Here is a 57,671-nt window from a genome sequence, read left to right as displayed (position 1 = left end):
CGTAATAAAATCAGCGCCGGTGCTGGCTTGGACAGGTTTCACTGCTTCGTTGATCCGAACACGTAATTGCGTCGTGTCGGTCTGTTCTAGAGCATCCCTGACCTGTGCATCTACCGCAAGCGTATTGGCCACAGTCAGTGCCCTTTTCCCAATCTCTTCGTACAAGGCGGAGGTAATCATATAACGCAAGGATAATCCCAACAGCCCGGTAACGACTAGCACTAAAAGGGATATGAATACCATTAATTTTGTCTGAAAACGCACATGCCTTCACCGCCATTAAACAAAATATAGGAGCAGTTGATCAGCGGATAAACACCCCAATATGAATCATTTTACTGTATTCCAGAAACGGCCGCACTTTTAATCTATCGAAAGAATGGTCTATAATAGAAATAGTTACATAATACGAGGAGGAAAATATTATGATTATTATTCATGCAGATATGAAAGTTTTACCAGAAAAGAGAGAGGCCTTTTTGCAACAAACCCAAGGGTTGATCAGCGCATCACAAGCTGAAGAAGGCAATGTACGCTATACGTTAATGCAGGATTTGAATGATCCCAACGCATTTACGATGGTTGAAGAGTGGAAGGATGCTGCTGCTGTAGATTTCCATAACAAGTCTGCCCATTTCCAGGCATTTGTTGCTGCAGCTAAAGAATTGTTGGCTGCTCCGCTTGAAGTGAATGCTTTTCAGGATGCGACTAAACTGTAATTATCCCGTTGGATAATTTATAACTAGGAATAGGAGGAGATAGACATGGGGAATATTGCGGATACAGCTTTACTAAATAACGGAGTTCAGATGCCTTGGCTTGGTTTTGGTACATACAAGGCGGAAGGCAATGAGGTTTACGAAGCAGTCAAAACAGCTATTAAGGTCGGTTACCGTCACATTGATACCGCGGCGATCTACGGCAATGAGGAACTGGTTGGACAAGCCATTCGTGACAGTGGAGCGGACAGAGACAATCTGTTTGTGACCACTAAGCTATGGAATCAAGATCAGGGCTACGATTCAACACTGCGTGCTTTCGAGGAAAGCCGCAAGCGGTTGGGCCTGGATATCATTGATCTGTACCTTATCCATTGGCCTGGCAAGGACAAGTACAAGGAAACTTGGAAGGCGTTCGAACGGCTGTATGAAGAAGGAAGCGTACGCGCGATTGGAGTAAGCAACTTCCAAATTCACCATCTCGAAGACCTCCTGAAAGACAGTAATATTGTACCTGTCATTAATCAGGTAGAGCTTCACCCGCGTCTGACTCAGCAGGAGCTGCATCAATACTGCCGGGAACACCAGATCCAGCTTGAATCGTGGAGTCCTCTGATGAAGGGGAAACTGACGGAGCAGCCAGATATCGTTGAGATTGCTGCCAAATACGGCAAAACGACTTCTCAGGTTATTTTGCGTTGGCATCTGGATCGGGGAATTGTGACGATTCCCAAATCGGTTACCGCGCATCGTATCCGCGAGAATGCCGATTTGTTCGATTTTGAACTGACGACTGAGGATATTGACCGAATTAATGGTCTTCATCTGGATGAGCGTGTGGGTACTCATCCCGATAAGCTGTTGTTCTAATGGAATATGTAGATGTACAAAGAACCTCCCATTCTGCGTTTATCGTGGTTTGGGAGGTTCCTTGTTTATCCCTACTGATGATTTATTTTGCGATGCAGTAGGAAGGAGTAGAGTACAGGAATGACGACGGATATAAACAGCCCGGTGAGAAAAATGACGGTGCCAGCCACTCCATCGACCCATGCCGCTACCAAGCCTGAAGCACCACCGAGCATCATCATAGGTCCGCCCAAACGGTGCGTTTTACGCCATACTTCCGGATTGGACAAAGTCCACGGCGTGCGGATACCGAAGGTATAGTTTGGCTGTACCTGAGTCATATAATTACCCAGCACCAGCAGCATCAGACCCAGCACTCCATAAAGGATCGTAAGCATCTGTAGCCGATAATTCAGGTTATACAGCAGCATTCCCCAACCGGCTATAGCGAGAATGAGCGAAGTGCCTACACGCGTAACCTCATAGGCTTTAGTAAATTTCTTGAAATTTGCTCTGTTGGGGTCCATGTAGCGGGATAGCCGAAGGAGCAAAGGCACCAGCCCCAACAGCACCAGCATGAGAATAGAACTGTTTTTACTCATATACCCGTCTGCGGTATTGTCCATGCTAAAATGAGAGGCCAGCACATCGGGAAGCCGGTTATACATTAGTAAAGCGCCTATAGCAGGTGATAAGGCAAGCAAAGTCGTCAAAACATCCGTCAAGCTCCAACGTGTTCGGAACTTCATTCAGACCCCTCCGTATCCTTAATATCATTCGAAGTTGGTTTTACAGGGGCATCCGATTGGGCGATACTGAACATCCAGCCGATGACATCCGCCACAACTGTTGTATGCAAGGTGTAAATAATGCTTTGCCCCTGTCGCTCATCCAGCACAAGCCCCGCCTGCTTCAGCAAATTCAGATGGTGCGATATGCTGGGCTTGCTGATTTGAAAATGCTCAGCGACGTCGCCCGCGCTCATGCTTTTCTCTTTCAAAAGCTGCAATATTTTGCGCCGGGTCGGATCAGCCAAGGCTTTGAAGGCATCATTCAAAGTTTGCTCACTCCTTTAGATATTTAGATAATTCTCTAAATATCTAATCACATAGTAAAATAAAGCTATACTACATGTCAATGGAACAAGACATCATTTTAGAAAAAATTAACGAGGTCAATTATGTTTGTATAAAGCAGTGAAATGGGCTATAATCAAATTATACAAAAATAAGATTCTTAATTTAAAGTTAATTAGAGGAGGGAATAGATATGAAACACGTCTTTCGTAAAGGAAATGATCCGCAAGCTCCGGTTATTTTGCTGTTGCACGGTACCGGCGGGAATGAACAAGACTTGCTACCATTGGCTGATTTGGTTGCACCAGGCGCATCTGTGTTAGGTGTGAGAGGTAATGTGCTGGAAAATGGAATGCCGCGCTTCTTTCGCCGTTTGGCAGAAGGTGTGTTCGACATTGAGGATCTCGTATTTCGTACCAAAGAACTAAGCGAATTTGTTGATTCAGCTGCAGAGCAATATGATTTTGACCGTAACAACGTGGTGGCTCTGGGCTATTCCAATGGAGCCAACATAGCGGCCAGTATGCTCTTCCATGATGCAAAAGCGCTACGTGGGGCCATTCTCCATCATGCTATGGTGCCATTGCGAGGGCTGGAACTGCCGGACTTGAACGGTGTCCCTGTATTTCTGTCTTCCGGTGAAAATGACCCGATTGTTCCAGCGGCGGAATCTCAGGAGCTGCAAGCCCTGCTGGAAGGGGCCGGAGCACAGGTAGAAGCCTACTTGGAACGCAATGGTCATCAATTGACTCGCACTGAAGCCGAAGCCGCAGGCCGATGGTTTGGAAAGCATTTTAATGTATAAAATAACTCGATAACGATCAAGCTACGGTTTAGCGCTCTAGTGAGCGATTCTATGATTAGGAGGCGTCAAACCGATGGCAAAACCGGATAATCGAGCAGATAATGTGGAGCATTTACAACAAAATATTCAGAATACATTGCAGAATCTTCATGAGGCTGAAGGATATCTAAACGAATTTTCCTCTGAAATCAGCAATGAGGAGCGTCAGCAGATCGAAGAAAAAAATAATCGTCGTAAACAAAGTATTAGATCATTTCGAGAAGAAGTGAAAGACGAAGCAGCACATTCGCAAGAGTAGTTAACATAGCGCGACCCAACTCCGAGTTTCAATTGGAGTTGGGTCGTTTTTTTATGCAGAAATCATCATATTCCCATCCAATTCATTTTCCCCCTATAATGCAATGAGATCTATTTTACACAAAAACGAATTTTTTTTGAATAATATTGTTGTAAACTAATTTGTATTGATGTTAAATAATAAAAGAAAGCGCAATCATTTACGAATTAGGATTTCATCATGCGAAGGGGGAAGGATATGCTGCTGCGAAGAAAAAGCATGGCTTTGATGCTTATGGCGGTGGTTTTGATGGCTGGACTGCTGCAAGGTTGTTCTTTCAAGACTGATGAAAAGGATGGGCCGGGAACAGAACTTGTATTATGGACATTCAATGAACTGCATGAGAAGTTTTTTCTGCAAATGGCTGACCAATGGAACCAACAGCACCCTGATGAATTGATTAATTTGAAAGCGAATACATTTCCTTATGACAACCACCACAGCAAGCTCTCGATTGCGTTGCAATCAGGGGTGGGAGCGCCGGATATCGCGGATATTGAGGTCAACAAAATTGGTAATTTCCTCAAAGGAATACCGCAATTGGTCCCGCTCAATCCGGTGATTGACCCTGAGATCAATAACATTGTGCCTTCCAGAGTACAGATTTACGGCAAAGACGGTAAGTATTACGGCATTGACTTTCACGTTGGAGCCGAAGTGATGTATTACAATAAAGAGATTATGGATCAGGCGGGGGTAGACCCGGATTCCATCGTTACCTGGGCAGACTACGCTGCTGCTGGCAAGCAAGTGCTGGCCAAAACGGGCAAGCCGATGGCGACCTTGGAGACCAATGACCTGTGGAGCTACTGGCCGATGATCTCCCAGCAAAATTCAGATTTTTTGGATGACAAGGGCGAGTTGACGCTGGATAACGAAACCAATATTAAAACACTTGAGTTTCTCCAACAGATGATAAAAGACAAAATCGCTATTCCCGCACCGGGCGGCGGGCATCATATGGAGGAATACTACGGGTTTATGAACAAAGGCGGGGCCGCTTCAGTGTGGATGCCGATGTGGTATATGGGACGTTTTACGGATTACATGCCTGACTTGAAAGGAAAAGTCATCATTAGACCGATGCCGGCGTGGGAAAAAGGCGGCTATCGCTCAGCAGGTATGGGCGGGACCGGAACGGTAGTCACGAACCAATCAAAGCACCAGGATTTGGCGATGCGTTTTCTAGCCTTTGCCAAGCTGTCCAAGCAAGGGAATGTGGAGATTTGGAAGCAACTAGGGTTTGATCCCATCCGCAGTGAAGTGTGGACTATGCCGGAAGCCAAAGCCAAAAATAAATTTACGGATTATTTCGGAACGAATATTTTTGATACGCTGATCGAAGTAAAAGATGAAATCAATGCGGTGCATATTGGACCGAAAACGCCCGACATCGCCAGTGCTGTACGTAATAAAATACTCTATCGGACACTACAGAGTGGCGAAGATCCAGCCACGGTGCTGCATGAGCTAGCAGATGAACTGAGATAGACCCCAACAGGAAAGGGAGTGAGATTCATGGCAACGCCCGTTCATACGAACGCTAATGTACCGACAGGTCAGCCGCCAAAAACTCAGCGTCCGACCAGAAGCCAATGGAGCCGCTTTATTCATTCCAGTCGTACGGCACCGTATGTATTTGTCCTTCCATTTTTACTGTCCTTTGCGCTGTTTTTTGCGTATCCGGTCATCTCGACGGTCATTATGAGCTTTCAGGAAGTCTTGCCTGGGATAACAACTTATGTTGGCCTGGAAAATTATAAGGATTTAATGAATCCTACATTTGGAAAAGCAATATTGAACAGCGTCCTGTACACGCTGCTTACACTGGTCGTGTTGATTCCTCTGCCACTGGTACTGGCGGTATTGCTAAATTCGCCTAAAATGCCGGGTAGAGGGCTGTTTCGCTCCGTAATGTTTATACCCGCACTAACTTCAGTAGTGGTAGCAGGAACAATCTTCCGACTCATGTTCGGGGAATTGGATGGTTCGCTGATGAACTCCCTGTTGGGGATATTCGGTCTTGAGCCTTACAAATGGCTAATGAATGCGAACACCGGCTTTTTAGCGTTGATCGTGTTGGCCTTATGGAGATGGCTGGGGGTAAACATGCTGTACTACATGTCGGGGTTACAGAACATTCCTCCCGAGTTGTATGAAGCTGCTCAGATCGATGGGGCCAGCCGCTTTGATTCATTTTGGCGGATTACGATTCCTATGCTAAAACCCGTGACAATCTACGTATTTACGATCAGTATTTATGCCGGATTGTCCATGTTCACCGAGAGCTATATGCTGTGGAACGGAAACAACTCTCCGAATGATATTGGATTGACGATCGTTGGCTATCTCTATCGCCAAGGTCTGGAACAGAACAGCATGGGCTTTGGAGCAGCGGTGGGTATTGTATTGCTCGTATTCACATTAGTACTGAACCTGATCCAGCTCAAATTTTTTGGCATGTTTCGGAAGGAGGATTAAGCGATGGCTCAGAAACAAAAAGGCCCGTTATCTGCATTTCTTGTTGTCCTGTTCATTCTGTTTGCCGGGTTCGCCCTGTTTCCGCTATTTGCCGTGACGCTTGCCTCATTCAAGCCATCAACGGAGTTGCTGCGCTACGGCTTGAATCTCAAGCTGGAGTGGGCCATCATGTCCTTGAAAAACTATGCGTTCATCTTTCAGGGGACGACGGATTATTTTCAATGGTACTGGAATAGTCTTGTCATTACCGTCTTGTTTACGGTGTTATGTCTGATATTGTCGGCGATGGTCGGGTATGGCCTGGAGATGTATCGTTTTAGACTGAAAAATGTGATTTTTACACTGGTGCTGGTCGTGATGATGATCCCGGTAGAAATTATTATGCTGCCACTTTACAAACTCATGATCGGTATGAAGCTGATCAATACGGTATGGGGTGTGATTTTGCCATTTGTCGTCGCACCGATTCCGATCTTTTTCTTCCGTCAATATTTAAGTGGAGTACCCAAGGACTTTATGGATGCTGCACGGGTTGACGGCTGTTCAGAGTATGGTATTTTTGTGCGGATTATGATGCCTCTGATGGCACCTGCCTTTGCGGCAATGGCTATTTTACAAGCTATGAACAGTTGGAATAACTTCCTGTGGCCGATGATCGTATTGCGTACTAACGACATGCTGACACTGCCAATCGGTCTGTCCAGCCTGCTGACGCCATATGGCAACAATTATGATGTGCTGATTGCCGGTTCAGTCCTGGCTATTTTGCCGATTCTCGTCGTGTTTCTGTTCTTCCAGCGTTACTTTATTGAAGGGATGACTGCAGGCGGGGTGAAAGGATAATCATTGCGGTGCTGAATGAGTCGACTGAAGACAAGAAATGTATAGAGTCAGGAAAGGCGGGTCGGGCATTGTCTCGGCCTGTTTTTTTATGAACTCAATGATTTTCATTCTCATTTTCATGACTATCAACTGCACAAGCTATAGGTAAACGTGGTATGATGTTTGAAAGATTTCAAATATAGCACTTTGCATAATTCGATTCCTAACGCTCAAAAGTTTAATATATAGACGAACTAAACCGATTCGATCTATATATCACTGATTTGAAATCGCTCTTGGGATTTATGCAAAATGCTCAATACAGAAATATTCAGGCGGAGCGTGGAGAACCTATGGAACCAACAGAAACCCAGAAAACTGAGCCGGCCACAGCGTCAACCGTTGGCATGGAGGATATTGTACGGGCGCATCATATGCTGCGTGAGGTGATTGTTCGTACACCTTTACAGAGGGATGCCGTCCTATCGGCCAAATATAACTGTAATGTGTATCTGAAACGAGAGGATCTCCAAGTTGTGCGGTCCTTTAAAATCCGTGGAGCTTACAACATGATCCGCAGCTTGACTCCTGAGCAGATGGAAAAAGGGATCGTGTGTGCGAGTGCGGGTAATCATGCACAAGGTGTGGCTTTTTCATGTAACGCGCTCGGCATCCACGGTAAAATATTTATGCCGAGCACAACGCCTAATCAGAAGGTGAAGCAGGTACGTCGCTTTGGCGGAGACAGTGTAGAGGTTATTTTGACCGGAGATACATTTGACGATGCTTATGACGAGGCTATGAAGGTGTGTAGCGAGCAGGGAATGACCTTCATCCATCCGTTCGATCAGCCGAAAATTATCGCGGGTAATGGTACGATTGCGATGGAAGTGATGGAGAGTCTGGATACACCTGCGGACTATATGTTCGTGACGATTGGCGGCGGCGGTTTGGCGGCAGGCGTAAGCACATATGTTAAAACTGTGAGTCCGACCACCAAAGTAATCGGCGTAGAGCCCCTGGGCGCAGCATCAATGACGGAAGCGATGCGTTTGAACAAGGTCGTTACACTGGAGCAAATAGACAAGTTTGTTGACGGTGCTGCGGTGAAGCGAGTGGGTCAGTTAACGTATGACATTTGTAAACATACCTTGGATGATATTGTGAAGGTACCGGAGGGCAAGGCATGTACAGCGATTCTGGCGCTGTATAATGAAAATGCGATTGTTGTGGAGCCTGCGGGCTCGCTGCCTGTAGCAGCACTTGATCTGTATCGTGAGCAGATTCAAGGCAAAACAGTAGTCTGTATCGTCAGTGGTGGCAATAACGATATTGATCGTATGCAGGAGATTAAGGAACGCTCCCTGATATACGAAGGGCTAAAACATTATTTCATGGTTAATTTCCCGCAAAGAGCAGGGGCACTGCGTGAGTTTCTTCAGGATGTGCTTGGACCAGACGATGACATCACAAGGTTTGAGTATACGAAAAAGAATGATAAGGAAAATGGCCCGGCGCTGGTCGGCATTGAGTTGTTCCACAAGGAGGACTATCTTCCTTTAATTGAACGGATGAATCGCAAAGGGATTCAATATACGGAATTAAACAAAAATGAGAATCTGTTTAATATGCTAATCTAAAAAGGAGCCTACGGGCTCTTTTTTTTGTATGTGCAATGTTATGCGTAGTTTATGAATTTCTTTTTATTTGAAATAAAGCGTTTACAAAACTGAAGTTAATAGGTTAATATATGTGTAACTTCATAAGTGAAAACACTAACGTAATAGACGTATCACCAGATTTCTCATTATAAGATACTTATTCGGAGGTGCGAAAGAATGTTGAAAGCATGGAAAAAATCAGTACAGGGTAAATTCGCCCGAACAGCGTTTGCTGCCGTAACTTCGGCTGCTTTGTTGCTGTCCGTGGTGCCGTCTACATCAGCCGAGCATTGGGCGTTAACAGGCGATGTGGCAGTACATGATCCATCCATCACTAAGGAAGGCAATGCATGGTATATTTTCTCCACAGGACAGGGAATACAGGTCCAAAGATCAGATGACGGCCGTAATTTTTACAGATTGCCGCAAATATTCTTGTCGCCGCCATCATGGTGGAAATCGTATGTACCTAAACAAACCCCAAATGATGTGTGGGCACCGGATGCTCAAAAGTACAATGGACGTGTGTGGGTGTACTATTCCATTTCTACTTTTGGGTCGCGTACTTCGGCCATTGGCTTGACTTCAGCAACAAGCATTGGTGCAGGAAGCTGGAGAGATGATGGACTAGTGCTGCGCACGACGGATTCTGACGATTATAATGCGATTGACCCGAATCTGATCATTGACGCTTCCGGTAACCCGTGGCTTTCCTTCGGTTCATGGAATACGGGCTTGAAAGTGACTCGACTGGATAAAAATACGATGAAGCCTACGGGTCAGATTTATTCTATTGCTAGACGTACAGCTGGTGGTTTGGAAGCACCGCATGTTACATACCGCAACGGCTATTATTATCTGTTTGCTTCCATTGATAACTGCTGCAAAGGCGTGAACAGTAATTACAAAATCGTTTATGGCCGCTCCACCAGTATTACCGGGCCGTATGTGGACAAGAGCGGAAAAAGCATGATGGACGGCGGGGGAACGATATTGGATGCGGGGAATGATCGCTGGAAGGGACCGGGCGGACAATCTGTCTATAACAACAGTGTGATTGCGCGTCATGCCTATGATGCCACCGATGGCGGAAATCCAAAGCTGCTGATTAGTGATTTGAAATGGGATTCAGCAGGCTGGCCTACGTATTAAATAGCGGATTACTTGAAATCATTCACAGCGATCTCACATAGGTATATCTAAAAACTGTTCCTCCTAATGGGGGAACAGTTTTTGGCTTGCAATGTCATAGAAACATGCTATTATGTATCAAGTTGATAATCATTATCATTGACGTTATCGTAATGAGAGCCATGGTGGCTTTCAGGTATGGAGGGAGTGACCTCACCGAATGCAGTCTAAAGACAGCATGGACAAACATACAGCTTCGACAGAGAGGACCGCACCTGAAGTAGCCTCTGTAGTCTGTCCGGTGCTCCGAGCGGGTAGGATTCGGCAGGCGTTGTTGTTCACAGCTTCTGCTGTATTATTGGCCTTGGCCATATTCGCTGCCATTTCTTTTGGAGCCAAAGACCTGACCGTAAGCACGGTATGGTCGGCAGTATTTCACTATGATCGTTCGCTGATGACACACAGGATCATTCATGAGCTGCGATTGCCGCGTGTGCTCGGTGCAGCTATCATTGGGGCTGCCCTGGCGGTTGCAGGCTCTCTGATACAAGGCATTACACGCAATCCGTTGGGGGATACAGGTGTGTTGGGCATTAACGCAGGAGCGATGTTTGTAGTTGCAGTGAGTTTTGCTTTTTTCCCCGATCTACCTTATGGGACGTTAATTATATTGTCGTTCCTGGGGGCACTGATGAGTACCTTACTGGTATTCGGGCTGGGAGCATCCGCGCCGGGAGGACTGACACCCATGAGACTAACGGTGTCTGGAGCTGTGACAGCAGCCTTGTTAGGTTCCATGACTTCGGGAATTGCGATTTATTTTGATCTAAGTCAGGATCTAGCCTTCTGGTATGCGGGTGGTGTTGCCGGAATCAAATGGTCGCAGCTTAAGATTCTTGCGCCGATTTTGCTTATTGTGATCGCTTGGTCTATGGGGCTCGCACGCTCCATTTCATTGATTTCAATGGGCGATGAGGTAGCATTGAACCTGGGACTAAATCTCAGGCGTATCCGGCTGTTGGGGTTGCTGACTGTGGTGGTCCTGGCTGGGCTATCCGTATCGGCTGCCGGGGCCATCGGCTTTGTAGGCTTGGTCGTTCCACATATTGCTCGCAAGCTGATCGGTGTGGATTATCGCCAGATCGTACCATTGTCTGCAATATTGGGAGCCGTGCTGCTAGTGCTGGCTGATTTGGGAGCGAGAATGGCGAATCCACCGGAGGAGCTAGCTATTGGAATTATGGTGTCTTTTATCGGAGTACCTTTTTTCCTCTTTCTCGCTCGTAAGGAAAGGAGGGAATTATAGTGAGTCGCTCTCTAGGGACAGGGGATACAAGAACGATCAAGGCTTGGCTCGTTTGCTTAGTATTGGTGGGAATCAGCTTTGCTGTTCTTGTGCTGGGTTTGAATACCGGAACGATTCGTATTCCACCGCTACGCGTGCTGGATACACTGTTTGGCGGCGGGAGCGGACGTGATCATATGGTCCTGTTTGAATACCGTCTGCCGCGGATTGTTGTAACAGTGCTGGCTGGAGCGGGACTAGGTGCAGCCGGGGCAGTCATGCAGGGCTTATCGCGAAACGCACTCGCAGATCCGGGAGTGCTGGGCCTTCATGCGGGGGCTGCGTTGGGCCTGGTGATGTATGTTAGCTTTTTTCGCGATCTGGAAGGATCAGTAGCCTTGTTCATTCCCTTGTTTACCTTTGCAGGAGGTGTCGTTGCGGCGGTACTGATTGTTATGTTGTCCTATAGTGGCAGCAGAGGAATCGTGCCTGTGCGATTGATTCTGTCCGGTATCGGTGTAGCCTCAGGGCTCAGCGCCATAACGCTGTATTGGTCGTTACGGCTGGATGAGGATACGTACGCATTTACCGCACGTTGGTTGGCTGGCAGCGTATGGGGACGGGACTGGATACATGCAGTGGCTTTACTACCGTGGATTGTCATTGTATTGCCCTATGTTCTATCTCAGACACGTAGCCTGAATAATCTGTCGCTGGGTGATGAGACCGCAGCTGGAATTGGTACAAGTGTGAAGCGCCAGCGCTTAATACTGCTGGGCGCAGCAGTGGCTCTATCGAGCGCCAGCGTATCCATGGCTGGAGGCATCGGTTTTATTGGGCTGATTGCGCCTCATCTGGCTCGCCGTCTGGTTGGACCGATGTATCAGCATTTGCTGCCAGTAGCCGCTTTGGTCGGGGTCGTTATTCTGGTCACAGCAGATACGATTGGTCGTTCGGTATTTCAGCCGAATGCGATTCCAGCAGGTGTAGTGGTTGCTGTGGTAGGAGCTCCGTATTTTTTATTCTTGTTGTCCCGAACCAAATGACAATAGGATTAGGTTACATATGAAATCTAAAGCTGCACATGATGCAGCGTGCGGAACAACAACGAAGTAGAAGTTTTGACGATTTTAACATTATAAAATAGAGCTTCTATAGTATAGGAGAGAATATTCATGAGAAAAAATAGATTTGAGGGTTCAGGGCTTAAACGTTCATGGGTAGCCCTGTCTCTTGTGGCATGCATGATCATGCTGTCCGCTTGTGGACAAGCAGCAGACAAACAGGCTAGCGATACGAAAGCGGACGATAGTGCCCAAACCACCATTAGTGCGGATTCACGTATTGCTTCGATGTCTATACATTTGACGAACAACCTGCTGGCACTAGGCATTACTCCGGCGGGCTCGGTGATTGGTGGAGATGTGAAGGATTTTCTGCCCCATGTAAAAGATCGTCTTCAAAATACTCGTAAGCTGGGAGTTGTCACAGACCCTGATATGGAAGCGGTACTGGAGCTTCAACCTGATCATATCTTCCTCGACAAAAAATATTCGGGAACTGATGTGGCCAAGTTTGAAAAAATTGCACCAACCGAGGTTTTTGATTTGGATGAAGGTACATGGAAAGATCAATTGAAAAAAATAGCTGCTATGGTTAAACATGAAGCACAGGCAGACACTTTTCTGAAAGATTATGATACACAGAGGGAACGGGTCAAAAAGCTCATTCATTCCAAAATCGGAGACGGGACTGTCATGGCTGTACGTGTCACAGCGAAAGAAGTTCGTGTCATGGGGATGAAGCGTCCAGTAGGACCGTTATTGTATCAGGACTTAGGCTTGAAGCCAGCCAAAGGTGTGGAAAAGATCAACAAGGCCTACCAGGTTGTATCCCAAGAGGTTTTGCCGGATTATAATGCCGATGCCATCCTGGTTATTATTAGTAAAGGTACAGATGCGCAAAAGGTATACAAGCAGCTGGAGGGGAATACAGTATGGCAAGGACTTAAGGCTGTGAAGCAAGGTCATGTCTACATGCTGGACGGACAGCCTTGGCTAGACTATTCCGCGATGGGGCACAAAATTGCATTGGATAATGCAGAACAACTATTTTCCAAATAAATGCTAAAGTACAGCAAGCCGTATTTCCCATGCATCTTCTTGCAGGTGGGGGTACGGTTTTTCTGACGATCCCAAGCTTCAAGTGAGATGGCTGATTGCAAATAAAAAGGAGCTGCTACGATTCCGTTATGAGGCAGCTCCAGCACTGTGAGAATTGCAAGGTTATGAATGTTTTTTACGCAAAAAAATCGGTTTGAGTCCAATAAAGCCAATAGCCGCCAGCACTAAATTCATCCATGGTGAGATTTTGAATACCGGCAGCACACTGCGCAGCGCAAGTCCGGCGACAAGAATGACAACAACCAGTACTACATACATCAAGATGGATTTGAAATTCATTTGGGGTTTCACGGGAGCATGGTCTGGTTGTTGTGTCTCCTCGCCTTCTTCCGGACGATCCATGAAATTCATCAGTGCTTCAACCAGCAGAATGGCACCTGCGGCGATGATGATGAGGGTGGAAAGGCTAATTTTTTCAAAAGGTTTGATATCCCCGCCTGTAAATGTGATAAACCAACCGATAATCGCCTGTGTCAAGAAAAACATGGACAAGGCAACCCATGCAATAAGCGTATAATTTTTTGCTTTATTCATTGCTTCCTCCTGCTTTATGATCGTATTCCAAGCTGATGGAATCGCCATTTTGTAACAAAGACAGTATACGTGAGGAAACGCCGGATGGCAAAAGGCTTATCCATTATGTATATTACCGCCGCATTCTCCTCAAACTGGATACAGGGTGAGCGCATGGAGCAACCTGAATATAAAACGTTGAGAGGATGTGGCATCATGGAACTGGAGAACCAGGCAGATTATTCGGTCCAAAAACGACTGACAGGTGCTCCGAACGGGAACAGTGGGGGAGCCTTGCTTGCAAACGTGAGTCACCGGAGCGTTCAAGGGACATCTCCAACGTACCGTATATTGGACGATACTGAATTGGCTGAGGATACAGAATTTGCAGGTGAACTGGGTGAACAGAGCTACCGCAGCCTGTGGCATGAGGATCAAAATAACGGCGCCTCTTGTAAACTGGAGTGGGAGGGACGAGTCGAAACCCACCAAATGTTCAGGCACAGCTACGAATAGCAAGTCGTCTACTTTAATGTAGAGATTGCACTCTAATAAGCGAGTAGTATGGCGTTCTCCGACAAGCATTGGGGAGCGCCATTTGTTTACTTCCATATCGGTATGAACTGACAGGTTGACAAGGAAGCAGGGCGATGATAGACTGACTTTACTATAAAACTTATTAAACTTATCGGAATTAAAGTGAATGAATATTCTGGATGGATATTCCACGTTACTATATGAGCTTGAATGATGAAATGCTGTAATGAAGCTTGAAACAGGGGGAATCAGGATGGAACGGCAAATTGGAATTCGTTTTGAAAATGAGGAACTGGCCGCTACAATTCATTATCCAAACCGTACAAATGAGGGAGAGCGTCAAAGACGAGTTCCGCTCGTTGTCATTTGTCACGGTTTTGTGGGCAATCGTATCGGAGTCGATCGATTGTTCGTCAAGACTGCGCGTGAATTGGCCGAAGGTGGATATTTTGTACTGCGCTTTGACTTTGCCGGTTGTGGGGAAAGTACGGGTGAATACGGCAAGCAGGGGCTCGAATCCATGATCAATCAGACACGCACTGTGTTGGATTACGCCGTGAATTGCGCGGACATTGACCCGACTAAGGTGACGTTGATCGGTCACAGTTTGGGGGGCGCAGTTGCCCTTCTCACAGCTGTTCGGGACAAGAGAGTACAGAACCTGGTCCTTTGGTCAGCTGTCGGCTATCCGTTCAACGACATTGTCAAAATTACGGAGCGAAGCGTATACGACGAATCTGTTAAAACCGGTCATGCAGACTACCTGGGCTATAAGTTCACACCAGCTTATTTTGAGTCATTAGCTCAATTCCAACCGTTCCAGGAGGCCGTTAAATTTAACGGTGATGTGCTCGTTATTCATGGCACCTCGGATGATATCATTCCTGTGGATTATGCGTTTCTGTTTCAAAAGGTGTTCTGGATGCGTCCAGAAGGACGCTGTGATAAGGAAATTATTTTTCAGGGAGATCACACTTTCTCATCAGGTAAAGAGCGGCAACAGCTGATTGACCGCACACTGGAATGGCTGGATGAACAAGAAAATATTCAACGGGATTGGCAGCACTGGATGATCTGATTTCAGGGTGTAACGGTTTGTATTGGAAATTGTGCCTCCGCCGGAGTAAAATGAAAGAGTAACACTATACTGGCGTGTGGAGGTTGGCAGCGATGACATTACCCTCAATTTTTGTTGCGCATGGTTCACCGACACTGGCTGTAGAAAATAACGCATATACCAGTTTTCTTGCAAAGCTGGGCGCGAGCCTGCCCCGACCCAAAGGAATTGTCATTTTTTCCGCGCATTGGGATAGCCCCGATCAATGTATCGGCGCGGATGATCAGCATGCAGCGTTGCACGATTTCTACGGCTTTCCTGAAGAAATGTACACTCTTGATTACCCTGCACCAGGCGATCCAAAGCTGTATGAGGAGATAGGGCATCTGTTCAGTCAGCATAACCTGTTCCACCAGCCGGTTCGGAACCGGGGACTGGATCATGGAGCATGGGTGGTTTTGCGGCATATATATCCTGATGCGGACATACCGGTCGTACCCTTATCCATTGATTCACGGCGCGATCCTCAGGAGCAATACGAGATTGGACGGATGCTGGCGCCACTGCGTGATCAAGGGATTTTGATCCTCGGTAGTGGAGGCTTGGTCCACAACTTGCGGACACTCAAGCAGACGAGTGAGCCAGCCGATTGGGCCGTTCAATATGATGACTGGATCGCACAGCAGCTTCAAGACTGGAATTTGCGTCATCTGTTCCAATATGACAAGAAGGCTCCGTATGCCAAACAGGCGGTTCCTTCGTATGGAATAGAGCATTTTTCACCTTTGTTTTACGTTATGGGAGCTGCCGATCATGATCGCTCCGCGCGTAAGCTTTTTCAGTCGTATGTCCTTGGCTCATTGAGTCTCAATTGTTGGGCTTTTGGTCAAGAATGTGATCTGTAAATGTAAGAATAAGAACTTCCGAAACCACATGATGTGTGGGGTTGGAAGTTCTTTTGGTCTGTTCCTCTTTGATTAATTAGCCGGCACGTTCTTTTTTAGCCAGGCGGATACTTGCGTAGTTCGCTTATCTTCATTTTGATCTAGTAGTGTCATAAATGCCTTCAGCTTTTGAATGTAGGGACTCTTCGAATCCCTGTTGCGCTGAACGACGAGCTGATATCCTTTTTTGGCATTGGGGCGAATCTTGTTGGTGTCATCATCGAATAATGGTGTATTGTTCGTACCATAAAAAGTATAGAAGAAATAGAGATCATGTAATGATTTGACTGCTTGTGTACGATTGGAATGTGGATATTGGGTTATAAACGACTCTTGCGCCAGCACTCTTCCGGCTAACTGTTGATAACCGATGTGTAAAGCTGCATCCTTGGTAGCCGGCTGTCCAGATTCCGTTGCCATGATGTCAATATAGCTGCGGATATCTGCGGTAATGTCATTTCCGAATACTTTATATTTCTCATAATTGATGACTGGGTAAAACATGCCTTCTGCGGTTTCAAGTTTGTAGCCGGCATCTCTTGATTGAGTGAGTAGCTTTTTCAGCTTTGTATCACTTGTCCGACTGATTACATTAGTGAACGAATCACCAGGTTTATAGACTTGATTAATCTTAGTTTGAATAGAGGTCGGATATAAGGCCTGTGCATATGAATCCAATTGCTGTTTTTGTGCATTTTCCAAGTGTAGCACTAGGATGGTAGCTTGAGAGGCCGGAATGGATTGGATATGCTTTTGTAAATAAGTGAATGCCTGAGGTAACTTGCCTGGTTGGCGTAGTAGCTGCTCGAAGGTTTTCGAAATATGTTGTACACCTTCTGCTTGAGATATTGTAGTAGATGTCGCTGCTTTGGCTGATGTCGTAGATCCCAATCCGATCGTCTGTACTGTGAAAGTTACTGCTGCGAGCATGAGGTAGGCTTTGGTGATTTTTTTCATGATATAACCCTCCATTGCGTTCTTTGATGTAACTGTAGTGTACAGGGTAAATGTATCGTGAACATTCCATGTTGTATCCAACTTGTAAACGTTTGTGGGGGAAGATGAATCCGAAAAAGGAGTCTCCAAGTCAGAGTGGACTTGAGGACTCCTTTGTTCATTTAAATAGAGGAGGGGCAGCATGGTCACACATACAAGCAGCATAGCTGCACAAAAACACCGAAGAGAAGGAGCATAGCTGGCAAAAAACACCAAAGAGAAGCAGCATAGCTGCACAAAAAAACAACCATTAGCCAGAGGATAACGGTTGTTTTTTGGATAGTTAAGCTATTTTTCGATTGGGGTCCGTTTGATAAGTATCTTTATTTTTACCAAACAGTCCACGCAGGAAGGGCAGTACCCAACGGTCAAAGCCGATTCTTCCGGCATTTGCACCAGCAACGATAAGGAAGATTTCAACCAGCAGGTAGATTGCATTGGTGCTTACTGTACCCGAGAACAGGAACGAGAAGTTCATAACCATAGCCATCAAAGTAGCCAGTGTAGTCAATGTACCAAGCAGTAGGCCAACCCCGACCAAGAACTCACCCAATGGGATCAGGACGTTGAATAAACCGACATTCGGCAGGGCAAAGGCTTCAAGGAACGATCCCCACCAGCCTTGTACAGCGGGATGATCTCCACCTGTTTTAGCAATGGCCCCCGAGATAAATCCACCTGCATCGAATCCGCCAGTCAGCTTCTCAAGTCCGTGGGTCATCCATTCATAACCTAGATAAACCCGTACTACAGTCAGCAGCCACATTGCTACTTTGTTCTCACGTAACCAGTTGTTAAACATTTAAACCACTCCTCTTTCTTAATCTATAATGATGGGTTGTATTTCATTTTGTTTGGGATGATCATCTTTGCTACACCTTTATTGTATTAGGTTCAGTTACAGTTATTTGTGATAAAAATCACAAAGTCTAAATATTTTTTAAATTTTAATGTCTTCAGATAAGTATTCTATAGAGAGGTAATGCCTCAATCAAGACAAAAACAGGAAATAAAGCTTATAATGAGAAAAATAACTATGTGGAGGGATGAACTTGTCCGGGCCCATGTCTCAACGAAATCATTGGCTGCGTGTGATGGCCTCAGCTCTGTTATGCATGACAATGATGTCTTGTTCTGCTTTGTCCAATACGGGTGAATCTGAATCCGTTCCTAAACCGACCCAGCAAGTAACAGAGAAAAAGGTGCTTGAACCGCCTAAGGAGCCATCTGTTCCGGCATTTACAGCTCCGCTTACCGGGCTTCCGGTGGAGCAGTCTGTTATAGAGCGGCCGCTAGCTGTCATGATTAACAATGCTCCGGCTGCGCGTCCACAGGCGGGGCTTAGCCAGGCAGACATGGTATATGAGGTTCTTGCAGAAGGCGGAATTACCCGTTTGGTAGCTTTTTTCCAAAGTCATGGTGGTGATGTGAAGATCGGTCCGGTCCGCAGCATCCGACCGTATTTGATTGAACTGGGCGAAACCTATGGTGCGTTGCCGATACATGCAGGGGGAAGTACAGATGCCTATGCGATTTTACAGCAGCAGCGGAAGGAGCATCTGGACGAGATTTCAAATGGAGGGGCTTACTTCTGGCGAAGCAAAGACCGTCGTCCTCCACATAATTTATACACAGATGTGAGCAGACTGCGTAAAGGAAGCGATAGCAAAGGGTATGCCAAGCAGACGGAGGTTCCAGTATATCGTTATCTTAAAACTGGCGAAACTCCAGTTATGGTGGACGAGAGTGCCGCCTCTTTGCACATCCGATTTTTGTTAAAAAGCTATCGCGTATCTTATACCTATGATCCAGCTGATCAACGATATAAGCGTTTTGTGAACGAAAAGTCACATCTAGATCAAAATAATAATCAACAGCTCTCAGCGGCCAATGTGATTGTGATGAGCACGAGGCATCGAACATTGGATGATGTAGGTAGACTAAGTGTTGAGCTGGACGGTAGCGGAGAAGCCATGGTGTTTCAACAAGGAAAGCTAATACGTGCTGAATGGCAGCATATATCTGGCGATGCGATTCGGTTTATGAAAAATGGGGTTGAAATCCCGTTAACGCCAGGTACATCCTATATACATGTGGTACCTGCAGATACTTCACTAGCGGAACATGTAACAATAGAAGCAAATTAGAAAACGTAATACTCCTTTTTAGGGAAAAATTGTCGGATAATGACCTTCCATGTCGGGCATTGTATACGTATATCTAGAAATTTGCTTTTACAAACATTACAAAAACATTGATGAGTGTGATAAGATAGCAAAGGTTGTCTATTGCAGTCGAAACAGGTTGCGGATATTTTCGTAAAGGGGTAATCGTTATGAGATTGAAGAAAAAGGATATATTCTTCGAGACGTTGGAAAATATGGCAGATACGATCGTGCAAGCAGCCGATTATTTTGCCCAACATACTTCAAATCTTCAAGATGTGACTTTGTTTACCAATGAGATGAAGAAGTATGAAAATAAGTGTGATGATTACACACACACGATTATTACTGAGTTGAACAAGACCTTCATTACGCCGCTCGAACGCGACGACATCATGGAACTGACAACGACCATGGATGATGTGCTGGACGGTCTTGAAGCGACAGCCTCTCGTTTTTATATGTACAACATTACAGAGCCGGACGAGTATATTGTGCAGTTCGCTGATATTTTGCGTCAATCAGCTTACGAAATTCAAAAGGCTGTACATTTGCTTTCACAGAAAAAATTGCTGGCTATTCGTGAATACACCATTCGCCTGAATGATTTGGAAAATCAGGGGGATGAATTACTGCGTATTTGCATCAAAAACCTGTTTGCAACTGTAACTGATCCTATTGAGCTGATTAAACGCAAAGAATTGTACGAACGCCTTGAAACGACAACGGATTCATGCGAGGATGTTGCAAATATGCTGGAATCCATCATTATGCGTAACTCGTAAGGGAGTCCTTTTACATGGATACAAGTTTACTGGTACTAGGTATTGTTATTTTTCTTGCTCTGGCATTTGATTTTATTAATGGATTTCATGATACGGCGAACGCAATTGCTACTTCGGTCTCGACCCGTGCATTGACGCCGCGACGTGCGATTATTATGGCTGCGGTTATGAACTTTCTCGGAGCGATCTTGTTTACCGGGGTTGCCAAGACCATTGGTGGAAGTGTCGCTGATCCAACCAAGCTTACGAACGGAATTGATATCGTCATTGCGACGTTGATCGCCGCTATTATCTGGAATCTCTTGACTTGGTGGTTCGGTATTCCTTCATCCTCTTCCCATGCATTGATTGGTGCGTTGGCCGGAGCGGTGTATGTAGGTGCAGGACAGGATAAATTAAATTGGAGCGGCTTTATCGGGATTGTTGAGGGTCTTATTTTCTCCCCGCTGATTGCTTTTGTTGTCGGTTACATTGTGATGATGATTTTGAAATACATCTTTGCTTATCGCAGTCCGCATACGGTGAACAAGGGTTTCCGTACCATGCAGGTGATTACGGCAGCTATTCAGTCGTTTACGCATGGTACGAATGATGCTCAGAAGGCGATGGGGATTATCACGTTCGCACTCGTCTCGGCAGGGTATCAAGACCATTTGGAAGTACCTATGTGGGTGAAAATCTCAGCTGCAACAGCCATGGCGCTTGGTACGTCTATTGGGGGCTGGAAGATCATCAAGACGATGGGAACTAAGATTTTTAAAATTGACCCAATCAATGGATTTGCAGCCGATGTTTCGGGGGCTTCCGTTATATTCACAGCTACTTTGCTCCATTTGCCAGTAAGTACCACTCATGCCATTACTTCGGCGATTCTGGGTGTAGGGTCTGCGAAGCGTTTTAGTGCGGTTCGCTGGTCATTAGCTGGTCGTATTGTAATAACCTGGGTAATAACGATTCCAATTTCTGCGCTATTGTCAGGTTTGATATTCAAAATTCTTTTCTAGTTTTCTTCATGGTTTCTAGAAAAAGAACATACAATATAGGATACACAATAAGCTTCCGTCCGCTTTTTGCGGCAGGGGCTTATTGGCATTCTCGGGCAAAAATGCATCTCTAAAGTTTACACATCCAGATAGTTCCATGAGATGTTTTTTAAAAAATACCTGACATCAAAGTAGTCAATTTTTAATAACTCCTGTAGAATAAACAGAAAACTTTGAACCGTTCAACTGACTGGAGGATCTTATGCAAAAACCAAGAAAACTAATAGCACTCATGATTTGTTTGTTTTCTGTGGTTGCCCTGGCCGGTAATTTCGGTGTAGTGGCCCACGCAGAAAATAAAACAAAGTATGATATCGGCACGGATACAACGTTCGCGCCTTTTGAGTTTGAAGATGTAAATGGTAAATTTGTCGGAATTGATATGGATTTACTGGCAGCTATTGCTAAGGACCAGAATTTTGAGTATACCGTTAAGCCACTTGGCTTTAACGCGGCAGTGCAGGCCCTTGAAACGAATCAAGTGGATGGTGTCATTGCCGGGATGAGTATTACAGATGAACGCAAGCAAAAATTTGATTTTTCTGAGCCCTATTTCGACTCAGGTGTTGTCATGGCGGTCCGTAAGGATAATGATACGATTAAACGCTATGAGGACCTGAAAGGACAGCGTGTCGCTGTCAAAACAGGAACACAAGGCTACACATTCGCGGAATCCATTAAGGCAAAATATGGCTTTACTACCGTTCCGTTCGACGATTCTTCTCAAATGTATGATGAAGTTAAAACAGGTAACTCGGTTGCCTGCTTTGATGATTATCCGGTACTGGCATACGGTGTGACTCAGAATAATGGTCTTAAGCTGGTGACTGATAAGGAAAAAGGTGGCTCTTACGGTTTCGCTGTCAACCAAGGCAAAAATGCGGAGCTGCTAGAAAAATTCAATGCAGGGCTTGTGAATCTTCGTAACAGCGGGGAATATGACAAAATTATGTCCAAATACCTGGGAGAATCCGGCAAAGGTGTGGCTCCTGTAGAACGCAGCCGCTGGGAACTCATTTCCGCTTCGCTGCCTGCGTTGATTAAAGGGATGGGAAATACGCTGTTGTACACCCTGGTATCCTTGCTCGTAGCCTTTTTGCTGGGACTGGTGTTTGGCTTTATGAAAGTGAGCCATAACAAGGTGTTCCGCGGTATTGCAACTGTTTTCGTTGATGTATTCCGTGGTATTCCATTGATCGTACTTGCATTCTTTATTTACTTCGGTATCCCACAGGCACTCGATTTTAAAATGCCGCTTTTTGTCGCGGCGGTGTTGACGTTATCCCTAAACGCTGGTGCTTATGTGACCGAAATTATTCGCGGGGGTATTCAGTCCATTGATCCGGGACAAATGGAAGCCGCTCGTTCGCTTGGTTTGCCGTATCGGACAGCCATGCTGAAGATCATTTTGCCACAAGCCGTGAAAATCATGATCCCGTCGTTTATCAATCAGTTGGTTATTACGTTGAAGGATACGTCCATTCTGTCGGTTATCGGTCTGGTTGAATTGACTCAATCGGGCAAGATCATTATTGCACGGACGTTCCAATCCTTTGATATTTGGCTGGTCGTTGCGGTGATGTATCTTATCGTCATTACAGTCCTGACCAAAATTTCCAACCGTCTTGAAGGGAGAGTTCGCCGTGGGTAAAATTATCGTTAAAAACCTGAAAAAAAGCTATGGCAGTAACCAGGTGCTGAAAGGCATTGACATGCAAGTGCGGGAAGGCGAAGTTGTATGCGTCATTGGCCCTTCGGGTTCAGGGAAAAGTACGTTTTTACGTTGTATGAATATGCTGGAGGAAATTACAGCTGGTGAGGTCATCGTCGATGATTACAAATTAGGTGACAAAAACGTGGACATTAACAAGGTCCGTGAAAATATAGGGATGGTGTTTCAGCATTTCAATCTGTTCCCGCATATGACGGTGCTCAAGAACATTATGTTCGCACCGACTGAACTGGGCAAACAGACGAAGACAGAGGCACGTGAGACAGCTATGAAGCTGCTGGATCGTGTAGGTTTGGCCGATAAGGCAGATGCATTGCCAGGACAGCTTTCCGGCGGTCAGAAGCAGCGTGTGGCGATTGCACGTGCGCTGGCAATGAACCCAGACATTATGCTGTTCGACGAGCCAACCTCGGCGCTTGATCCTGAAATGGTGGGCGAAGTGCTCGGCGTAATGAAAGATCTGGCTCGCGAAGGCATGACGATGATGATCGTAACGCATGAGATGGGCTTTGCGCGTGAAGTAAGTGACCGTGTCGTATTTATGGACGGTGGTTACATCGTGGAAGAAGGAACACCGCAAGAGGTATTTGGTAATCCGAAAAACGAGCGGACTATAAGTTTCTTGGAGAAAGTATTGTAAGTGGGACAGGGTTTGCCGGGAGTGCAGGCGAAGACATAGGAGACCGCTCCGCGTTCCATTTGATCTTCCGATCGCTGTTGCCTCTGAATTTTTTTGGATTATGTAACACATGAAAAGGTTAGAATTCAGGGGCAAAGGCGAGCGCTTCGCTTCTCCAGATTCAAATGTACCGCTCCGCTACTGCCCGCTGAATCTGCTCCTTTCTTGGCAAAAGCCTGCCCCACTTTTAAATAGGTGGGATAGGCAGAGGGAATTGGCGCAGCGCTCTGCTTGCTGCGCCGAGGGGGATATAGCGAGTAAGCATCATTCGATTTGAATGGTGGAACAGGGCATCCCACAACTGTATAAGAAATGAAAAAAGATTTAAGGGGTAACGAATGAATTATTTTAAGGATATCTTCGGGAGCGTGCTGGCCCGGAGATATCCTTTTCTTCATTAGAGCATATGAAACCTAGAACTTGAGATTTGTATAATGTGGAATGGCTTATATAAAATATAAATAACACATAAGACGGCAGTATATGCGAGGGGGACGTACGGTGATACGTACATTGACTATAGGGCACGATCATCAGGTGACGGTGGGACAACCGTTAGAGCAGATTGTCATGGAAGATTACATATGGATCTGGGCTGACTTTAACGAGCCTACAGATCAAGAGTCAGAGCTGCTGACGAGTTATTTTCATTTTCACCCGCTGGCTGTAGAGGATTGTATGCATGTTCTGCAACGTCCCAAGTTGGATTATTACGAGAATGTACAGTTTCTGGTGGTACATGCGCTTGATGTAGATACATTAGAGGCGGAAGAGGTGGATATGTTTATTAGCAGCCGTTTTTTGGTTACATATCACCATCATGAACTAGAGGAGCTGGATCAGGCCTGGGAGCGGATTGTCGAGCATGCGAACGAACGCAAAATATGGTCTCGCGGACCGCTGGCTGCAGCTTATACGGTGATGGACAAGCTGGTAGACAACTATTTTCCAAGCCTTTTCATCATTGAGGATGAATTAGCCGAACTGGAAGGTTTGGGCGCACACGAATCGGTAGAGGAATTAATGAAGCAGGTATTTGACCTGCGTGGCAGGTTGCTCAAGCTGCGCCGTACGATCGTCCCGATGCGTGATCTGATGTACCGTGTTTTAAATTCGCAGCATGTGCAGGGTCAGGGGGATCATATGGCTTATTTTACGGATATCTATGATCATTTATTGAAGCTGACGGACATGCTGGAGGCCGACCGCGAGATGACAGCCGACCTGAGAGACAGTTACATATCGCTTAATTCCAATCGCATGAATTCAATTATGAAGACGCTGACTGTAATTACGACCGTTTTTATGCCCTTGACGCTGATTGCAGGAATTTATGGTATGAATTTTTCGAATATGCCCGAGTTGGGCTGGAAATATGGATATTTTGGCGTACTGTTCTTTATGTTCTTATTGAGTGTTGCGATGGTGGTGTGGTTTATGCGCCGAGGTTGGTTTAAATAAAATAGCCTACTTTCTTGTGCGTTTGCGCGGACGTCTGCGCGGGGTTGTGGTACTTTTGCGCTGTGTCTTTTTCCGGCGTCGGCGTGGTGGTGTATATTCATCCAGTTCCTCAGTAATTGGTGTTGTCGTTTTTTTGCTTGCGTTTTTGTTGAATGCTGGGAGCGAGCCCATAATCAGTTTTGCCATCGGAGCAAATTGCTGCACGCTAGACATGATCTTTTGTACCTTGCCGACCGTAGCAACAATCCCGTCAATACCGCCCATACGGTCAATAATACCTTTAATATCGTTGAGATTACCAAGACCGCCAAGCAGCCCTCCTTTGGCTGGGGCGGGGTCTGGCGTGACCAAGGCGGCATCTGTTATGCTCGCTGGTGCCTCATAAGGCACCACGGCGGAGGAATCGACTTGCGGAACCTCGCTGTAGGGATCGAGTCCAGGGTAAGGAGTTGAACTATACGGATCGGAAATGGAACGCGTTTGCGTCCTCCGATGATAGTAATGTCCAGGCATGATATCACATTCCTTTGCAGATTGATACTCTACTGTATGTTACAAACGCACAGTGGGTTTAGGCACGTGTCCTGAAATGAGGTATAAAAGCGGATTTGGGCATTCGTACAGGAAGTTTCTGTAGTCATGTAATGTTGTTCTGTAATGCGTGAAACCGTTAATGCTTGAAAAACTAACTATTTGTCGAGTACAATGAGGAGAGATTGTAACCTTTGGGAGATGATAATCTATGCAGCTTAAAAAGCTTAATGATAAAAGTATTGATCAATTGTTCGAAGCTATTTTAACTCTTAAAAATTTGGAAGAGTGCTATGTATTTTTTGATGATCTGTGCACAATTAATGAAATTCAATCCCTCTCCCAACGTCTGGAGGTTGCCCGTATGCTTGGCAAAGGCAGCACATATAATCAGATTGAAGCTGAGACAGGCGCCAGTACAGCCACCATTTCACGTGTGAAACGTTGTCTGAACTATGGGAATGACGGGTATAAAATGACTTTGGAACGTCTGGGCCGCTAATGCAGAGCCCTGGGATACTAGTCATCAGCCATGGCTCTAGAGAGCCATATTGGGTGGAACAGGTGGATCAGGCAGTTGCAAAGCTTCAATTGCTGGAAGAAATGCCGATAGAGGTTTCATTTTTGGAAACGGTTAAAGGAAGATTGATTCAAAATGGGATTGACCGTCTGGAAGCCTTGGGGGTAACAGATTTACTGGTTATTCCTTTGTTTGTGTCGTCAGGCAGTACGCATATAGATGAAATTAGCTATGCGCTGGGAGTCAAAGCTGCGCCAGACAAAGAAACGGATTTGGAGCCGTTTCGATTGAAAGCACGTGTGCATTTTGGTAGTCCATTGGATGATGGCGAAGATGTTGCCCGCATGGTGTGGGACAAGGTTCGCTCGTTGTCAGTCGATCCTGCGCGCGAGGTCATTTTACTCGTAGGACACGGGAGCGCGCACAACGGCTTTCTTCAGCGCTGGGAGCAAGGGATTTCCTCGTTGGCCCGTACGGTGCAAAACGTGAGTGGTATCATCACGGATTACGCTTTGCTAAATCCTGAGGGTGTGCATGACAAGGCAGCGTATTGGATTCAGGAGCGGGGTCATGATGTTATTGTGGCACCGCTGTTTTTGAGTTCGGGTTATTTTACAAGTCATATGATTCCCAAACGCTTACAGGGACTCGATTATCGTTACTCAGGAGATCCTTTATTGCCGCATCCTTTGCTTACAAGCTGGATGGATAGACAAATTCGTGAACTGTTCCAGAATATGCAGGAGCAAGCAAGGACCGATAATAAATAAGATGATCTGAATTCGGTGATAGTATCTTTAACCTGAAATTCCCTTATTTGGATAGTGAATGGCTTCTTTTATTGTAAAAGAGGTCTTTTTCCAGTATGATGATATTTTGTACAGACTGAATGTGATGAACTGCGATGTGAATATAAATATCATTAAATATACGGGTGGCGTAACGGAATGAAAAGAGCTAGATTAATCTATAACCCGACCTCTGGGCGTGAGGAAATGAAACGTCGCCTTGCGGATGTCTTGCAGCGCCTGGATGAAGGTGGCATTGAGGCCTCTTGCCATGCAACTACAGGAGAAGGGGACGCAACGCGTGCCGCAACAGAGGCCGTTGAGCGTGGCTATGATATGATTATTGCCGCTGGTGGCGATGGTACATTGTATGAGGTCATCAACGGGATGGCTGAAAGGGAAAACCGCCCGCCTCTGGGTGTGTTTCCTCTGGGAACGACGAATGATTTTGCCAGAGCACTGGGCATTCCCAAGCACTGGGAGGATTATTGTGACCTTGTTATTCGTCAAAATCCGAAGCCACTGGATATCGGAAAAGCCAATGACCGCTACTTTATCAACATCGCAGGCGGCGGAACTTTAACCGAGCTTACGTATGAAGTTCCAAGCAAGCTCAAAACGATGATTGGCCAATTGGCGTATTATTTTAAAGGTATGGAGAAAATGGTCAGCCTTGCTCCACAGGAGCTGATCATCAAGGCAACGGGCCAGGAAGTGATTCACGACGAATTTATGCTTTTCCTGATCGCGAATACAAATTCGGTGGGCGGGTTTGAAAAGCTTGCTCCTGGGGCGACAATAGATGATGGACTGCTCGATGTCATCGCTGTGCGCAAATGCAATCTGGCGGAAATGATCCGCTTGGTTACACTTGCGCTGCGCGGAGAGCACTTGCAGGACAAAAAAATCGTTTATTTCAGAACCGATTACATGGAAGTGACCTCACCTGGCTATGTCCAGCTTAATCTGGATGGCGAACTGGGCGGTACCTTGCCAGCGACTTTCCGGAATTTACCTCATCATTTGAATGTTTTTCGGTAGGAAGGGGATCGGAAATAATTTTATTTCCGGTTGGTTGAGTAGTTCGATATACAGAACGCAGAGTGGATAGTTGTTTTTTGTAGGGAACATATCGGTCCTTGCCGTTCTCCGTGGGGAGTAACGGCATTTTCGAGTTGATGTTTAAACATCGTCTAGATGACGATTTGAATGATGTGGCTGAATGAAGATAAGCATGAAAAGAAGAACAGAAAGAAGTGACCATCATGACGAATAACCGTAGCGGACGTGGAAAAAGCCGCCGGAATACAGCAACAGCAACTCCAGTTCAAGGAAAGCAGCACCACAAGACCATGCAGGAGAAAAAAGAGAGAGAACTGGAACAGTCACGAGTTGGAGCTGGGAATAGAATGCTTCGGGCTGGAACCGAAAACAAAAATGGAAATATGGATAATTCGGATCGGGAAATGCGGGGGAATGAACGGAAATCTCGTCATTTTTCCAAAGGTGAACGGAGTAACGATAGACGGAATCAGGAAGCTTCCAATCGTAGCAGGTCTAATGCAGAGCGTAGCGATCTGCCTGTGCAAAAGAATGATGAGGCCGTGTTAGACATCATCGGCATGAACCATGACGGCGAGGGTGTAGGTCGTGTCGAGGGTTTTACACTGTTCGTTCCAGGTGCGTTACCGGGTGAAAAGGTACGGGTCAAGGTGCTGAAAACGAAAAAACAATATGGCTATGCCAAGCTGCTGGATATTGTGCAATCTAGCCCTGACCGGATTGCAGCTCCGTGCGCCATCTACGATCAATGTGGCGGTTGTCAGATCCAGCATATGAGCTATGAAGCGCAGCTCAGTTGGAAGCGACAGCATGTAGTGGATGTGCTGGAACGTATCGGGAAGCTGAGTGTGGCGGATGACGACGACACATCCGTTGATTTGCCGCATGTACAAGGTGTAGTGGTGCATCCTACGCTTGGTATGAGTGAGCCGTGGCGGTACCGCAACAAAGCCCAGGTCCCGATTGGTGTCACCGAGGGCGGGCTTGTCGGCGGCTTCTATGCACGCGGCAGCCATCGCATCGTGGATATGAACACTTGTCTCATTCAAGACGAGCGCAATGACGAAGTTGTCGCACGTGTGAAAGAGATTGGCCGAATGCTGGGCATCAGTGCATATAATGAAGAAACCGGACGTGGGCTGCTGCGCCATGTCGTTGTAAAGACTGCTTTCCGCACGGGTGAAATGATGCTGGTGCTCGTCACGAATGGACGAGATATTCCGCATGCAGATGCGTGGATCGGCAGTATCCGTGAGCATATTCCACACGTGGCAAGCATATGCCAGAACGTGAATACAAAGCGAACGAACGTTATTTTTGGCGACGAGACTCGTGTACTGTGGGGTCGTGACGTGATCTACGACTACATTGGAAACGTCCAGTTTGCGATTTCCGCGCGATCCTTTTATCAGGTGAATCCCGTACAAACGGAAGTGCTGTATGGCAAAACCGTCGAATATGCTGGACTCACAGGCAAAGAAACGGTAATTGATGCCTATTGTGGCATTGGCACGATTTCTTTGTTCCTCGCTCAGCATGCGGACCAGGTGTATGGGGTGGAGATCGTCAAAGAAGCCATCGACGATGCACGAAGTAATGCGCTATTGAACGAAATGCGTAATGTAAAGTTTGAGGTAGGCGCGTCCGAAGATGTCATTCCTGCATGGAAAGAGCAAGGCATCACCGCCGACGTTATCGTCGTCGATCCACCCCGCAAGGGCTGCGACCCACGCCTGCTCGACACCATTCTGGAAATGAAGCCAGAGCGCGTGGTGTATGTATCCTGTAACCCAAGCACACTGGCGCGGGATTTAAGGATATTGGAGGACGGCGGGTATAAAACAGTGGAAGTACAGCCTGTAGATATGTTCCCGCATACGGTGCATGTGGAGTGCGTGGTAGTAATATATCGAGATGAAAGGCATTGATGTACGAGGGTTTAAGAGCAATTTGAATATGTTCCTGCATTCAAAAAAGGTTTTAGGGTAGAGTGCGGGAACATATTTTATTTACATACACAAGGCATGTGTAATCGATTGTGCTGTTTGTTAGTGCGGAGGATTATTAGAGATGTATCGGCACAAATAGTAAAGAGGGGGTGAACCCTTCTTTTTGTTGTTGGCTGTTATTGTACTATGGTCAATCTATTATCCTTTGTTTTCTCCCTAAAACAAGTATTGCATTATAGGGGGCCCTTCTAATCCTTTCTCTTTTTCCAGCTCAATAGCATTAGTTGAGTCTACCCATAGTTGCTAACCCATTTTCTAGGGCATGAGAGTTTCTTCCTCCCATAGTATGTTTGCTTTGTGTTAACGATTTTTTAGAGGACAGCCATTTTATTCTATCAGTTTACGATGCTATATGTTTCTACTTTGGAGGAGCTAACATAAATTTTGACTGGATCTAAAGTAGAGTAGCTCTTTTCAAAGCACAGGTATAACCTTTCAGGAATACTTCTTTACACAACTATGGATAGTGTATTGGGAAATACAATTTATCTAATCTATAGATTCCTTAATTATCTTTAGTAACTCATTCAGTTGACGATAATTCTCAGCTTTTTTAAAAAGAATAGATGTTAATATTGTTCTTAATAAAAAAATCAGAACTACGAATAATAGTAAGGCTACCAAAAATATAATGTTGAGAACCCAATCTTTTTGATTAATAATACTTGGGATAATCTTATTAATATAAGCATTCCAAATAGGTAAACTAAAAACTGCAAAGAAAGATATCGGTAACCAGTTTTTAGATTTGATAGATTCGCTTTTTTCATCGAAATAACTTATATAAGTATCTAATATGTTTTTATTTAATTTTTTTTTATAAATTAGATTAGAGAGTTTGTTAATTCTTATTGCTTTGAGAACTGAAATTTCATAGCTTAATATTTTGTGCTCCATATGTTTTATATAATAAGGATACTCAGTTTTAATGTAGTTACGTGAAGCTCTAACAGACAAAATCATTGAAATGATGTGTATGATCAAAGTAGATAGAGCCCCTAATAAGAGCCAAAAAGAATAAGATTTCAAATCTGTTGAGTAAATGACAAAAAATAAAATTTCAAAAATAGCTGCAAATATTATCGCTCCAGTTGCAACACTTTTGAGTAATTTTGATTTTTTATCAATTAAAACCTTTCTCAGTGAAAGTTTTTCGAAACAAGTATTATAAATAATCTTTCTTAACAAGAAGTGGGAATCTAATCTGGTTTTCATAAAAAATCTCCTTTATTTTTTTATATACATTATCGGTTTGTAAATAAAAAATACTAAATATTACTTATTGGAGATAATTAGGTTTTCATGTCTATATTACAAACCTCTCCTACATATTTGTGGGAACACTACGTCTGATTTCCATATTTGTTATGGCTTTTGAATGTGTTGGATATATAGAGAACCAAAGGAAATAACGAAACAACCAATTTCTGATTTTTTATTCAGGTGGATGATTCACTATCTCGTTTCATATAATTCGAAATTTGCTAAAAAGTTGTATAATCTCAGTGATACTCTAAATTAGGTCCTTAGTATTAACTAAGGGCTTTTTTTTGTTCCATATATCCCCATGAATATGCTATAGTGTAAGAAATAAAGAAGATTTATGCAGAATTTAGTAGGAAAATGGACTAATGCGTTTCCTTGGTCGTGAGTATATAGTCCTTTTTTATAAATTGTGGTAATTCAAAGGATAATGAGGTAACCACCAAGAAAAGACTTTTTCAGACCAGCAAAAGTATAAAAATTACTGAGACAATTGAAATTAATTAAGGAGGTTCACTAGTGAAAACTAATCCAGTACCGATGCTCGAAATTCCTAATAATACTAGTCGAATCTTTGATACAACGATTGATCCATTAGTTCGTCTAAGAACTATTGAAGCTGGAGAGTTCGAAGATATAGCATGCGAGTGGGCATCCGGGTATTTAACGCAATTTGAAAATTATAAAAGTATTGCTCAAATAGGTGGTTCTAAAGATTCAGGACGTGATATTGTTGCCTATCTTGATGATTCTATGCAGAATTTTGATATATTTCAATGTAAAAGATATAAAGATCCCCTTGCACCTTCAGGGTACATGACTGAATTTGGAAAGCTTTGCTATTACACTATGATTGGAAAATACAATAAACCACGAAAATATTTTATAGTTGCAAGCAATGGTATAGGACAAGACTTGAGAAATTTAGTTGAACATCCATCAAGAATAAATAATGAATTAATAGATACTTGGGACAAATACTGTGCTGGGAAAAGAAAAATTTTATCTGGTGGCTTACCTTTATCTTCTCAATTAAAGACGTACATACAAGATTTCGATTTTTCTATTGTCTCTGAAATTGCACCTGCAACTCTGATTGAGCAGTTTGCCAAAACAGGATGGTACAAATATCATTTTGGGGGAGGACTGAAGCAACGCCCAAAAGTTAAAAAGCCCCAGGAAGCCCTTGAAGATGATGAATTAAGAATGAATTATGTTGATCAATTATTACAGGTATACTCAAATCATGAGAATACACCTATAAAGGATATTGATAGTCTTAAATCGAAGAAAAGTTTGCATAATCATTTTAAGCGGCAAAGAGAGTGTTTTCATAATGCACAGGCTTTAAAAAGATTTACTCGGGATGAGTTAATAAACGATGATATCTATGAAGATGTTAAAAATCAAGTCTTTCATGGAGTTATATCAACTTGTGAGATTAAATATGATAATGACTTGAAACGCGTAGATAAAACCGTTGCAAGATCTCAAATTCTTCCTATTAACAGTTCTGAATTAGGAGATATCAATGTGTTGGAGAAAAGTGGGATATGTCATGAACTGGTCAATGATGGGGAGATGAATTGGGTATATGACGACTAACAAAATTAAAATTTTTAATTCACCTGAAGAAGTTGGTACACGAATATTATTTATCTTATCTTTATGTGATAAACGAATGAGTTCACAGAGAATTATGTACTATGATTATTTTGTTTTGCATTTAAATGATATTGATAATTCATATGGTAGCTTGCACCCGGATAATCCCAATCACTCTTCCGAAATTGCAGTACGAAGGGGTATTGTAAACAAAGGAATAACGCTTATGCTTTCTAAAGGATTATTAGATGTTAAATATACGAAAACAGGAATATATTATAAAAAGAATAATATAACCGATCCTTTTGTGAGTTTATTTTCTAATGGTTATGTCGAGCACTTAAAGAAGAATATCGCTGTGGTAAACGAAAAATTTTCTAATTATTCTGATACTCAAATTTATAGGTATATTAATAAAAATATAGGTTCATGGACAGGAGAGTTTGAAAAAGAATATTCTTCGGGGGATGAATTAATTGAGTGATTTTGGAATAAAATTAAAAAAACTAGTATTGCAAGGAGCTAGGAAAGAAGATGCCATTCTAATATTTAATGAGGGTTTAAACGTTGTTGCTGGGGCATCCGATACTGGGAAATCTTTTGCATACGAATGTATCAACTATATTTTTGGCGCTACTGATATTCCAGAAAAGCCGATTGAGTCCTTGGGTTATGATATAGTTCTTTTAGAGTTTTTTGAGAAAAAATCTGCTCAAACTATTACTTTGAAAAGAAGTTTAAATGAGAGCGAGAAAACAAATATTCACTATTTTTATTCAGATATTGATCATATGAATGATGCATCATTGGATGTCCTCTCAAGCGACTCAAAAGCTAAAAACAGTTTATCATCCAAGCTTATGAGCCTATGTAACTGTACATATGAAAATGTATTGAGGTCGACATCTCAAGGAAAAACTGAAGCATTCACATTTAGGAAGTTTGTTTCTTTGACGATGTTAAATGAATCAAGGATTGTTCAGCGTAATTCACCAATCTTTCTTGGTGATACAAAACGTGATGCAAATTCTTCTAAAGAAATAGCAACTTTTTTTACAATACTATCTGGATATGACTACAAAAAATATGTTAAATCCGAAAGCGTAGATGTAAAAAAGGCCCAGCTTAGGGGGAGAATCGAAGAGCTATCCCTGATTTGCAATGATTTAAAGATCGAAATTGTAACTATGGAGAAGTTTGTAGAAGAAAGTAAAGTAGGAGAAGTCAATGAAAAAATTACTGAATTAGAGCTTATTATAAAGGAACACAAATTGCTCCTAGAAAAGCAAGAAGAAGAACATAGGTTATTGCTAGATCAACTTAGAATTCTGTTAAATGAAAAATCAAGAATAATGGATAATTTATCGAAATTTCGATTGCTAAAAAAGAACTACGAATCAGACATTGAAAGACTGGATTTTATTGATCAGTCTCACAACTTTACTGATCAACTAGTTAATATAAAATGTCCAGTATGTAATTCTCCAATGGAAAACGAAGTGGATAATCACCCAAAGGAAATTTACTTTATTGCTATTGATAAGGAGAAACAAAAATTAAAAGCCCACTTATCTGATTTAGATGATACTATATTTGATTTTGAAAATGATTTGTTGGAGAACAATAGATTACTGCACAAGAATCAAACCACTATTGAAGAACTGGAAAGCTTGCTACGCACACAATCATTGTCTGTTTCTAGTATAATATCAGATTACGAAAATTATTTAAAAATAAGAGATAATATCGTAGAAATTCAAAAAGGAAAAAAGAAGTTGTATGATATGAGCAGCCGTATTAGTGAGCTTTCTAATAGGTTTGACAATACCAAATCTGATGCAAATAAAGTTGAAATCAAAAAGTTATCCGATGAATTAATGATTGAATTCTGCAATATTATTCAGATGTTTCTTGAAAACTGGGGCTTTATTGATAAAGATGAGGTTTCATTTAATAAAAATACCAATGATGTTGTGGTTGCTGATAAAACAAAAGCTTCATATGGAAAGGGTGCTAGAGCCATAATAAATTCTGCTTTTATTTTATCTATAATGGAGTATTGTGTTAGCCGTGGGCTCTCGCATCCTGGGTTCGTCATATTAGACTCTCCACTAACGACATATAAAGAACGAGATAAAAAACAAAACGAGAACAATGAAGAGGTCAAAACTAGTGTCAAGGAATTATTTTTCAAACATTTGGCAACCTTATCGAATGAATGTCAAATAATTATTTTTGATAATGAAGTTCCTCCGAGTGATTTGGAAAATATCACATATCATCATTTCACAGGAAACAAAGAAATAGAACGTACGGGGTTCATTCCTAATTAATGAATAAGATGTAGACGGAGAAAAAATGATGAATTACAAATAAAAACAGAAAAATAATTCCTAAACAGTTATACTCGACCCCAACTAATGGTTATTCATGTCGCAGTGATTGTTTTATTTTATAGTACAGTTTTTATAGTAAAAGGTTCAACAACGAACTCTGTCAGATTTTTTAGGTGAACTTATCTTTAATCACATCAGTTTGCCTTTTTTACTGTAATTAATGAAGACCTATTATTGATGATAGCTAGTTTAAAGCAAATCTTGGTTTGATCTCAAGTATTAGTATGATTGAATAATTGCAGAATAGCATCGTTATCTATAAAAGGAATATGATCCTTTTATTATAAAAAGAGTGGGGTTTTTCAAATGGAAAACTATGTGCTCTGGAGGGTGAAATGATATCAAAGCCAAACTTTCAAATGCGTGGTAATTCCTTCGGAATCATGTCGTTCAACCTGAGGAAAACGTAAGTCATCTCGTAGGCTCCTTAATAGCCTAAAGCTAACAGTTGTGGATTTAGTTAATAGCAAAAATATAGTTTTTTATATAAAAATGTAATATCGGAAAGTTGAATTAGAAGAATAAGTTATAGGTTACTTTATCATGAATAAATTTTTTGTGGAGTTGAATACAGTTGTATAAAACAACAATAATACCGTTAATACCAGGTCAGATTGATATTGTAACTTCGAAAGGAGAATTTAACTTTCAGGAGGTATTAGATGACTTTCCTAATGCAGAATCAATTTTTGTTACAACATATAATATTTCAGCACATCGCAGTCAATTAATACGAGCCTTAGAACGTGCAACAAAACATGCAGATGTACGCATTGTAACGAATATCCCTGATCGGTATGAGCAGTATTACAGTCAAAAACCAAGGGATCGTGCAACTCAAAGTATTGAGCGTATTACACAGCGGCTAGACCCTACTAACTTTGAAAACCTTGCTACCACTTTCCATCTTAGCAATCATTCAAAAGTGGTTATGACCGAAAATATTGCTTATATTGGATCGGCAAATTTTTCAGATGAAAGCGGAAGAAGCAGAGAAACAGGATTTATTGTTCGTGGAACAGACTTAGTCAGCAAAATCAGTGAAAATCTTGTTCCTATATTGATCGAAGAAGGGATTCCTTACTTCGGTAGTATGTTGGATGATAAGAAAATCCTACTTTCCTTTCTCTTGTCACGGTTGGAAGGAGCAGCTTTAATCATGCGTGATGGGTTATTTACGTTTGTAGGATACCCGTATGAGGATAAAGAAGTATATAACATGCATGACCCTTGGTTGAACAACAAAACTTTAGATGATCTTTTAGCTGAGCTTGAGCAAATCGAAATTGAGTTAGAAAAGGAATTTAGTACAGTCAGTGGACTTGAGCATGTTGTGGATCTTATTGATATTGAGTCGATAAACTTAATACGCGAACTTTGTGATTATGACACCCCAATTTTTGAACTTGCTGAGTTCAATGCTGTTGAGTACGCATCTGATTTGCTATCTGAGCAAATGGTTCATAATGAGGATATGAATGACGCTTCACAAGAAGCTGCAGATAGTGCTAATGAAAAGCAGCATGATCTGGCTGTAGCTGCGGAGGCTTCTGTTGAAGAACTGTATCGATTGATAGGGAGCATTAAAAATTCATTCCAGACTGCAGTTACGGAATTGAATCGTCTTGAGACTCAACAATCAACAATAAATAATACTTAATTAATTTATGCTCGAAAGAGGTAACTACAGAAAGAAGAAGACAGGGCTTTCTTAACACTTATGTAGTTTTGAGTAACTAATTGCAGTATAAGAGTAGAAAATGCAAGTTTTAAAGATCCCATAAGAAGTTCTTATTAGAAATGTTAATTTTCTTAATTTTTAGGAGGCTAATATATGTATGAGGTTTATTTGTATGAACGTTCTATTCAGACCAGCCACCTTTCTAACAATGTCTCTCTAAAACTGGAATTCGATCTGAATTTTTATGAAGACACGATTCGCTTTAGCAGGATTAAACTTTCTGATCAGCAGAATCGAATTCAAAATGTGTTAGATGTTCAAGTTTGTGCTAAGGTAAATAACATTAAAATTAAAAAGACAATAGGTCAGATCCAATGCTCTCTTTTAACCTTTAATTATTATTCGAATTCTACTGAATGGGAATGGGTCTTTGACTCCAAAGATATTTCCAATATTGAAGAGATTCGCAGTGGGGATGCTAGTTTTTCAATAGAAATCAAAATTATTATTCTAACGAAGAACGAAAATAAAATCATTCCTTTCAACGGTAGCGGTCAGATAAGCTTCCCAGAAGAGAAATGGCTCTCTTTCATAAGACATTTCGGGTATTCAACTAAGTACGGTTTAACGTTACCACCTTCACTCCTTAACGACAAGAGTTGGCTTCAAGCTTTTGATAAACTAAAAGTTGCTAGAGACCATATGCAAAGGGGAATCACACATGACGCCCTTCGACAGTGTCTTTCTACCTTAGAAGCCTATTCGGATGCTAAGGATCGGGGTGGACCTTATGATAACAAATCTTGGGAAGGATTCCTTAAAGACTTTGTACCACAGAAGAAGGCCGCTCTTGCTGGATTATTTTCAGGTATAGCTACATACTTAAATAAAGTCGGACATCACAGGGAATCAAAACAACTTGAAGATGGTTTGAAGACTACTATCCCACTTGACCAATATGAAGTTGAACTGCTGTTGGCAATATCTCATTTGACTGTCACATATCTGGAAAGAATTAGAATAGGAAATACTCAGGGGGAAATCGGCGCTAAAAACCTTCATGTTTAATTGAAGCAAAACTGCGAAAAAAGGAGAGTGACTTGTGACTGAATTTTATCAGAATTATTTTAAAGATTTGATTCCACTTATATCTGTTTGTATTGTTGTATTAGGATGGATAGTAAACTACAACGCAAATAGAAAACAAAAGCTATATGAAGTATTCCTAACAAAAACAGAATTGAATATAACAGAGATATTGGGTCCCATGTATCAAGAGTTACGCAATATTTTTCAGGAAAAAAATATTAGTGCCAGAGATCGATTATTAAAGTCGTTTGTAGAAAAATACCGAAGTAAAGATACCCCATTGTTTCTTTCGACTGAAACTGAAGTACTCTCAAATTTCAGAGAGTTACAGCTTCAGTACGACTATTATAAATTAAAATCACCACAAATAAATGATGAGAAAGTTTGGATGGCTTTATGTTTGTTAGATGAAATAGTAGATAAGAAAATATCTGAATATAGAAATGTAATATTTAAGCATTACAATTGGTATTATATTTTAGAACGGAGTAACCCTATTTTAGCCTTTTGTTATGAAATCTTCAGAAAATTGTATGTAACTGTGGCGGGTTTGTCAAAGGTATCTATTAGCCTTTCGGTTATTATATACTTGGAGTATCTGGCTTATCTAAAATTAGATTTTTTTCATTTATATTTCGTTGTTGATATGCTGTATATATTACCCTGGACGGTTTTTATATCTATGTTCTGGATAGTTCTTTATGCATTAAATTGGGTCACGTTTCGAGTGGGAATAAAAAAAGAATATAATCGTTTTTTATACAATGAGAAAAATATTGAGATTTACAAGAAAAAATATCCATATCCATTTTTGGATGAAAATAAAGAAATCGAAGAAGATGGATAGGTTCGATATTATTTTAATGTGAGCCTGTAAGATACTTTGTGTAAACTCCAAAAGCATCTAAAATGGGAACAAGAGAATGGTTGAAGAAGAACACATGAGACTTTGGATAAGAAAGCAACTGTGGGCATCCCTTTAAGAATAACAAGCTGGAACGGCTCAAGTTAAGTCGTACGAAGGATTTAAAAGGGAGACTTAGTAACCGATGCTAGGTCTTTTCGTCATGCCTTTCCATATAAAAAATTATTAGAATTCAACTCTTGTTATACGAACATATATTCTGTATAATGAATAAGAACATTCGTTCTGTATGTCGTACAGATACAAAATCCATCAGGATGGAACGTTCACATTCATATCACCCAAACTAACAAACAGGAGGCCAAAATTTGTCCACTAATCCACCACGAAATCAATACCAAATCAAACAGATTTATTTTAACGAGATCACCCATGTAGGCGGCCAACTCTGTGCGCCACAATCCAACACTCGTACCATCACCGTATCAAACAGTATCTACCTTAATCAACTCAAGCGAGTCGTAGCAGAACGTGATCCTTCCGTTGACATTACCGATGTGATCTTTATGCTCAAGGCTGATTACATTGACGAAGATGATTCATCCCAACTTGCTCTATTTGAACGTATGCTGCGAGAGGGCATCTACTATAATGGAAAAAAATATGTTCATTCAATCAAATCGCCTGCTATGGGACGTACACAGCGGACAGAATTTATGCAAGAAAAATATGTTGCTGATCTGTATCGACACATTACACTCGGCAAAATGCCACCACTCACTAACATCCACAAATGGGAAGCAGCATTGGGCGTGAGTCGTTCGGCAGCACAGCGAGTGCCTTATATCCCTCGTATTGTCGTCATTCCCGATTATGAAAAAGATACGATCATTGAAGATGTATGGAAAGTGGAAAAGTGTGCTGAAGATTTGGAGCAACAGAAGTTAATGTTCGAGGAAAAGATGAAGCAACGTGAATATTTCAAAGCGAAGAAAGAATTGAAACCATCTAAGGAACATCTACATAAATTAGAACGTATACCGAACAAAACGATCTCGTGGAATGGCGGTACAAAGTCTGTTCCTGATCAAAATGAATATAAAACTTTCAATGGATGGAATAAACATAATCGTCGTGTGAAGCTAGAAGCAATTTCTTTTCCTGCTCGTTCAGTTATGTATAATGACAAACTATATCCTTGCTATTCCATCGAGCAAACGGAAGAAATTCCAATCATAGCAATCAATAAAGAGTCCATCGGATTTAAGCGAGTAGAGTATCCACAGTATGAAAATAAGAATGTCCAATTTTTCGATGGTCAAGGTTTAATGAGCTTTCAGTTTGCCGAGTGCATCAGACAGCACCTGAATCTATCCTACTCACCCAATGCAGTTCAGGGAAGACTACCTTATTTTAAAGGTAACTTTATCCGATTGAGAATTAAACAAATAGCGCCCAATAAGGTGTGGGCGCTTTCGTTTACATAAGGTCCTTTGTATAGATTTTAAATCGGTTATTTTTAACGTATTAGCATGCCTAGGGCTTTCTAGATACTGTAATTTAGTCTTTCCCTAATTTAGCTTTATTCATGACGATTTTTTATATGAAGTATGAAGCTTTTGGAAGTGAATAAAAAAAGGACATAGCCCGATTCGTGTAAAAATGAAGTTAACAGACACCATTCACACAAGGAGAATTAGGCCATGAATTATTCACATCTTAGGATCATCGAACGTAGCAAGCTTATCAGCAACGATGCAAAGAGAGAACTGATTCTTCAACTACGTCTGGCAACCACCGCCTTCAAAATGTTTACGAGTCACCACGGAAGTTCTGACATGCTTGGCTTGGGAACCCTTCAAAAGTAAAGCTATTAGATTGATTTTGTGGTTTTAGGTAGATGGTTCGGCTGCATGCCTGTGCTACAGTAGGATCATGGGTTACAATAATTAAAGTTTTTCCATCAGCATTTAATTGTTGGAGTATTTTTAAAATTTCGTCTCTGTTACTCGTATCTAATGAGCCTGTAGGTTCATCAGCAAGAATAAGATCACAAGGCTTTAGCATGATTCGTGCAATCGCTACTCGTTGCTGCTCTCCACCGGAAAGTTCATGTATTTTTTGTTTGAGTGAGACATTCAGTCCAACCCGTGAAAGGGCTTCTAACTTTAGATGGTGCTTTTCTTTTTTTGACTTTCTGGAACATGCTAGAGGGATATCTAAATTTGTGCTTACCGTAGCATTGTCAATTAATGCGAAGTTTTGAAATAAGTAAGCTATTCGATTTCTAAGCAATTCGTTGGCGTGGGATGAACGAGGACGAGGGAGATTCTCGCCAAATAGCTTGATGTTACCAGCATCGGGCTGCTCTAGCATTCCGATCAAATTCAAAATTGTTGTTTTTCCAGAACCGCTGGCCCCTGTAATTGCGATCATTTCGCCTCTAACTACGGACAAACTGATGTCTTGGAGTATAGTGTGATTCCCATATTTCTTACTTACACTAATAAGCTCGCATATACTATTCATTATTATAATGTCCCACCTTTCAGTAAGTGAACTCGGTTTCTGTGTTCTATAATTACAAGGGAGATGATACTCGCTATTAACTCAACGACAATGATAAAAAACAGAACTAGAAAAAAAACAATATCTGCCTTCCGACAAATCACCAAAATAATAACTGTTTGTATGATCCAGAGAAATACGAATAAACTAATGAATTCCTTATATGTCCTGAAGAAGCTTAGCCCGAACAGTCTACGTATGATGAAAGCTTGTTGGTATTGTTCGAAAAATACAAGCAGGTTTTGAGCTACAAGAAATAGTAAACCAATTAGCAGCCCACCGATGAGTAATAATTGTAAATTTATTTCATTTTTCAAGTCATTTATTTTGGTTAGCATATATTGATCCACAGTAATCAAGTTTTTGAGATTATCTTCCAAGTGCAACCTTTTTAACTCTGGCTCAAATGAAATATATGTTTGAGCAGTGTCTCTGTTGATCAACTTTATTTTTAGGGGGTCTGAACCTCCATTGCCAAGCACGGCAACTCGATCTGATGTATAACTGTTATTTTCAGTAACGACTTGAATGATGGGATCTATAATTACATTATGCTCAGCTTTAAATACCTCTGGATTGAAACTAAATACTTTTTGATTATCTTCTAGCCATATGATTTGAATCTCAGGTTTCTTTAGATTCTTTGGAACTTGTATATTGTAATGCTCTATTTGGTAATGCTTAAAGTTTTGTCTATCTTCCTTGAAAAAACGCATTATTTCTTTTTCTTTATTATGATATTTATCAGGTACAAGCAAAATCCATTTTTTTGTATTGTCTGAAATTTGGACTTGTTTTTGGTGAATATCATATAGTGGATATTTTTTTAAATAATTGTTATTTACTAAAATTGAACGTATTCCTCTAGAATTTTTATTCAGAATGAGGGAAAGTTCTTCATATTGGCGGGTATTGATTAGTAGAGCCCCGGCTCTATTGGCAAAAGGATAGAGTTGGTTAGCAATAATTTTGTGAAACTCAGTTGCCTCTTGTTGCATATCCTGTGCATCATATCCAATTAATACAGGATAGAAAATGCCATAGTCTTTCACATTCTCCCAACCCTGGATATCCTTTTTTTGCTGAATGAGATTTGTATATTGATTGAGATAGGAAATCCCGAGTGCTACAATAAAAATAGAACATATAATTTTAGTTAATGTATTTAACATGAAAATACTTCTCGTATTTTTTTTGTTTTTAATTATTTGGTGAATTTTCATCATGGATATATATATATAGGATATAAATGAAATGATTAGAACGACTCCAAAAGTCTCAAGTTGGGATAAAATATTGTGTATAACAAAATAAAAATTTGTGTTTGGGACAAAAATAGCTAGCAGAGTAGTAGTAGCTACTGATAGACTACCTGTTATTAAAATAATTTTTCCCATTACAATAAACCATACTTTTCGACTTGTGATTCCATGCATTTTATATATACCTATTGTCTTGGACTCTTGAAAAAAAGCGAAAATTAAAAGAATTAGAATTATAAAAAATAAAGCGTATTGGATGTATGTTAGATAATCCAAGAATTCAAAGGTTTTTGTGGTATTATCTACTACTGTCGGATTATATACAAAGCTATCAATTTTAAAGGGTATTTTAATATATTTTTGATACTTGACATTTAATTTTTCTGTAAAAATAGTCAAAAACTTTTGAAATGCTTGATAATTCTTGGTCTCGACAAAATAGGTACCAGCTACAGGTAGATGCTGAAACGAAAGGTGCAAGGGAGAAATCGTAATCAAATCATTTTTTCCAAAATCTTGTATACTGCCAATCTGATTTGGATTACCAGTATGTATGGATGATAAAAAGTGTAAGCTTTGTTGTGTGTCCTCAGAAAGGACCTTGCTACTATCAACGATATGAACATAATTGTATAATTGTGTACTGCCTGTAAGTAGTACATATTTTACAATTTCAACTTTATTATTAGGCTTATTGTTAATTGCAGGCCTAAAAATATTAATTTTTGCTTGGATTGCTGATTCAAGTAATATGGGATATAGTTGATCTGGATTTGCTAATAGCGGATCATCAGGTAATGAAAAAGGAAAAGAGATTGATTTTTCCATCTGATCTATCTTATTGAATTCAATGATATCTGTCTGAATATATATTCGACTGAACGAGAGAACAGATAACAATATCAGAAAGCATGCAACTATTTTTCTCAAACTTATTGCACTCCCTTATATTAAGCTTTTTAAGGTATTGAAAGTCAAACGACAAGAAAAAAGGGATCATCAGAACGAAAAAGATGATCCCCACTATTTAAATTAATTTATGACTTAGGTGGTGTATAAGCATGCCAGTTGGCTTTTGCTGTATCTGCCGAACTTCCTGTCGTACTTGAATAGGAGGTAGTTCCTGCTGACGTATCACCACTATCACTATGGTGTGTACCTATAGAGCACGAAGAGCTATGGATTTTTTTGGGATGATAGTAATTTGACCATACTTTCTTAGTCCAAACACTTTCATAGCTAGTGCCATAATCCCAGTTTCCACCTCCAACATCCTCTGAAAAAGGTGTAATGGCTGCATTAGAAAACGGTGCCTTTGTTGAAGAAGCATTAGTAAGATCAATAGAACCACTTGCCACATCAGAATTACTTTGTGCCATAGCTTGGCCTGCCGAGGCAGCCAGCATAGCAACGGCAAATATAGTGCTTAGAATACGTTTTTTCGCCATCATTATTTCCTCCCTTAAAATATAAAAAAATGAAATAATAAGTAATTTTCCGGAAATTACACCAACTATAATACATACTTTTCCTGAAAATGTATATAGCTAAAAAAGTATTTTTTTGTTTTTTGTTGTCGAATAATTATTTTTATTAATATAATTTACATAAAATAGGTTTTTTGAATTGGATATATATGAATAAAAAGTATAAAACTAAACAATTTGAAAGAAAGGAGGCATTCAAACATAATTATTAAAATTTGAATAGGAAAATAGAGTGATATATTCAATGATAGTATGATTCTTGCACGGAACATGATATATCTCTTCCATAGTCTCATCACATGTGGAGTGCTGTTTACTATTGGTCAGAAAAGACTAATAGTTGAGGTGTATTGGCGTTTGAAAAAGGCAAAAATCAAAACAAACTTACTGATAAAAACATCAATAAGATTATCGAAACGTACCGAAATCGTGTAGATGTTGATAAATATGCTCACGTGGCATCACTTGAAGAAATCAAAGAAAACGAGTTTAACTTAAATATTCCTCGCTACGTGGATACGTTTGAAGAAGAACAAGTCATTGATCTTGCCGAAGTGAGTAAGCTTTTAGAGCAAGATAAAAAAGAAATCGCTGAACTTGAAGCCAAAATCAATGAACAGCTGAAAATTTTGGGTATTCATGTGTAGAATTTGACGAAAAGGGTCAAGGATATTATTCCTCGGCTCTTTTTTTAAGCCATTAGCATGGGAACGGCGTAGGCTGGGGGAAGTTATGCCGTGCAGTATTTTTATGAACTGCGGCGCAGTACGTTATAGAAGATGGCAAGGAGGGGCGGCGCTCTTCCTTTTTTTGCGAGTCTTTTGGGGAGTATGCTCCTCTATTGAGTATGATATACTCTTTTAGATGTCTATGCTTAACCTGCCGTTTGAACTACGTTGGTTAAACATGTTATATGTGAAGAAGAAGCAAGGACATGAACAGGTTAGCTTTACCATTTTGGGACCAAAGATTTGTCCTGGTAATTATAGAGGAGTTTTTGATATGATGAATAATTTTTGGCGTGAGTTGCCACGACCTTTTTTTATACTGGCACCGATGGAAGATGTGACGGATGTTGTGTTTCGCCATGTCGTAAGTGAAGCAGCCAGACCGGATGTGTTTTTTACGGAGTTTGCGAATACAGAGAGTTATTGTCACCCGGAGGGGAACAAAAGTGTACGCGGGCGTTTGACTTTTACAGAGGATGAACAACCTATGGTGGCCCATATCTGGGGAGATAAGCCGGAATATTTCCGTGAAATGAGCATTGGTATGGCGAAAGAAGGCTTCAAAGGCATCGATATTAATATGGGTTGCCCCGTAGCGAATGTAGCCGAGAATGGGAAGGGAAGCGGTCTGATCTGCCGTCCCGAAATCGCAGCGGATATCATTCAGGCCGCCAAAGCCGGGGGACTGCCCGTCAGTGTAAAAACAAGGCTCGGTTTCACTGCCGTAGACGAATGGTGCAACTGGTTTACCCATATTTTGAAACAAGACATTGTGAATTTGTCCATTCATCTGCGGACAAGAGAGGAAATGAGCAAAGTAGACGCTCATTGGGAACTGATTCCGGAGATTAAGAAACTTCGTGATGAGGTGGCACCAGATACACTGCTGACCATTAACGGAGATATTCCGGACCGTCAGACTGGCTTGAAGCTCGCTGAGCAATATGGAGTGGATGGCATTATGATTGGGCGTGGTATTTTCCAGAATCCATTTGCGTTTGAGAAGGAGCCGAAGGAACACAGCAGTGAAGAATTGCTTGAACTGCTGCGGCTTCATCTAGATCTCCATGATCATTATTCAGCACAGGAGCCACGTTCGTTCAGCCCTCTCGCCCGCTTCTTCAAAATATATGTCCGTGGATTCCGAGGGGCAAGTGAACTCAGAAACAGCTTAATGAACGCCAAATCAACAAGTAAAGTGCGTACATTGCTTGATGAGTTTGGAAGCAAGGATCATGATGAGGTAGAGGAACGAGGAAATTAAATTGCCAAGTTAGGGACGGGCTGTTAGCAGGCATTGAAAACATAGGAGGATATATGTCCTGGAGTAAATTGAAGCAACAACTGGAGAGCTTCCTCTCTCCTGCGTTAGACGGAAGGGTCGAATACCGATCTACCAGTTACCGTTATTTTCCTGATAAATCTGGAACTTGTTATATAACTGTAGATAAGAAGAACATACTCAATATGAATGATATCACTAGTTCAATCAAATGGTATCAGACGGAGTTGGAAATCAAAAATGATCCAGATATCCAAGTTCCTATCAGCAATGAAGAAATTGAAGCGATCAGAAAAGATACTAATGGGAATGTTCCGGAGGATCGTCTACAAGTAATAGCAAGAGGTAGAAAAATATCAGAGCATGCAAAGGAGCTTTTGTCAGCACAGGCCTTATTAAGCAAGTCTAATTTTAATGTTGTAGCTAATAAATTTTTAACTACTTCTATAGAGGACAGCTTAGAGAGTAATGATATCTTATTGAATATTCTAGCTTTAGTGGACAGACGAGTAGGAAAAAAGCGAATTTTAAACATGTCTGAGAAGATGAAGTTAAAGCATCCGATTGTGCAGTATTTTTATGAGTTACGGCGCAGTACGTTATGAAAAAAATAACTTTCAATAATGGGGACACTTCGTGTCAGGGTTGTTCTCACTGAAAACATGAATGAAGACTTGAAAGAAATCGGGGAAAAGTGGAGTGGAAAACAGGGCGAACCGGCTTCCATTATCATGTCTTTTCCCTGTTTTTTATATCGGGCTATACTGCATTGATTCCTACTTTGCAGGCTGGGTATCCCATTGCGAAATTGGACACAAGCCTAACGAAGGTGAATGAAACGGTTAAGGAAAATTCGCGGCTTGTGTACGACTCCATGCTAAAGGGGCTGCGTCAGGCTGTAGAACATGAGATCAAAATTGGGATTGGAACGGATGCCGCAATGTCTTACGTCACTCACTATGATATGTGGCGGGAACTAGACCACCATATGAGACAAACGAAACTGAATGCGGGTCAGGTCATCGAACGGGCAACAAAGTCTAATGCGGAAATCCTAGGCATTGATCACCTTACAGGGAGCATTGATATCGGAAAACAGGCGGATTTAATCGTGCTGGAGCACAACCCTTTGGACAACATAAAAGCTTTGTCGAATGTAGCTATGGTTATGGTGAGGGGCAATCTTATACCAATACCATCAGTGACCCGAATTCAGGAAGTGGACGAGCTGTTGGATTCAGTTTGGCAAAATTAAATCCATCCCGTAAACTCCAGTATAGACGCTTTGGCCGATTGTGCTTCGGATTGCGCCCCTTTACGCCATTCTTTAGGGGGCTCTCCGATAAGCCTGGAGAAGCATCGGTTGAAGCTGGAAATGGAGCGATAACCGACTTGCTCGGAGATTGAAAGAATGGAGTCTTCTGTGCTTTTTAACTGCTTGCAGGCCTCTTCGATTCGGGTGCTGTTTAGGAAATCGAGGGGCGACGTTCCCATAATCTCATGAAATTTTCTGCGGAAATGGGTTGTACTTAAATGGCATAGATCAGCCAAAAAATCAATGGTAACGGGCTTCATGTAATGTTTAGTGATGTACTCCAAAGCCGGAGAAATGACAAATTCGCTTTTCAAGCTATGCTCTGTTTCTTGATTTGCCATTGGTTCATTCCTAGAATGAATTCTAAGGAGCTCTATATAAAGGGATAGCAATAAGCCGTAGGCGCTTTCCTGATAGTAAGGGTTCTGTTGTTGTAATTCCTCTACGACCGAAGTCGCAAGTGTATACACCTTGGGATGCTGCTCCTTGTTTAATATACAGTTCGTTCCCTTCATCACCCACAAATTGGGCTCAAAGTTCCTGTAAGCGCTTTTAAAAGAATGTTGAAAAAGGTCCTCTGGCGAAAAAAAGATATAAGACCAAAGGCTGGCTGTATTTGGCGAACTATACGTGGTGTGAGGAAGATACCTGGGAATGAAAGTTACATCCCCGGCTTTGAAGGGGACAGTTTCTCCTTTGATCTCCATGAAGCCGCCATCCGAATAGCAAATACCAATCTCCAAATGGTTATGAAAATGAAGGTGCTCACTTTTAATATCTGAAATCTTCCAACGTTCACCACTTAATAGCAACACAGGAAAGTTGATGGGCAAGCTGTAGTGTCGGTATTCTATAACGGGCTTCTTTTTTCTGGGCATATTCAATACTCCCATTACTTGGATTTGAGTTGATTCTAGGTCAACGTTACATCAAGCTTAGCCAGCAGGTATACATCAGGATTTTGCAAAATTCGATTCCAATCGCTGCAAGGTGCAATATATAGACGAACTAGACCATGTCGATCTATATATTGTTTATTGGAAGTCGCTTATTGGATTTTTGCAAAATTCTCACATAAATGATTGAAATTGCGCAGTTTTGTTGCGAATGTGCTTAGATTGAGACTATTTTACTGCGTACAATGTAATAAGTAAAGCGTTTCCAAAACAGTGACGAACCGCTCTCAAGCGCCTTTGGGGGCGTGTGCACTAAGAGAGGGGAATAACAATGCTTCAATTAACTTATGACAAGGAAGAAATATTAAGAGTTATTGATAAAGTCGTCAGAAAAACGATGGCGATGGATTTAACATGGGATTGGCCCTGCGGTGTGGCTTATTATGGTGTATCCAGAGCCTATACCCAAACAGGAAATAAAGATTATTTAAATATGCTTGTCCAGTGGGCAGATGAATACATCGAGCTTGGTCTGCCGCACTGGACGGTAAACACATGTGCCATGGGTCATATGCTGATCACATTGTATGAAGAAACAGGGGACCAGAAATATTGGGATATTGTGATGAGCAAGGTGGATTACATCCAAAATAATGCTCTCCGGTTCGGAGATCGTGTTCTGCAGCATACGGTATCCACTGCTAATGATTTTCCAGAACAGGCATGGGCAGATACGTTGTTTATGGCGGCATTCTTTCTGCTCCGTGTAGGAACCAAATTAAAGGACGAGAAAATGATCCAGGATGCCTTAAATCAATATTACTGGCATATCAAATACCTGCAAGACCCTAGTAGCGGTCTCTGGTACCATGGCTACAACAATGTCCAACAGGATCATATGTCCGGATTTTTCTGGGGAAGAGCGAATGCTTGGGGAGCATATACCATGTCGCAAGTCAAAATTCATTTGAAAGACTGGTATTTGTATCCGCCGTGTATGGACGTGGAATGTTCCCTTCGGGATCAACTGGCGGCACTGAAAGGTGTCCAAACAGAGAACGGCTTATGGCGGACGGTACTGGATGACGAGGAGTCCTATGAAGAAGTATCTGCATCTTGCGGTATTGCGGCGGCCATGATCAATAACGGCAATCCGCTGCATACCAAATACGTGCAAAAGGCACTGAAGGGCATCTTGAACCATATTAGCGAAGACGGACGGGTACTGGGTGTATCGGGCGGCACAGCGGTTATGAAAGATCGGGAAGGGTATCGCAATATTCCAAAAGACTGGATTCAGGGCTGGGGACAAGGCTTGGCGTTGGCTTTTCTATCCGATATGTTGAATTAGGAGGGATCGAAGTTGTCTAAACAAGCAACGGGGGCCTTTACACTACCGGGGGAATCTGGTTATGAGGCGCTGACCCTGAAATTAGCTGAACGATGGGGTGCCGATGTCATCCGTGACAGTGATGGCACGCAATTGTCCGATGAGATTATAAACGCTGGATACGGCATTTATTCTACAATCTGTATCATCAGAGATCATAACGAGTGGGCGTCCCGCAATCTGGATAAGCTGCAGCAGTGTTTTTTAATTACGAATCCGAAGGTAGCTGTACAGGATTATGTATCCATCTATCTGATGGAGGATTTTTTTGCAGAACAATTCAAAGTGAATGATTCCAAAGAGGCGCTTAACTACTGGCAGGTTTTTGACAGAACGACCGGGGGAGAAGTTCCAAGAGAACAATGGAATTATGAAAGGGAATCCGGAAATGTGGTCATTACCGGAATTGCTTCTTGGCATAAATACACGGTAAGCTTCATGGTCTACCGGATCTGGGAAGAGATTTCCATGTACAATCACACCACGAATCATTGGGACAAAGAGCATTTGATGCAGATTGATCCTATTTATAAAGAAACGCAACAGTATCTGCTGGATTGGATGGAAGATTGGTGTCTTCATCATAAGGAAACCACGGTTGTCCGGTTTACCTCCTTATTTTATAACTTCGCCTGGATTTGGGGCAGCAATGAGCGCAATCGCCATCTGTTCTCTGATTGGGGGTCATACGATTTTACGGTAAGCTCAAGAGCGCTTGATCTATTTGCCAAGAGATATGGGTATTCGATGACTGCCGAGGATTTTGTGAATGGTGGAAAGTATCGCGTCACACATATCCCGGCTGAGCAGCGCAAGCTGGACTGGATGGCATTTATCAATGATTTTGTAATCGAATTTGGCAAGAAATTAATTGATATCGTGCATCAGCACGGCAAGCTGGCCTATGTGTTTTATGATGACAGTTGGGTTGGCATGGAGCCTTATAATGAACGTTTTCAAGAGTTTGGATTTGACGGATTGATCAAATGTGTGTTCTCAGGTTATGAGGCGAGGCTGTGTTCAGGTGTAAAAGTGAATATGCATGAGATTCGGCTGCATCCCTACTTATTTCCGGTTGGCTTAGGCGGGCTTCCTACCTTTATGGAAGGGGGCGACCCCACGCTGGATGCCAAAAAGTATTGGATTAATATCCGGCGCGCCCTGTTGAGGGAGCCTATTGACCGGACTGGACTGGGTGGATATTTGCATCTTGTAGAGCCTTACCCGGATTTTTGTGATTACATCGAAAAGATTGCCAACGAGTTCAGAGAAATCAAAGAACTGCATCATGAAGGCAAACCCTATCACATGAAGACGAAGGTAGCTATTCTGCACAGCTGGGGAAAATTGAGATCGTGGACCTTGTCTGGTCATTTCCACGAAACATATATGCATGATTTGATTCATATCAATGAGGCTTTATCCGGATTGCCGGTTGAAGTTCAGTTCATTGATTTTGACGATATCCGTCAGGGAATACTACAGGATTGTGATGTAGTGATTAATGCGGGCTCTGCTGGTACAGCATGGAGTGGCGGAAAGTACTGGGATGACAACAAATGTGTAGACTTACTGACCCAATGGGTTTATGAGGGCGGCACCTTTATTGGCATCAATCAGCCTTCAGCGGTTGAAGGTCATGACAGCTTTTTCAGAATGGCACATGTCCTCGGTCTGGATGAGGATACAGGCTCCAGAGTAGCTCATGGAAGATGGACATATGAGGTTAGGGATGAGTATGGTTTGGTGCCTGAAGGGGCAAGTATAACGCCGAATAATAGGATTTATTTTACGGATGGGTCAGCTGCGATAGCGGGTGAAACGAATGGAATGATAACACTATCCACTCATGCCTTCGGTAAAGGTAAGGGAATTTACCTTCCTTCCTTCGAATTCAGTTGGGAAAATACAAGATTGCTGCTGAATATAATCCGCTTTGCGGGTAATGAGCTCAATGAAACGAAGTATATTACGGATAACTTATATACAGAGTGTGCTTATTATCCAGAAAGTAAAATGTTGGTTGTTATTAACAATAGCGATCAACTGCAAAAAACAACGATTGAAACGGACTATGGCAAACAAACCATGGAGTTAGAACCATATGACACCATGATCACCCATATCGGCTTAACAAAATCGGTATAGGACATAAGAAGTAGCGGTATCAAGCCCTCCTTTATTTTAAGGAAGGGCTTTTTGTTTCAGCACCTCCAGAAAATCCAGCCAATTTACCGGGGATTTTGTCCATTCAAAAGCATTTAGTCCTTCATTAACTATAAGTATAACAATGAAGGAGATGATTTCTTTGCGAAAGGCAACTTTAGTGAAAATTAGAAAAGCGGAAGCAAAATTGGGGAAAAAACTGAAAAAAAGAAGCCATGTGGTTATGAATGTTAAAAAAGCCATTCGTGTAACTCAACTTGGAGATGGGTTTGCACGCTTCACTTTCGCTCCGGTCACTATTTCTCCTAATAGCTTTAGAAGCACTACGATTAACGGTAACGACTACAATCTGATTAGCGGTTCATGGATTTTCTCGGGAAATCAGCAAGGGTTTCTGCTCGATAACTATTCTGCGGCTGAAGACAGATGGTTCTTTACTGCATGGAATCCAACGGGAACCACAAGAACGGTATCTTATGCTGTTATCGCCAAACGGAAGCCATAATACCAATGTCATCGTTAGCAGGGAAAAGGAGCTTGAGGCTTCTTTTCCCTGCTAAATGTAGAGAGCATTTTGAACAAACCTTCGATGATCTTATAATTTTTGATAGTGGTTTAAGAGGTGCTCAACTCTTTCTTTAATAATCTGTTTTAAAGATTCAGGCTTCACGGATCGTACATAATGATCATATCTCATAAAGTAATTAGCGATAAACTCTTCTTCTCCAGGATTATAAAATCCTTTTATGACTGTTTTATGACCCTGTTCTATTTTCATAGAAGGATAATGTTCTTTATAAAAGATATCCTTGGCTTGTTCTACAATTTCTACTTCAAAATCAATGCTCTTCTCAGATTGATACATTTCTAATGAACGAATAAGGAGTTCATCTATAGAACAGTGAGAATTGATTTCCTCTTCTTCTATTGAGGTGATTCGATCACATCTGAAAACCCTATATTTGTTCGTATTTAACTCTATTCCAGTAGCGTACCATTGGCCAAACTTAGCGGAAATCTTGAAAAATTGAACATGATAACTTTTGTTCTGGTTATTTTTTGAATATTGAATCTTACAGTACGTCTCATTAAGAACGCTGGTTAGAATTTTATCTAAATAACGACTAATATGATTATGCTGATATATTTCAAATTGTAGAACCTTTTTCATTTTATGAATCTGGTTTATTTGTAATTTAGAAAGACAGTGTTCAAACTTTTCATTGAGTTTATTAACACTCAAATGAAAGGGTGTAGATTGATAAGCTTCTAAGGTTAGCATGGCAAAGTACAGAGCATACACTTCATCCATCGTAAAAATAATAGGGGATAACAGTCTGTTTTTTAAGATACCATATCGTCCATGTCGGCCATGTTCCGAATAAATAGGCATACCTAATTGTTCTAATGAACTAATATCACGTAGGGCTGTACTTTTTGAAATGTGGTATTTATCCATGAGATCATTTAAATTAAAGTACTCACGACTGTTTAAGTATCTAATCATGTCATTTAATCTTTCGGGTTTCTTCATACATAAATCTCCTTATAAAAGGTGTCATGTTTTGATACCTTTACAAATGATAATAGGTTCAAGGGAATATATCAAATCTATAAGATATCTACCTAAGAGCATGATAAAAAAGGAGATTGAACCCATGAGTACAACACTGGAAGTAGCTATTTTCTTATCCATGAACGGAAAAGCAAAGGAAGCCATAGCTTTTTACAAAAAACATTTTAACGCAGAGGAACGATTTCTTGTTACTTATCAGGACATGGCCAAACGTGACAGCTCAATACAGCTTACTGATGAAAATAAAGATTATATTTCTCATTCTGTCTTATTGATCGGAAGAACAAAGGTTATGATAGCAGAAGAACCAATGAATCCCAATGAGGAATATACCGTAGGGAATAACATTTCATTATGTATTCAAAGTGCTGACAGAGAAGAAATTGAACATTTTTATCATAGTCTAATAACAGATGAGCGAGTGAAAATCATTGTACCTTTATCTGGTAATGTGTTTAGCCAAGCCTACGGTATTGTAGAAGACCCGTTCGGTATCCAAATACAATTCATGTATGATCATCGATTATAATAAAAAAAGCAGGCTGAAAGGTACAACAGCATGGTGAAAAGTGGATAATAAATGGATAGAAGTAAAAACTAAAATGGGCAAATCCAAGATACCACAGCAGAAAAGGAGACACTATGACGGAGAAAAAAGAAATAGCTGATAAAATAGGGTGGAACTTCGACAACAGTTATTCTCGTCTGCCGGAATCCATGTTTACGAAGCTCAATCCAAATCCTGTTCGCTCACCAAAGCTGATCATTTTAAATCATCCGTTGGCAGTCTCACTGGGTTTGAACGAAAATGCTCTGCAAAGAGATGATGCCGTAGCGATATTGGCCGGCAATCAGGTTCCCGAGGGTGCTACGCCTCTTGCTCAAGCTTACGCAGGACATCAATTTGGGCATTTTAACATGCTAGGAGACGGCCGTGCTCTGCTGCTCGGCGAGCAGATCACTCCCTCGGGCAAACGGGTTGATATTCAGCTCAAGGGCTCAGGCAGAACGCCGTACTCCCGTCGTGGTGATGGCCGTGCGGCACTTGGGCCGATGCTCCGCGAATACATCATCAGCGAAGCGATGCATGCGCTAGGTATCGCTACCACCCGCAGCTTGGCGGTGGTAATCACGGGTGAGGCGATCGTCCGGGAAACAGAGCAGCCCGGTGCCATTCTGACTCGTGTGGCTGCCAGTCATCTTCGCGTCGGCACCTTTCAATATGTCTCAGCATGGGGCACGTCCCAAGATCTGCAGACTCTGGCTGATTACACATTGGAACGACACTATCCGGAAGTTGCCAATGACGAAAACCGTTACCTTTCACTGCTTCAGGAAGTGATTAAGCGTCAGGCGAAGCTGATCGCTCAATGGCAGCTGGTGGGTTTTATTCACGGAGTGATGAATACCGACAATATGACCCTTAGCGGAGAAACCATTGATTATGGTCCTTGCGCCTTTATGGATACCTATAATCCTGAGACGGTGTTCAGTTCCATCGACATGCAGGGCCGCTATGCTTATGTCAATCAGCCGCATATCGCTGCGTGGAATCTCGCGAGATTGGCGGAGACCCTCTTGCCACTGCTGCATGACAACAGAGAGCAGGCTGTCAAAATGGCCGAGGATGCAATTTCAGATTTTGCAAACATGTTTCGCCATCATTGGCTTGCGGGAATGCGGGCCAAATTGGGGATCTTTAACGAAGAGTCGCAGGATGAGTCCCTTATTGAGGATCTTCTTAAAATCATGCAGAAGCATCGCGCGGACTACACCAATACCTTCCGTGCCCTCACTTTAAACAAGCTGGAGGATACGGTTTTGTTCAGCACGGCGGATTTTACCCCGTGGCACGAGCAGTGGCAGGCGAGGCTGGACAGACAGCAGGAATCCGAAGCCTCCTCACATCAGCTGATGCGCAACAGCAATCCCGCAATTATCCCGCGCAACCATCGGGTAGAAGAAGCACTGGAGGCTGCGGTGGAACGAGAAGATTACCGAGTGATGGAGCAGCTTCTTGAAGTTCTTTCGAACCCTTATGCTTATTCTACCGAACAGGAAATTTACTCTACATTGCCTGAGGAATCCACTTGTCCTTACCGAACATTTTGCGGTACCTGATCTGTAGTAGTCATGTTGAACAATTGGCTGATAACGTATTTCATGCGTTGGTGGAGAAGAACGACTCTCTCTCACCAACGCATTTTGTTTTTATTTTGAATCTGTTCATTTACAGATGAGATCCACCACTTGCATCAATCAATTGACCCGTTATCCAGCGGCTATCCGTTGAGGCAAGAAAGGCAGCTATATCTGCAACATCTTCAGGCTCTCCCCAACGTTTAAAGGTCGAAAGGCCAGCGGCAAATTTCTGCCCGTCAGGATCTTGTAAGGTTCCGCTATTCATCTTTGTATTGATAATGCCTGGTTGGATGGCGTTGACGGTAATATGGCGGCTCCCAAGTTGATGAGCCAAAACGTGCGTTAGTGTGTCGATGGCCCCCTTTGACATGCTATATGCGAAAACACTAGGGGAGGCCACGCGTGTAACAAACGATGAGAGATTGATAATGCGGCCTCCATCTTTTAGACGCGGCAAAGCTTGCTGGGTAACAAAAAGAGGTGCTTTGACATTCATGTTCATGACTTCGTCAAAAGATTCTTCTGTTGTCTCTTCCAGAGGGACAATTTGACCTATTCCAGCGTTATTGACGAGAATATCAAACCGATTATCGCCTGTACATTCCCGAAGCGCTTCATCCAATTTCGCATATAAATCATGAATGCCGTTCAGGGCACTGAAGTCAGCACCAATCGTAAATGCAGCCCCTCCAAGTTGCTCAATTTGATGAACCACCTCATCTGCTTCTCTATGCCTTTTTCCGTAGTGTACTGCGACAATGGCCCCCTCCCGAGCCAGACGTAATGCAATGCCACGACCGATTCCTCGACTTGCACCAGTTACTAAAGCGATTTGACCTTTTAACTTACTCATGTCTTCATCTCCTTGTTTGGAATTCATGCATAGTTATATCACAAGGGTATGTTTGAAATGTTGCTCTTTCATTCGGAGCTTATGTTTTACACTGTATGGATATAGGCTTTAAACAAGCTTAATATCGTGATATTTATCATTGAAAAAACACGTATCTTCAACGCTCTAATGCATTACATTGAATTGACCAATGTTCAGTAAAATGAATCTCCTTCCTTTCCATTTCATGTCTAAAAATGTCTGCTAATTAGCAGTTGTATTTAGACGTTTTTTGTCATACAATGCATCTAATGCTACGGACTCGGTCTTAGAAACAGTAAGGTTTGGACGGCAAATAGGACGTGGTTGACTTTGTATATTTATGAATCGTGGAGCTACTGTGTAGTCGTTCGATCAACCACGTCAGTCTGAAAATTAATAATGTTTGGGGGCAGTTTTCCGGATCATTAGCATTTGATGACGAACATATACGAAGGGGAGCGTTCTTTTGGAATCGAAACAATTAACGAGAGGGCTGAAGCCACGACACGTTGAGTTGATTGCGCTTGGGGGCACGATTGGCGTTGGCTTGTTTATGGGATCGGCAAGTACGATAAAATGGGCAGGTCCTTCGGTGCTGTTGGCTTATCTCTTAGCTGGGATTATTATGTTTTTTGTCATGCGGATCATGGGGGAAATGCTGATTCTTGAACCGGTGACGGGCTCATTTGCTACCTTTGCTCATAAATACATCAGCCCTTTGGCCGGTTTCTTGACCGCTTGGAGCTATTGGTTCTTATGGGTTACTGTAGGAATGGCGGAGGTCACTGCGATTGGGGTATATGTGGGCTACTGGTTCCCGGATATCCCGCAATGGTTGCCGGCTTTGGCAGGTGTAATTATTATTGCGCTGGCCAATTTAGCGGCTGTGAAATTCTATGGAGAATTTGAGTTTTG

Annotated in this window: 55 protein-coding genes and 1 pseudogene (2 of these 56 running past the window's edge); 42 read left to right on the top strand and 14 right to left on the bottom strand. The window is 42.2% G+C overall.

The features are described 5' to 3' along the window. On the bottom strand, positions 1–264 hold the start of the coding sequence (locus G9G57_RS14990; protein WP_164965150.1) for an ATP-binding protein. The gene continues 1,410 nt to the left of window position 1, outside the view; 264 of the gene's 1,674 nt are visible here — the first part of the coding sequence; the start codon lies at positions 262–264; its stop codon lies beyond the left edge, outside the window. A gap of 161 nt (positions 265–425) precedes the next feature. Here G9G57_RS14990 and G9G57_RS14985 point away from each other — a divergent pair, with 161 nt between their 5' ends. Both G9G57_RS14985 and G9G57_RS14980 read left to right on the top strand, forming a co-directional pair. Then, positions 426–719 carry a putative quinol monooxygenase gene (locus G9G57_RS14985; protein WP_016819786.1) on the top strand — a complete coding sequence of 98 codons (294 nt, stop codon included), beginning with the start codon at positions 426–428 and terminating at the stop codon, positions 717–719. 45 nt (positions 720–764) lie between these two features. Further along, positions 765–1,589: an aldo/keto reductase gene (locus G9G57_RS14980; protein WP_016819787.1), complete on the top strand. Its 825-nt coding sequence runs from the start codon at positions 765–767 to the stop codon at positions 1,587–1,589. A 71-nt stretch (positions 1,590–1,660) separates the two neighbouring features. On the opposite strand, the gene G9G57_RS14975 is transcribed toward G9G57_RS14980, so the two are convergent. Both G9G57_RS14975 and G9G57_RS14970 read right to left on the bottom strand, forming a co-directional pair. Beyond that, the gene (locus tag G9G57_RS14975) at positions 1,661–2,317 is read right to left on the bottom strand and encodes an SdpI family protein (RefSeq protein WP_031462900.1); all 657 of its coding nucleotides are present in this window, start codon (positions 2,315–2,317) and stop codon (positions 1,661–1,663) included. Continuing rightward, positions 2,314–2,625 (bottom strand): autorepressor SdpR family transcription factor, encoded by a 312-nt coding sequence (locus G9G57_RS14970; protein WP_016819789.1) that lies wholly within the window; start codon positions 2,623–2,625, stop codon positions 2,314–2,316. Before G9G57_RS14970 ends, G9G57_RS14975 begins: the two co-directional genes overlap by 4 nt. 212 nt (positions 2,626–2,837) lie before the next feature. Here G9G57_RS14970 and G9G57_RS14965 point away from each other — a divergent pair, with 212 nt between their 5' ends. From G9G57_RS14965 to G9G57_RS14920, 10 genes are all read left to right on the top strand, one after another. After that, complete coding sequence (locus G9G57_RS14965) at positions 2,838–3,449, top strand: alpha/beta hydrolase (RefSeq protein ID WP_017426187.1); 612 nt, start codon at positions 2,838–2,840, stop codon at positions 3,447–3,449. Positions 3,450–3,522: 73 nt separating this feature from the next. Further along, the gene (gene tlp, locus G9G57_RS14960) at positions 3,523–3,747 is read left to right on the top strand and encodes a small acid-soluble spore protein Tlp (protein ID WP_016819791.1); all 225 of its coding nucleotides are present in this window, start codon (positions 3,523–3,525) and stop codon (positions 3,745–3,747) included. A 237-nt stretch (positions 3,748–3,984) separates the two neighbouring features. Further along, on the top strand, positions 3,985–5,277 hold the full coding sequence (locus G9G57_RS14955) for an ABC transporter substrate-binding protein (RefSeq protein WP_016819792.1): 1,293 nt from the start codon (positions 3,985–3,987) through the stop codon (positions 5,275–5,277). A gap of 27 nt (positions 5,278–5,304) precedes the next feature. After that, complete coding sequence (locus G9G57_RS14950) at positions 5,305–6,267, top strand: carbohydrate ABC transporter permease (RefSeq protein WP_016819793.1); 963 nt, start codon at positions 5,305–5,307, stop codon at positions 6,265–6,267. A gap of 3 nt (positions 6,268–6,270) precedes the next feature. Beyond that, entirely contained in the window at positions 6,271–7,110 is an 840-nt protein-coding gene (locus tag G9G57_RS14945; protein WP_013369500.1) for a carbohydrate ABC transporter permease, read from the top strand. A gap of 332 nt (positions 7,111–7,442) precedes the next feature. After that, positions 7,443–8,729 (top strand): threonine ammonia-lyase IlvA, encoded by a 1,287-nt coding sequence (ilvA, locus tag G9G57_RS14940; protein ID WP_029514838.1) that lies wholly within the window; start codon positions 7,443–7,445, stop codon positions 8,727–8,729. A 198-nt stretch (positions 8,730–8,927) separates the two neighbouring features. After that, a complete protein-coding gene (locus G9G57_RS14935) occupies positions 8,928–9,902 on the top strand; it encodes a glycoside hydrolase family 43 protein (protein ID WP_045244207.1) in 975 nt (324 codons plus the stop codon). 217 nt (positions 9,903–10,119) lie between these two features. Further along, a complete protein-coding gene (locus G9G57_RS14930; RefSeq protein WP_373364946.1) occupies positions 10,120–11,187 on the top strand; it encodes a FecCD family ABC transporter permease in 1,068 nt (355 codons plus the stop codon). Continuing rightward, complete coding sequence (locus G9G57_RS14925) at positions 11,187–12,212, top strand: FecCD family ABC transporter permease (RefSeq protein WP_044787183.1); 1,026 nt, start codon at positions 11,187–11,189, stop codon at positions 12,210–12,212. Before G9G57_RS14930 ends, G9G57_RS14925 begins: the two co-directional genes overlap by 1 nt. 129 nt (positions 12,213–12,341) lie before the next feature. Then, positions 12,342–13,289 carry an ABC transporter substrate-binding protein gene (locus G9G57_RS14920; protein WP_017426197.1) on the top strand — a complete coding sequence of 316 codons (948 nt, stop codon included), beginning with the start codon at positions 12,342–12,344 and terminating at the stop codon, positions 13,287–13,289. A 162-nt stretch (positions 13,290–13,451) separates the two neighbouring features. On the opposite strand, the gene G9G57_RS14915 is transcribed toward G9G57_RS14920, so the two are convergent. Beyond that, positions 13,452–13,883, bottom strand: coding sequence for a hypothetical protein (locus G9G57_RS14915; protein WP_029514841.1), 432 nt, complete (start codon positions 13,881–13,883; stop codon positions 13,452–13,454). A 195-nt stretch (positions 13,884–14,078) separates the two neighbouring features. Between G9G57_RS14915 and G9G57_RS14910 the strand changes: the two genes are divergently transcribed. The 3 genes from G9G57_RS14910 to G9G57_RS14900 all read left to right on the top strand — a co-directional run bounded on the left by G9G57_RS14910 (position 14,079) and on the right by G9G57_RS14900 (position 16,361). Next, the gene (locus G9G57_RS14910) at positions 14,079–14,378 is read left to right on the top strand and encodes a hypothetical protein (RefSeq protein ID WP_025364061.1); all 300 of its coding nucleotides are present in this window, start codon (positions 14,079–14,081) and stop codon (positions 14,376–14,378) included. A gap of 274 nt (positions 14,379–14,652) precedes the next feature. Further along, entirely contained in the window at positions 14,653–15,477 is an 825-nt protein-coding gene (locus G9G57_RS14905) for an alpha/beta hydrolase (protein WP_016819801.1), read from the top strand. Between the two features lie 92 nt (positions 15,478–15,569). Next, complete coding sequence (locus tag G9G57_RS14900) at positions 15,570–16,361, top strand: dioxygenase family protein (RefSeq protein ID WP_044787180.1); 792 nt, start codon at positions 15,570–15,572, stop codon at positions 16,359–16,361. A 72-nt stretch (positions 16,362–16,433) separates the two neighbouring features. Here G9G57_RS14900 and G9G57_RS14895 read toward each other — a convergent pair whose 3' ends face one another. Together G9G57_RS14895 and G9G57_RS14890 are read right to left on the bottom strand one after the other, a co-directional pair. After that, a complete protein-coding gene (locus G9G57_RS14895) occupies positions 16,434–17,357 on the bottom strand; it encodes a hypothetical protein (RefSeq protein WP_164965149.1) in 924 nt (307 codons plus the stop codon). A gap of 322 nt (positions 17,358–17,679) precedes the next feature. After that, positions 17,680–18,198 carry a DoxX family membrane protein gene (locus tag G9G57_RS14890; protein WP_013369513.1) on the bottom strand — a complete coding sequence of 173 codons (519 nt, stop codon included), beginning with the start codon at positions 18,196–18,198 and terminating at the stop codon, positions 17,680–17,682. Between the two features lie 250 nt (positions 18,199–18,448). Here G9G57_RS14890 and G9G57_RS14885 point away from each other — a divergent pair, with 250 nt between their 5' ends. The 6 genes from G9G57_RS14885 to corA all read left to right on the top strand — a co-directional run bounded on the left by G9G57_RS14885 (position 18,449) and on the right by corA (position 25,261). Further along, positions 18,449–19,543, top strand: a complete 1,095-nt coding sequence (locus tag G9G57_RS14885; RefSeq protein ID WP_044787178.1) for a DUF3048 domain-containing protein — start codon at positions 18,449–18,451, stop codon at positions 19,541–19,543. Between the two features lie 188 nt (positions 19,544–19,731). Then, positions 19,732–20,346 (top strand): DUF47 domain-containing protein, encoded by a 615-nt coding sequence (locus tag G9G57_RS14880; protein ID WP_007428879.1) that lies wholly within the window; start codon positions 19,732–19,734, stop codon positions 20,344–20,346. A 14-nt stretch (positions 20,347–20,360) separates the two neighbouring features. After that, positions 20,361–21,350, top strand: coding sequence for an inorganic phosphate transporter (locus tag G9G57_RS14875; RefSeq protein WP_016819805.1), 990 nt, complete (start codon positions 20,361–20,363; stop codon positions 21,348–21,350). Between the two features lie 241 nt (positions 21,351–21,591). Continuing rightward, positions 21,592–23,040 (top strand): amino acid ABC transporter substrate-binding protein/permease, encoded by a 1,449-nt coding sequence (locus tag G9G57_RS14870; protein ID WP_016819806.1) that lies wholly within the window; start codon positions 21,592–21,594, stop codon positions 23,038–23,040. Beyond that, positions 23,033–23,761: an amino acid ABC transporter ATP-binding protein gene (locus G9G57_RS14865; RefSeq protein ID WP_013369518.1), complete on the top strand. Its 729-nt coding sequence runs from the start codon at positions 23,033–23,035 to the stop codon at positions 23,759–23,761. The genes G9G57_RS14870 and G9G57_RS14865 overlap by 8 nt, the downstream gene beginning before the upstream one ends. Before the next feature lie 540 nt (positions 23,762–24,301). Next, positions 24,302–25,261, top strand: a complete 960-nt coding sequence (gene corA, locus G9G57_RS14860) for a magnesium/cobalt transporter CorA (protein ID WP_025364065.1) — start codon at positions 24,302–24,304, stop codon at positions 25,259–25,261. A gap of 6 nt (positions 25,262–25,267) precedes the next feature. Here the strand turns inward: corA and G9G57_RS14855 are convergent, their stop codons facing one another. Continuing rightward, a complete protein-coding gene (locus tag G9G57_RS14855) occupies positions 25,268–25,774 on the bottom strand; it encodes a tyrosine protein kinase (RefSeq protein ID WP_164965148.1) in 507 nt (168 codons plus the stop codon). Between the two features lie 229 nt (positions 25,775–26,003). Here G9G57_RS14855 and G9G57_RS14850 point away from each other — a divergent pair, with 229 nt between their 5' ends. The 4 genes from G9G57_RS14850 (at position 26,004) to rlmD (ending at position 30,090) form a co-directional block, all read left to right on the top strand. Continuing rightward, complete coding sequence (locus G9G57_RS14850; RefSeq protein ID WP_007428885.1) at positions 26,004–26,294, top strand: YerC/YecD family TrpR-related protein; 291 nt, start codon at positions 26,004–26,006, stop codon at positions 26,292–26,294. Beyond that, positions 26,294–27,082 carry a sirohydrochlorin chelatase gene (locus G9G57_RS14845; RefSeq protein ID WP_164965147.1) on the top strand — a complete coding sequence of 263 codons (789 nt, stop codon included), beginning with the start codon at positions 26,294–26,296 and terminating at the stop codon, positions 27,080–27,082. Before G9G57_RS14850 ends, G9G57_RS14845 begins: the two co-directional genes overlap by 1 nt. A gap of 177 nt (positions 27,083–27,259) precedes the next feature. Continuing rightward, on the top strand, positions 27,260–28,141 hold the full coding sequence (locus G9G57_RS14840; protein WP_019686192.1) for a diacylglycerol kinase: 882 nt from the start codon (positions 27,260–27,262) through the stop codon (positions 28,139–28,141). A gap of 224 nt (positions 28,142–28,365) precedes the next feature. Continuing rightward, positions 28,366–30,090, top strand: coding sequence for a 23S rRNA (uracil(1939)-C(5))-methyltransferase RlmD (gene rlmD / locus G9G57_RS14835; protein ID WP_164965146.1), 1,725 nt, complete (start codon positions 28,366–28,368; stop codon positions 30,088–30,090). A gap of 570 nt (positions 30,091–30,660) precedes the next feature. Here rlmD and G9G57_RS14830 read toward each other — a convergent pair. After that, a complete protein-coding gene (locus G9G57_RS14830; protein ID WP_164965145.1) occupies positions 30,661–31,386 on the bottom strand; it encodes a hypothetical protein in 726 nt (241 codons plus the stop codon). Between the two features lie 567 nt (positions 31,387–31,953). Here G9G57_RS14830 and G9G57_RS14825 point away from each other — a divergent pair. From G9G57_RS14825 to G9G57_RS14795, 7 genes are all read left to right on the top strand, one after another. Then, the gene (locus G9G57_RS14825) at positions 31,954–33,039 is read left to right on the top strand and encodes an ABC-three component system protein (protein ID WP_164965144.1); all 1,086 of its coding nucleotides are present in this window, start codon (positions 31,954–31,956) and stop codon (positions 33,037–33,039) included. Then, positions 33,029–33,523, top strand: coding sequence for an ABC-three component system middle component 2 (locus tag G9G57_RS14820; protein WP_164965143.1), 495 nt, complete (start codon positions 33,029–33,031; stop codon positions 33,521–33,523). Before G9G57_RS14825 ends, G9G57_RS14820 begins: the two co-directional genes overlap by 11 nt. Beyond that, positions 33,516–35,372 carry a hypothetical protein gene (locus G9G57_RS14815; protein WP_164965142.1) on the top strand — a complete coding sequence of 619 codons (1,857 nt, stop codon included), beginning with the start codon at positions 33,516–33,518 and terminating at the stop codon, positions 35,370–35,372. The genes G9G57_RS14820 and G9G57_RS14815 overlap by 8 nt, the downstream gene beginning before the upstream one ends. 637 nt (positions 35,373–36,009) lie before the next feature. Further along, positions 36,010–37,095, top strand: coding sequence for a phospholipase D-like domain-containing protein (locus tag G9G57_RS14810; protein ID WP_164965141.1), 1,086 nt, complete (start codon positions 36,010–36,012; stop codon positions 37,093–37,095). Positions 37,096–37,269: 174 nt separating this feature from the next. Beyond that, positions 37,270–38,184, top strand: a complete 915-nt coding sequence (locus G9G57_RS14805) for a hypothetical protein (protein WP_164965140.1) — start codon at positions 37,270–37,272, stop codon at positions 38,182–38,184. A gap of 34 nt (positions 38,185–38,218) precedes the next feature. Then, a complete protein-coding gene (locus tag G9G57_RS14800; protein ID WP_164965139.1) occupies positions 38,219–39,052 on the top strand; it encodes a hypothetical protein in 834 nt (277 codons plus the stop codon). A 386-nt stretch (positions 39,053–39,438) separates the two neighbouring features. After that, entirely contained in the window at positions 39,439–40,557 is a 1,119-nt protein-coding gene (locus G9G57_RS14795) for a hypothetical protein (protein WP_238799295.1), read from the top strand. 325 nt (positions 40,558–40,882) lie between these two features. On the opposite strand, the gene G9G57_RS14790 is transcribed toward G9G57_RS14795, so the two are convergent. The 3 genes from G9G57_RS14790 to G9G57_RS14780 all read right to left on the bottom strand — a co-directional run bounded on the left by G9G57_RS14790 (position 40,883) and on the right by G9G57_RS14780 (position 44,351). Further along, positions 40,883–41,599 carry an ABC transporter ATP-binding protein gene (locus tag G9G57_RS14790; RefSeq protein WP_164965138.1) on the bottom strand — a complete coding sequence of 239 codons (717 nt, stop codon included), beginning with the start codon at positions 41,597–41,599 and terminating at the stop codon, positions 40,883–40,885. A 2-nt stretch (positions 41,600–41,601) separates the two neighbouring features. Then, a complete protein-coding gene (locus G9G57_RS14785) occupies positions 41,602–43,728 on the bottom strand; it encodes a DUF1430 domain-containing protein (protein ID WP_164965137.1) in 2,127 nt (708 codons plus the stop codon). Between the two features lie 209 nt (positions 43,729–43,937). Beyond that, a complete protein-coding gene (locus G9G57_RS14780) occupies positions 43,938–44,351 on the bottom strand; it encodes a lactococcin 972 family bacteriocin (RefSeq protein ID WP_238799294.1) in 414 nt (137 codons plus the stop codon). Positions 44,352–44,740: 389 nt separating this feature from the next. Here G9G57_RS14780 and G9G57_RS14775 point away from each other — a divergent pair. From G9G57_RS14775 to G9G57_RS14760, 4 genes and pseudogenes are all read left to right on the top strand, one after another. Then, positions 44,741–45,034: pseudogene (locus G9G57_RS14775) on the top strand (N-6 DNA methylase); the annotation flags it as partial. Between the two features lie 355 nt (positions 45,035–45,389). Next, positions 45,390–46,379 (top strand): tRNA dihydrouridine synthase, encoded by a 990-nt coding sequence (locus tag G9G57_RS14770; protein WP_164965136.1) that lies wholly within the window; start codon positions 45,390–45,392, stop codon positions 46,377–46,379. A 53-nt stretch (positions 46,380–46,432) separates the two neighbouring features. Then, positions 46,433–47,002: an SF0329 family protein gene (locus G9G57_RS14765; protein ID WP_164965135.1), complete on the top strand. Its 570-nt coding sequence runs from the start codon at positions 46,433–46,435 to the stop codon at positions 47,000–47,002. 89 nt (positions 47,003–47,091) lie between these two features. Next, complete coding sequence (locus G9G57_RS14760) at positions 47,092–47,652, top strand: amidohydrolase family protein (RefSeq protein ID WP_164965134.1); 561 nt, start codon at positions 47,092–47,094, stop codon at positions 47,650–47,652. Here the strand turns inward: G9G57_RS14760 and G9G57_RS14755 are convergent. Beyond that, positions 47,649–48,590 (bottom strand): helix-turn-helix domain-containing protein, encoded by a 942-nt coding sequence (locus G9G57_RS14755; protein ID WP_164965133.1) that lies wholly within the window; start codon positions 48,588–48,590, stop codon positions 47,649–47,651. The genes G9G57_RS14760 and G9G57_RS14755 overlap by 4 nt on opposite strands. A 349-nt stretch (positions 48,591–48,939) precedes the next feature. On the opposite strand from G9G57_RS14755, the gene G9G57_RS14750 reads away from it, so the two are divergent. The 3 genes from G9G57_RS14750 (at position 48,940) to G9G57_RS14740 (ending at position 52,669) form a co-directional block, all read left to right on the top strand. Further along, positions 48,940–49,959, top strand: a complete 1,020-nt coding sequence (locus G9G57_RS14750) for a glycoside hydrolase family 88/105 protein (protein ID WP_164965132.1) — start codon at positions 48,940–48,942, stop codon at positions 49,957–49,959. 12 nt (positions 49,960–49,971) lie between these two features. Then, complete coding sequence (gene gnpA / locus G9G57_RS14745; RefSeq protein ID WP_164965131.1) at positions 49,972–52,146, top strand: 1,3-beta-galactosyl-N-acetylhexosamine phosphorylase; 2,175 nt, start codon at positions 49,972–49,974, stop codon at positions 52,144–52,146. A 151-nt stretch (positions 52,147–52,297) separates the two neighbouring features. Next, the gene (locus G9G57_RS14740) at positions 52,298–52,669 is read left to right on the top strand and encodes a hypothetical protein (protein WP_225164894.1); all 372 of its coding nucleotides are present in this window, start codon (positions 52,298–52,300) and stop codon (positions 52,667–52,669) included. Between the two features lie 90 nt (positions 52,670–52,759). Here G9G57_RS14740 and G9G57_RS14735 read toward each other — a convergent pair whose 3' ends face one another. After that, entirely contained in the window at positions 52,760–53,698 is a 939-nt protein-coding gene (locus G9G57_RS14735; RefSeq protein ID WP_164965130.1) for a helix-turn-helix transcriptional regulator, read from the bottom strand. 124 nt (positions 53,699–53,822) lie between these two features. Here G9G57_RS14735 and G9G57_RS14730 point away from each other — a divergent pair, with 124 nt between their 5' ends. After that, positions 53,823–54,269: a VOC family protein gene (locus G9G57_RS14730; protein WP_019686211.1), complete on the top strand. Its 447-nt coding sequence runs from the start codon at positions 53,823–53,825 to the stop codon at positions 54,267–54,269. 113 nt (positions 54,270–54,382) lie between these two features. Further along, complete coding sequence (locus G9G57_RS14725; protein ID WP_019686212.1) at positions 54,383–55,861, top strand: protein adenylyltransferase SelO; 1,479 nt, start codon at positions 54,383–54,385, stop codon at positions 55,859–55,861. A 109-nt stretch (positions 55,862–55,970) separates the two neighbouring features. On the opposite strand, the gene G9G57_RS14720 is transcribed toward G9G57_RS14725, so the two are convergent. Beyond that, positions 55,971–56,735, bottom strand: coding sequence for an SDR family oxidoreductase (locus tag G9G57_RS14720; protein ID WP_019686213.1), 765 nt, complete (start codon positions 56,733–56,735; stop codon positions 55,971–55,973). A 487-nt stretch (positions 56,736–57,222) separates the two neighbouring features. On the opposite strand from G9G57_RS14720, the gene G9G57_RS14715 reads away from it, so the two are divergent. Continuing rightward, positions 57,223–57,671, top strand: partial view of an amino acid permease gene (locus G9G57_RS14715; protein ID WP_019686214.1) — the 5' portion only. 934 nt of this gene lie beyond the right edge of the window; only the first 449 of its 1,383 coding nucleotides appear in the window; it begins with the start codon at positions 57,223–57,225; the stop codon falls past the right edge of the window.

Source organism: Paenibacillus sp. EKM211P, from assembly GCF_011066175.1.
In the GTDB taxonomy this organism is placed as follows: domain Bacteria; phylum Bacillota; class Bacilli; order Paenibacillales; family Paenibacillaceae; genus Paenibacillus; species Paenibacillus polymyxa.
The sequence above is the reverse complement of the archived record's forward strand: the minus strand, read 5'-3'. Positions and strand labels throughout refer to the sequence as shown.

What these genes read in the sequence shown, in the direction of transcription:
- G9G57_RS14985 (WP_016819786.1), top strand. Translation starts at nt 426, where the DNA reads ATGATTATTATTCATGCAGATATGAAAGTTTTACCAGAAAAGAGAGAG.
- G9G57_RS14980 (WP_016819787.1), top strand. Translation starts at nt 765, where the DNA reads ATGGGGAATATTGCGGATACAGCTTTACTAAATAACGGAGTTCAGATG.
- G9G57_RS14975 (WP_031462900.1), bottom strand. Translation starts at nt 2,317, where the DNA reads ATGAAGTTCCGAACACGTTGGAGCTTGACGGATGTTTTGACGACTTTG.
- G9G57_RS14965 (WP_017426187.1), top strand. Translation starts at nt 2,838, where the DNA reads ATGAAACACGTCTTTCGTAAAGGAAATGATCCGCAAGCTCCGGTTATT.
- tlp (WP_016819791.1), top strand. Translation starts at nt 3,523, where the DNA reads ATGGCAAAACCGGATAATCGAGCAGATAATGTGGAGCATTTACAACAA.
- G9G57_RS14955 (WP_016819792.1), top strand. Translation starts at nt 3,985, where the DNA reads ATGCTGCTGCGAAGAAAAAGCATGGCTTTGATGCTTATGGCGGTGGTT.
- G9G57_RS14950 (WP_016819793.1), top strand. Translation starts at nt 5,305, where the DNA reads ATGGCAACGCCCGTTCATACGAACGCTAATGTACCGACAGGTCAGCCG.
- G9G57_RS14945 (WP_013369500.1), top strand. Translation starts at nt 6,271, where the DNA reads ATGGCTCAGAAACAAAAAGGCCCGTTATCTGCATTTCTTGTTGTCCTG.
- ilvA (WP_029514838.1), top strand. Translation starts at nt 7,443, where the DNA reads ATGGAACCAACAGAAACCCAGAAAACTGAGCCGGCCACAGCGTCAACC.
- G9G57_RS14935 (WP_045244207.1), top strand. Translation starts at nt 8,928, where the DNA reads ATGTTGAAAGCATGGAAAAAATCAGTACAGGGTAAATTCGCCCGAACA.
- G9G57_RS14930 (WP_373364946.1), top strand. Translation starts at nt 10,120, where the DNA reads ATGGACAAACATACAGCTTCGACAGAGAGGACCGCACCTGAAGTAGCC.
- G9G57_RS14920 (WP_017426197.1), top strand. Translation starts at nt 12,342, where the DNA reads ATGAGAAAAAATAGATTTGAGGGTTCAGGGCTTAAACGTTCATGGGTA.
- G9G57_RS14915 (WP_029514841.1), bottom strand. Translation starts at nt 13,883, where the DNA reads ATGAATAAAGCAAAAAATTATACGCTTATTGCATGGGTTGCCTTGTCC.
- G9G57_RS14910 (WP_025364061.1), top strand. Translation starts at nt 14,079, where the DNA reads ATGGAACTGGAGAACCAGGCAGATTATTCGGTCCAAAAACGACTGACA.
- G9G57_RS14905 (WP_016819801.1), top strand. Translation starts at nt 14,653, where the DNA reads ATGGAACGGCAAATTGGAATTCGTTTTGAAAATGAGGAACTGGCCGCT.
- G9G57_RS14900 (WP_044787180.1), top strand. Translation starts at nt 15,570, where the DNA reads ATGACATTACCCTCAATTTTTGTTGCGCATGGTTCACCGACACTGGCT.
- G9G57_RS14895 (WP_164965149.1), bottom strand. Translation starts at nt 17,357, where the DNA reads ATGAAAAAAATCACCAAAGCCTACCTCATGCTCGCAGCAGTAACTTTC.
- G9G57_RS14890 (WP_013369513.1), bottom strand. Translation starts at nt 18,198, where the DNA reads ATGTTTAACAACTGGTTACGTGAGAACAAAGTAGCAATGTGGCTGCTG.
- G9G57_RS14880 (WP_007428879.1), top strand. Translation starts at nt 19,732, where the DNA reads ATGAGATTGAAGAAAAAGGATATATTCTTCGAGACGTTGGAAAATATG.
- G9G57_RS14875 (WP_016819805.1), top strand. Translation starts at nt 20,361, where the DNA reads ATGGATACAAGTTTACTGGTACTAGGTATTGTTATTTTTCTTGCTCTG.
- G9G57_RS14870 (WP_016819806.1), top strand. Translation starts at nt 21,592, where the DNA reads ATGCAAAAACCAAGAAAACTAATAGCACTCATGATTTGTTTGTTTTCT.
- G9G57_RS14855 (WP_164965148.1), bottom strand. Translation starts at nt 25,774, where the DNA reads ATGCCTGGACATTACTATCATCGGAGGACGCAAACGCGTTCCATTTCC.
- G9G57_RS14850 (WP_007428885.1), top strand. Translation starts at nt 26,004, where the DNA reads ATGCAGCTTAAAAAGCTTAATGATAAAAGTATTGATCAATTGTTCGAA.
- G9G57_RS14845 (WP_164965147.1), top strand. Translation starts at nt 26,294, where the DNA reads ATGCAGAGCCCTGGGATACTAGTCATCAGCCATGGCTCTAGAGAGCCA.
- G9G57_RS14840 (WP_019686192.1), top strand. Translation starts at nt 27,260, where the DNA reads ATGAAAAGAGCTAGATTAATCTATAACCCGACCTCTGGGCGTGAGGAA.
- rlmD (WP_164965146.1), top strand. Translation starts at nt 28,366, where the DNA reads ATGACGAATAACCGTAGCGGACGTGGAAAAAGCCGCCGGAATACAGCA.
- G9G57_RS14830 (WP_164965145.1), bottom strand. Translation starts at nt 31,386, where the DNA reads ATGAAAACCAGATTAGATTCCCACTTCTTGTTAAGAAAGATTATTTAT.
- G9G57_RS14820 (WP_164965143.1), top strand. Translation starts at nt 33,029, where the DNA reads ATGACGACTAACAAAATTAAAATTTTTAATTCACCTGAAGAAGTTGGT.
- G9G57_RS14805 (WP_164965140.1), top strand. Translation starts at nt 37,270, where the DNA reads ATGTATGAGGTTTATTTGTATGAACGTTCTATTCAGACCAGCCACCTT.
- G9G57_RS14790 (WP_164965138.1), bottom strand. Translation starts at nt 41,599, where the DNA reads ATGAATAGTATATGCGAGCTTATTAGTGTAAGTAAGAAATATGGGAAT.
- G9G57_RS14785 (WP_164965137.1), bottom strand. Translation starts at nt 43,728, where the DNA reads ATGGAAAAATCAATCTCTTTTCCTTTTTCATTACCTGATGATCCGCTA.
- G9G57_RS14780 (WP_238799294.1), bottom strand. Translation starts at nt 44,351, where the DNA reads ATGATGGCGAAAAAACGTATTCTAAGCACTATATTTGCCGTTGCTATG.
- G9G57_RS14770 (WP_164965136.1), top strand. Translation starts at nt 45,390, where the DNA reads ATGATGAATAATTTTTGGCGTGAGTTGCCACGACCTTTTTTTATACTG.
- G9G57_RS14765 (WP_164965135.1), top strand. Translation starts at nt 46,433, where the DNA reads ATGTCCTGGAGTAAATTGAAGCAACAACTGGAGAGCTTCCTCTCTCCT.
- G9G57_RS14755 (WP_164965133.1), bottom strand. Translation starts at nt 48,590, where the DNA reads ATGCCCAGAAAAAAGAAGCCCGTTATAGAATACCGACACTACAGCTTG.
- G9G57_RS14750 (WP_164965132.1), top strand. Translation starts at nt 48,940, where the DNA reads ATGCTTCAATTAACTTATGACAAGGAAGAAATATTAAGAGTTATTGAT.
- G9G57_RS14740 (WP_225164894.1), top strand. Translation starts at nt 52,298, where the DNA reads ATGATTTCTTTGCGAAAGGCAACTTTAGTGAAAATTAGAAAAGCGGAA.
- G9G57_RS14735 (WP_164965130.1), bottom strand. Translation starts at nt 53,698, where the DNA reads ATGAAGAAACCCGAAAGATTAAATGACATGATTAGATACTTAAACAGT.
- G9G57_RS14730 (WP_019686211.1), top strand. Translation starts at nt 53,823, where the DNA reads ATGAGTACAACACTGGAAGTAGCTATTTTCTTATCCATGAACGGAAAA.
- G9G57_RS14725 (WP_019686212.1), top strand. Translation starts at nt 54,383, where the DNA reads ATGACGGAGAAAAAAGAAATAGCTGATAAAATAGGGTGGAACTTCGAC.
- G9G57_RS14720 (WP_019686213.1), bottom strand. Translation starts at nt 56,735, where the DNA reads ATGAGTAAGTTAAAAGGTCAAATCGCTTTAGTAACTGGTGCAAGTCGA.